Annotated in this window: 37 protein-coding genes and 2 tRNA genes (1 of these 39 only partly in view); 14 read left to right on the top strand and 25 right to left on the bottom strand. The window is 66.2% G+C overall.

Annotated elements, in window-relative coordinates; all coding sequences use genetic code 11:
• Positions 1–399: 399 nt before the first annotated feature.
• Positions 400–2,655 (top strand): leucine-rich repeat domain-containing protein, encoded by a 2,256-nt coding sequence (locus FM113_RS01945; RefSeq protein WP_176387041.1) that lies wholly within the window; start codon positions 400–402, stop codon positions 2,653–2,655.
• Between the two features lie 626 nt (positions 2,656–3,281).
• Here FM113_RS01945 and FM113_RS01940 read toward each other — a convergent pair.
• The 4 genes from FM113_RS01940 to FM113_RS01925 form a co-directional block, all read right to left on the bottom strand.
• A tRNA-Ala gene (locus FM113_RS01940) sits at positions 3,282–3,354 on the bottom strand.
• 69 nt (positions 3,355–3,423) lie between these two features.
• Positions 3,424–4,461, bottom strand: coding sequence for a hypothetical protein (locus tag FM113_RS01935; protein WP_087010933.1), 1,038 nt, complete (start codon positions 4,459–4,461; stop codon positions 3,424–3,426).
• 102 nt (positions 4,462–4,563) lie between these two features.
• On the bottom strand, positions 4,564–5,172 hold the full coding sequence (locus tag FM113_RS01930; RefSeq protein WP_087010931.1) for a GNAT family N-acetyltransferase: 609 nt from the start codon (positions 5,170–5,172) through the stop codon (positions 4,564–4,566).
• Between the two features lie 6 nt (positions 5,173–5,178).
• Positions 5,179–6,105, bottom strand: coding sequence for a UTP--glucose-1-phosphate uridylyltransferase (locus tag FM113_RS01925; RefSeq protein WP_087010929.1), 927 nt, complete (start codon positions 6,103–6,105; stop codon positions 5,179–5,181).
• Positions 6,106–6,184: 79 nt separating this feature from the next.
• On the opposite strand from FM113_RS01925, the gene FM113_RS01920 reads away from it, so the two are divergent.
• Together FM113_RS01920 and FM113_RS01915 are read left to right on the top strand one after the other, a co-directional pair.
• Positions 6,185–6,778 carry a 5-formyltetrahydrofolate cyclo-ligase gene (locus FM113_RS01920; protein ID WP_087010927.1) on the top strand — a complete coding sequence of 198 codons (594 nt, stop codon included), beginning with the start codon at positions 6,185–6,187 and terminating at the stop codon, positions 6,776–6,778.
• Between the two features lie 11 nt (positions 6,779–6,789).
• The gene (locus FM113_RS01915) at positions 6,790–7,086 is read left to right on the top strand and encodes an FmdB family zinc ribbon protein (RefSeq protein WP_087010925.1); all 297 of its coding nucleotides are present in this window, start codon (positions 6,790–6,792) and stop codon (positions 7,084–7,086) included.
• Between the two features lie 202 nt (positions 7,087–7,288).
• Here the strand turns inward: FM113_RS01915 and FM113_RS01910 are convergent, their stop codons facing one another.
• The 7 genes from FM113_RS01910 to FM113_RS01880 all read right to left on the bottom strand — a co-directional run bounded on the left by FM113_RS01910 (position 7,289) and on the right by FM113_RS01880 (position 16,593).
• Complete coding sequence (locus tag FM113_RS01910) at positions 7,289–10,927, bottom strand: AAA family ATPase (RefSeq protein WP_087010923.1); 3,639 nt, start codon at positions 10,925–10,927, stop codon at positions 7,289–7,291.
• Positions 10,928–11,161: 234 nt separating this feature from the next.
• Entirely contained in the window at positions 11,162–12,526 is a 1,365-nt protein-coding gene (locus FM113_RS01905; RefSeq protein WP_087010921.1) for a uracil-xanthine permease family protein, read from the bottom strand.
• A gap of 291 nt (positions 12,527–12,817) precedes the next feature.
• Positions 12,818–13,210: a cupin domain-containing protein gene (locus tag FM113_RS01900; protein ID WP_087010920.1), complete on the bottom strand. Its 393-nt coding sequence runs from the start codon at positions 13,208–13,210 to the stop codon at positions 12,818–12,820.
• Positions 13,207–14,628, bottom strand: a complete 1,422-nt coding sequence (locus tag FM113_RS01895) for an FAD-binding oxidoreductase (protein WP_087010917.1) — start codon at positions 14,626–14,628, stop codon at positions 13,207–13,209. The genes FM113_RS01900 and FM113_RS01895 overlap by 4 nt, the downstream gene beginning before the upstream one ends.
• A 127-nt stretch (positions 14,629–14,755) precedes the next feature.
• Complete coding sequence (locus FM113_RS01890; protein WP_087010916.1) at positions 14,756–14,980, bottom strand: HPP family protein; 225 nt, start codon at positions 14,978–14,980, stop codon at positions 14,756–14,758.
• Positions 14,977–15,687: a CYTH domain-containing protein gene (locus tag FM113_RS01885; protein WP_087010913.1), complete on the bottom strand. Its 711-nt coding sequence runs from the start codon at positions 15,685–15,687 to the stop codon at positions 14,977–14,979. The genes FM113_RS01890 and FM113_RS01885 overlap by 4 nt, the downstream gene beginning before the upstream one ends.
• Before the next feature lie 9 nt (positions 15,688–15,696).
• Positions 15,697–16,593: a DMT family transporter gene (locus tag FM113_RS01880; protein WP_254908819.1), complete on the bottom strand. Its 897-nt coding sequence runs from the start codon at positions 16,591–16,593 to the stop codon at positions 15,697–15,699.
• 33 nt (positions 16,594–16,626) lie between these two features.
• On the opposite strand from FM113_RS01880, the gene FM113_RS01875 reads away from it, so the two are divergent.
• The 4 genes from FM113_RS01875 (at position 16,627) to FM113_RS01860 (ending at position 20,330) form a co-directional block, all read left to right on the top strand.
• Entirely contained in the window at positions 16,627–17,190 is a 564-nt protein-coding gene (locus FM113_RS01875; protein ID WP_087010911.1) for a hypothetical protein, read from the top strand.
• 81 nt (positions 17,191–17,271) lie between these two features.
• Positions 17,272–17,685 (top strand): hypothetical protein, encoded by a 414-nt coding sequence (locus tag FM113_RS01870; RefSeq protein ID WP_087010909.1) that lies wholly within the window; start codon positions 17,272–17,274, stop codon positions 17,683–17,685.
• 142 nt (positions 17,686–17,827) lie between these two features.
• Positions 17,828–19,123: an LCP family protein gene (locus tag FM113_RS01865; protein WP_087010907.1), complete on the top strand. Its 1,296-nt coding sequence runs from the start codon at positions 17,828–17,830 to the stop codon at positions 19,121–19,123.
• 7 nt (positions 19,124–19,130) lie between these two features.
• Positions 19,131–20,330 carry a putative peptidoglycan glycosyltransferase FtsW gene (locus FM113_RS01860; RefSeq protein ID WP_087010905.1) on the top strand — a complete coding sequence of 400 codons (1,200 nt, stop codon included), beginning with the start codon at positions 19,131–19,133 and terminating at the stop codon, positions 20,328–20,330.
• Positions 20,331–20,333: 3 nt separating this feature from the next.
• Here FM113_RS01860 and FM113_RS01855 read toward each other — a convergent pair whose 3' ends face one another.
• The 8 genes from FM113_RS01855 to FM113_RS01820 all read right to left on the bottom strand — a co-directional run bounded on the left by FM113_RS01855 (position 20,334) and on the right by FM113_RS01820 (position 30,753).
• Complete coding sequence (locus tag FM113_RS01855; protein WP_087010903.1) at positions 20,334–23,690, bottom strand: ATP-binding protein; 3,357 nt, start codon at positions 23,688–23,690, stop codon at positions 20,334–20,336.
• On the bottom strand, positions 23,687–24,418 hold the full coding sequence (locus FM113_RS01850) for a DUF4194 domain-containing protein (RefSeq protein ID WP_217895936.1): 732 nt from the start codon (positions 24,416–24,418) through the stop codon (positions 23,687–23,689). The genes FM113_RS01855 and FM113_RS01850 overlap by 4 nt, the downstream gene beginning before the upstream one ends.
• Entirely contained in the window at positions 24,408–25,895 is a 1,488-nt protein-coding gene (locus tag FM113_RS01845) for a DUF3375 domain-containing protein (protein ID WP_087010901.1), read from the bottom strand. The genes FM113_RS01850 and FM113_RS01845 overlap by 11 nt, the downstream gene beginning before the upstream one ends.
• An 81-nt stretch (positions 25,896–25,976) precedes the next feature.
• Positions 25,977–27,197: an ATP-binding protein gene (locus tag FM113_RS01840; protein ID WP_087010899.1), complete on the bottom strand. Its 1,221-nt coding sequence runs from the start codon at positions 27,195–27,197 to the stop codon at positions 25,977–25,979.
• A gap of 228 nt (positions 27,198–27,425) precedes the next feature.
• Positions 27,426–27,498 (bottom strand) — tRNA-Arg (locus tag FM113_RS01835).
• Positions 27,499–27,634: 136 nt separating this feature from the next.
• Entirely contained in the window at positions 27,635–28,390 is a 756-nt protein-coding gene (locus FM113_RS01830) for an NlpC/P60 family protein (RefSeq protein WP_087010897.1), read from the bottom strand.
• A 213-nt stretch (positions 28,391–28,603) separates the two neighbouring features.
• Positions 28,604–29,956 carry an NADP-specific glutamate dehydrogenase gene (gene gdhA, locus FM113_RS01825; protein WP_087010895.1) on the bottom strand — a complete coding sequence of 451 codons (1,353 nt, stop codon included), beginning with the start codon at positions 29,954–29,956 and terminating at the stop codon, positions 28,604–28,606.
• 104 nt (positions 29,957–30,060) lie between these two features.
• A complete protein-coding gene (locus FM113_RS01820) occupies positions 30,061–30,753 on the bottom strand; it encodes a metal-dependent transcriptional regulator (RefSeq protein WP_087010893.1) in 693 nt (230 codons plus the stop codon).
• Between the two features lie 77 nt (positions 30,754–30,830).
• Here FM113_RS01820 and serC point away from each other — a divergent pair, with 77 nt between their 5' ends.
• Positions 30,831–31,949 carry a phosphoserine transaminase gene (serC, locus tag FM113_RS01815; protein ID WP_087010890.1) on the top strand — a complete coding sequence of 373 codons (1,119 nt, stop codon included), beginning with the start codon at positions 30,831–30,833 and terminating at the stop codon, positions 31,947–31,949.
• Here serC and FM113_RS01810 read toward each other — a convergent pair.
• From FM113_RS01810 to FM113_RS01790, 5 genes are all read right to left on the bottom strand, one after another.
• The gene (locus FM113_RS01810; RefSeq protein ID WP_254908818.1) at positions 31,946–32,953 is read right to left on the bottom strand and encodes a class C sortase; all 1,008 of its coding nucleotides are present in this window, start codon (positions 32,951–32,953) and stop codon (positions 31,946–31,948) included. The genes serC and FM113_RS01810 overlap by 4 nt on opposite strands.
• 63 nt (positions 32,954–33,016) lie before the next feature.
• A complete protein-coding gene (locus FM113_RS01805; RefSeq protein WP_176387040.1) occupies positions 33,017–34,546 on the bottom strand; it encodes a SpaH/EbpB family LPXTG-anchored major pilin in 1,530 nt (509 codons plus the stop codon).
• Positions 34,547–34,644: 98 nt separating this feature from the next.
• On the bottom strand, positions 34,645–37,800 hold the full coding sequence (locus FM113_RS18545) for a vWA domain-containing protein (RefSeq protein WP_140393262.1): 3,156 nt from the start codon (positions 37,798–37,800) through the stop codon (positions 34,645–34,647).
• A gap of 209 nt (positions 37,801–38,009) precedes the next feature.
• Entirely contained in the window at positions 38,010–38,624 is a 615-nt protein-coding gene (locus tag FM113_RS01795) for a DUF3027 domain-containing protein (RefSeq protein ID WP_087010883.1), read from the bottom strand.
• Positions 38,617–38,994 carry a cold-shock protein gene (locus FM113_RS01790; protein WP_087010881.1) on the bottom strand — a complete coding sequence of 126 codons (378 nt, stop codon included), beginning with the start codon at positions 38,992–38,994 and terminating at the stop codon, positions 38,617–38,619. Before FM113_RS01790 ends, FM113_RS01795 begins: the two co-directional genes overlap by 8 nt.
• 138 nt (positions 38,995–39,132) lie before the next feature.
• Here FM113_RS01790 and FM113_RS01785 point away from each other — a divergent pair, with 138 nt between their 5' ends.
• Genes FM113_RS01785 through FM113_RS01775 form a run of 3 tightly spaced genes read left to right on the top strand, consistent with a single transcriptional unit; the run spans position 39,133 to position 42,965 of the window.
• Positions 39,133–39,399 carry a hypothetical protein gene (locus tag FM113_RS01785; RefSeq protein ID WP_254908817.1) on the top strand — a complete coding sequence of 89 codons (267 nt, stop codon included), beginning with the start codon at positions 39,133–39,135 and terminating at the stop codon, positions 39,397–39,399.
• A gap of 13 nt (positions 39,400–39,412) precedes the next feature.
• Positions 39,413–41,275, top strand: a complete 1,863-nt coding sequence (locus FM113_RS01780; protein WP_087010877.1) for a helicase-associated domain-containing protein — start codon at positions 39,413–39,415, stop codon at positions 41,273–41,275.
• Between the two features lie 55 nt (positions 41,276–41,330).
• On the top strand, positions 41,331–42,965 hold the full coding sequence (locus FM113_RS01775) for a DNA repair helicase XPB (RefSeq protein ID WP_087010875.1): 1,635 nt from the start codon (positions 41,331–41,333) through the stop codon (positions 42,963–42,965).
• 15 nt (positions 42,966–42,980) lie between these two features.
• Here the strand turns inward: FM113_RS01775 and FM113_RS01770 are convergent, their stop codons facing one another.
• The gene (locus FM113_RS01770; protein WP_087010873.1) at positions 42,981–43,574 is read right to left on the bottom strand and encodes a helix-turn-helix domain-containing protein; all 594 of its coding nucleotides are present in this window, start codon (positions 43,572–43,574) and stop codon (positions 42,981–42,983) included.
• Between the two features lie 85 nt (positions 43,575–43,659).
• Between FM113_RS01770 and FM113_RS01765 the strand changes: the two genes are divergently transcribed.
• The 3 genes in view from FM113_RS01765 to FM113_RS01755 are tightly spaced (at most 55 nt apart) and all read left to right on the top strand, a layout consistent with a single transcriptional unit that may run on beyond the window.
• Positions 43,660–45,315 (top strand): 5-guanidino-2-oxopentanoate decarboxylase, encoded by a 1,656-nt coding sequence (locus FM113_RS01765; protein ID WP_254908816.1) that lies wholly within the window; start codon positions 43,660–43,662, stop codon positions 45,313–45,315.
• The gene (gene speB, locus FM113_RS01760; protein ID WP_087010869.1) at positions 45,312–46,289 is read left to right on the top strand and encodes an agmatinase; all 978 of its coding nucleotides are present in this window, start codon (positions 45,312–45,314) and stop codon (positions 46,287–46,289) included. The genes FM113_RS01765 and speB overlap by 4 nt, the downstream gene beginning before the upstream one ends.
• Before the next feature lie 55 nt (positions 46,290–46,344).
• Positions 46,345–46,964 carry the 5' portion of an ABC transporter substrate-binding protein gene (locus tag FM113_RS01755; RefSeq protein ID WP_087010867.1) on the top strand. It continues 490 nt past the right edge of the window, so 620 of the gene's 1,110 nt are visible here — the first part of the coding sequence; its start codon is at positions 46,345–46,347; the stop codon falls past the right edge of the window.

Genomic DNA, 46,964 nt, shown 5'->3' with positions numbered 1-46,964 from the left:
CCCGGCAAGTGACCTTCGGTTTGGGAAGTAGCTCGGCCCCCATCTGGCTACTTCCCAAACCGCTCTTCGGGACGTGGCACCTCAGCCCAGCCGGGCAGGTAGCTGTCGAATTCGACTGCCGCCACGAAGGCCCACCGCCCGGGGAACTGCACCGCTCCTGTCCTGATTCGGTGCCGCCCTGCCCCAAGGCCAGGCACTTATCTGCGGGGCACCCCTCACCCAGGCCGTCCAAACGATGCCTACGCTGAGTGGCCGATGGCTCGACTGAGAACCTTTGCTTCCCAGCGGCCATTCCCTCACGGCTCGAGCCCTTGGAGCCGCGCCCGCCATCATAGAAAGCCCCACAATATGTCAAATCACCAGCTGTCTCGAAACAGAGCTCCACTCCGAATACTGGGTATGCTCCTATCGGTCTCCCTCCTCGCGGGGATCTGCCTCCTCTCGGGTCTCGGACCCACGAGTCCGGCGCGCGCAGTCGGAACTCTCGAGGAGATCCCATTCCCCACCGACGAAGGTCTCGGAGGGGAACCCTTCGAGACCGCTGGAGAAGCAGTCAACTCACGACGCACGGTCGAGCGGGCAGACGAGCCGGGACCCTCTGACTCCATCGATTTCCCGGACCCAATATTGCGTGCCGCGGTCGCAAGCAAAATTGGCGTGAGCTCGTCACACATTACATACCGGGATCTCTTAAAGCTCCAGACGCTGACCAGCAAAGGCAGCGGCATCACTGACCTGACCGGACTCGAGCATGCACAGAACCTCTCGTCGCTGTATGTCGATAACAACGAGATCGAGTCTTTGGAGCCGTTGTCGAGCCTCACGACACTTCGACAACTCACGATCTCCCGAAACCCGATCAGCGACATTTCTCCGTTGTCGTCCATACCGACGATCAACTGGCTCGAGCTCAACTTCACGGATATCGACACGCTTGAGCCGCTCAGCGAGAACACCTCCCTGAGATGGCTCCAGGTGGCCTACACAAAGATCACGACCTTGGCACCACTCGCGAATGTGACGAGCCTGCAAGAAATCTGGTTCCAAAACACCGCGGTCTCAGACCTCTCGCCGCTCGCAGGACTTTCGGACATGCTCACGATCTCTGCGCCCTCCGCAAGAATCACAGACCTGTCCCCTCTTCGCTCACTAGTCGATTTGGACACTGTCAACGTCAACGACAACCACATAACCGATATTTCTGTGCTCGAGTCCTGGCCGAATATTAGGCGCGTCGGGTTCAACGGCCAGACTGTCTCGGGCAGCACCGCATTTGTGCCTGCAGGCGCCCAAAGCTATACGAAGCAGGACGTCGCAGATCTGTTTTCGATGCCGTTCGGCGAGCGTCAGGAAGTAGTCTCCGGCGCGGAACCCACGAACGATGGTGCGGGGGCATCCTGGCCAGACGTCATTGAAGACGCCTCCACACTCGAGGTAGGAGTCTCAAAACCGATTGTCCCCGGAGGCCCTGCGTTTTCGGCCGACGTTACCTTCCCCGTAGAACGCGCAGACTTCACGAACTCCGCTCTGCCGGCTGCAGTGCTCGGATCACAGTATGGGTTCACCTTCACCACCACGGACGGGTATATCGATCCGCTTGTACCCGCCGCGTTGCAGGGCTTTGAACTTCTCTCTGACGAAGTGCCGGGTCTCTCGCTCAGCAACTCTGGCGCATTGTCAGGCGCTCCAACACTCGCCGGCGACTACCCCCTGCTTGTCCGTGGAACGGACCGCCACGGGAATACTTTGGATCGGGAGTTTCAGCTCACCGTTGACATTGACCGCGGCGTCGCACCTACGATTCAGACTGCGTCGCTGCCAGCGGCCACCGTCGGGGTGGCTTACGCAGCGCAGATCAAGGCTGCTGGCACTGCACCAATGCAGTTCGCAATTACATCCGGACGTCTCCCCGCAGGTCTGAAGATGACCGAGGCAGGAAGGATTACCGGCACGCCCTCCAGCGCCGGGAAGAGCCCTGTGGAAGTTACCGTCAAGAACTCCGCGGGCACCGACTCGAGGACCTTCCAGGTCTCGGTTTCCCCGCTTCCGATTCCATGTGTGCCAGCTCGGAACGTAGCTGTGTTTGCAGATGTGCCCGTCGGACATAAGTTCTACACCGAGATCGACTGGATGCACTGCATGAAGTATGCGACGGGAACACGTCAGCCCCCGGCCAAGCCTCTGTACAAGCCAAAGGACAAGTTGTCACGGGAAGCCATGGCAGCGTTCATCTACCGACTGGAAGCACCGAAGAACTACCGGGCCCCGAAGACGTCGCCATTTGCTGACGTACGAGCGGGAGACCCGTTCTACAAGGAAATCGCCTGGATGTGGGACGCGAAACTGTCAACTGGAACCCAACAGCCCCACGGCAAGCCAGAGTTCCGTCCCAAGGAGCGGCTATCTCGGGAAGCTATGGCCGCATTCATTTACCGATTGGAGAAGCCGACTGGCTATCGCGCCCCAAAAGTGTCTCCTCTCGCTGATATGAAGCCTGGCATGAAGTTCTACACTGAGATTTCTTGGATGTATGACGTCGGCTTGACTACGGGAAACAAGGTGGGGAACACGAAGGAATACTGGCCAAAAGATCGCCTGTCACGCGAAGCAATGGCTGCGTTCATTCACCGGTTGGTGATGGACTACCGAGCGTAGTGAACTCCTACTGAGTCGATAAGTCTGCGGGTGCCCGACGCTCCGCCTATGAGCCGCACGGGCTGTCCCGGTCAGAATACTGACCGAGACAGCCCGTGCGGCATTTCGCATCGTCGCCGCGAAAGCACGGTCATCCCCCGTAGCTCGGCAGTGGGCGGACGCGGAGCGGCACGGAACTCCGAAGAGTGGCGAGCCCACAACAATTCGTACCTCCGTTGTACGCCTGTCAGCAGGTGAACGCGCCAGCGTTTCCCAATCCCGAGCGATTCCCCGAAACGAGAGAAAGCTCCGCGAAGCGAAGCTTTCTAGAGTGGATCTGAGGGGCGGGGGCTGTTCAAAGCGGACGCGAAGCGTTCGCACATCCGCCGCGATTCCCCGAAACGAGGAAAAGCTCCGCGGAGCGGAGCTTTTCAGAGTGGATCTGAGGGGCGGTGGATGTTCAAAGCGGACGCGAAGCGTTCGCACATCCGCCGCGATTCCCCGAAACGAGGAAAAGCTCCGCGGAGCGGAGCTTTTCAGAGTGGATCTGAGGGGCGGTGGATGTTCAAAGCGGACGCGAAGCGTTCGCACATCCGCCGCGATTCCCCGAAACGAGGAAAAGCCCCGCGGAGCGGAGCTCTTCAGAGTGGATCTGAGGGGAATCGAACCCCTGACCTTCTCATTGCGAACGAGACGCGCTACCAACTGCGCCACAGACCCTTACGGAAATTAGCGTAGCAGGCAGGTGGCGATCGCACGAAATTCGGCGATGACCGATGTGCGGAGCGACTATCCAGCGCTACGGCGGCGACGGAGCACAGCGTCGAGGTCAGGGAGTCCTTCAGCGGTATCGCCGATCACACCCATCTCGCGGAGACGCTGCGCTGCGGCCCGGCGCTGGGCGTCGGCCGCGGACATCGGTGCCCGCTGGGTGACCGTCGGAGTCTGCGGTGCCCGTGCTTCGTGTGCATCCGTTGCGTCCGCGACGGCGGCTCCCTCGCGCGATGGCGCGGAGCGTTCCCGAGCCACCTGCTCACGCACTTCGCGGAGCAGCATGGAGTCTGGCTGGTTCTCCTGGGCGCGAGCTTGCCCAGCACGATCCTGTGCCCGGTTGCGCGCTAGGGAGCGCGCACGCTCGATCCGTTCCGCGGCGGCACGCTGTGCGGCGGCGTGGGCCTCGGCGGCGGCCTCAGTTTCGCCCGTGGCTACGGGTTCTTCCTGGAGCTCAACAACGGGGATCGTGGCGGTTGCAACCCGCTCGGCCTCGATGTGCTGTACTCGGACGCGGCCCGGCGCAAGCAGCACAAGCCCGCCAGCGGAGGCGAGCGCGATCAGAGCGGATCCGACGAGCACCGCCGCACCGCTGCCTGCAAGGAGCAACCCGATGCCAACGAGAGATCCGAGAACCCCGACGAGCGCTGCGGCCGCTGCCATTGCGCGAACGCGGCGCGCGGCCGGACGGCGGAGCCGTGCCGAGCGCTGCGCTGCGGCCTGTCGGCGTCGCATTTCCTGTGCGCGAATCTCGGCGCGAACTGATGCGGCGCGTGCTTCCGCAAGATCTGCTGCGCGTTCCGCTTCCTGTTGGCGCTGCGCCGTGCGGAGGAGTTTCTCGTGCGCAAGGGCCTCGCGGGCGGTCGCCTCGATCGTGAGTTCCTGCGGCACCTCTGCGGTCTCCGCGAGAACCCGGAGCGTGCGCTGGAGCCGCATTGCGTTCCGTTCCGCGGCGCGGAACTCGCGGCGTCGCGTCCATGCCGGCACGAGCACGGCGGCCCACAGCAGCGCCGCGACCACAAAGATCACACCACCGCCGAGCACACCGCCTGTCATGTGCCTCACTGTACGGCGTCGCTGCGGCCGGTGTCCCCCGGCGCGCCGCCGCGATGGATTCCCGGACGGGCATGTGTGCGCGGTCCGGGCGTGTCCTCGCCGCTAGTGCCGGGCCCGCGCCAACCGTTGCACCATCGAGCCGTCTCCGCGGAACGCCACGAAGCAATCGTGATCACGCCAGGCACCGTCGATGTGAATGTATGCCGCGCGTCGCCCCTCGGGTCGGAGGCCAAGCTTCTCGACGACCCTGAGTGAGGCCGTGTTCTCAGGCCGGATGCAGACTTCGACCCGGTGCAGTCCGAGCGCCCCGAACAGGTAGTCAATCGCGATCGCGACAGCCGTGGGTGCGATACCGCGACCCGCAACGTGTTCGGAGACCCAGTAGCCAAGCTGCGAGGACTGGAGCGCCCCGCCGGAGAGCTCGGACACGCTGAGCTGCCCGACGACTGCTCCGTCGTAGAGCACCACAAACGGTACCCCGCTGCCCGCGGCGAGTTGGCGACGGTATGCCCGAATCGTGGGGCGCATCGATACGGACCCTGGTTCGATACTGCGCCCCGAGGGGTGAGTGGCTTCCCAACGACTCAGCCACCCGCGGTTGCGCTGCAGCAGCTGCCGCAGCGGTTCCGCGTCGCGGACCCGCACCACGCGGAGTGTGACCCGGCCCGCGGTGAGCGGGCCGGGATCAGCGATTGCGCGGCCGAGTGGCACGGTGTGTTAGCCCTCGCGACGTGCGCGCAACTGCTCGGCGAACCCGATCACCCAGTCGGAGATCTCCGCACCGAGTTCGTCGTGGTCGACACCCAGCAGGACATTGGCCTTGATCCAGTCAGCACGGTCACCCGTGTCGTAGCGGCGGCCGCGGAAGATGACGCCGTAAACCGGCGCCTCACCCTTGCCCTCGGCGAGGTGGTGCAGCGCGTCCGTGAGCTGGATCTCTCCCCCGCGACCGGGCTCGAGCTCGTCGATGATGTCGAAGATTTCGGGGCGCAGTACGTAGCGTCCGATCACGGCAAGATTCGACGGCGCTTCGGCAGCGGCTGGCTTCTCCACGAGGCCGGTCACGCGGAACACGTCAGGATCGTCCGTCGGCTCGACAGCAGCGCAGCCGTACAGGTGAATCGACTCCTGCGGTACCTCCATGAGCGCGATCACCGTGGCACCGCGCTCGTCGTGCTCAGCGATCATCCGGTCCAGCAGGGGATCCCGAGCGTCGATGAGATCGTCACCCAGCAACACCGCAAACGACTCATCCCCGACGTGGCCGCGTGCGCGGCCGACCGCGTGGCCAAGCCCGAGAGGCTGGCCCTGGCGGAGGAAGTACACCTCGGCGAGCTCGCTGGCCTCGTGGACCTTGCCCAGTTTGCCCTCGTCGCCCTTGCGTTCCAGCGAGTATTCAAGCTCGGGCACGCTGTCGAAGTGGTTCACAAGGTTGTCTTTGTTGCGCCCGGTGATGATAAGAACGTCACCGAGACCGGCCGAGGCCGCCTCTTCAACGACGTACTGGATTGCCGGCTTATCGACAATCGGAAGCATCTCCTTGGGCATCGCCTTGGTAGCCGGGAGGAAGCGGGTTCCGAGTCCTGCTGCCGGAACCACTGCCTTCGTAACGGCCCGCTGGGGCGCGCGCTGGGATTCAGTCATGGTGGCCAGCCTAATATCGCGGGAGCGCTCCGCAAAGTTGAGGGAGCCTGCGATGCTGTGCGACGGCTAGGCTGTGGCCATGACCGGCGAGGCGGACACGCGGAAGCGACGGGTACGCGCAGCAGTGCGCGCACAGCGGTCGGAACGCAGCGAGGCGGCGCGGGATCGTGCCGCGGTCGCCCTGTCGGCGCACCTCACTACGCTCGTGACCCAGGCGGGGGCACGCCGCATCACCTGCTATCTCCCAACCCCGGGCGAACCGGATCCGTCACAATTCCTGCAATGGGCGCTCAGCCACAGGATCGAGGTGCTGCTGCCCATTTCACAAGCTGATCGCACCCTCGCGTGGGCCTATCACAGCGCCGCGCCGCCCGAGGTGGGGCTGCACGGAATTCACGAGCCTGCCGGACCGCGCCTCCCCGCGAGCGCGGCGGGCACCGCTGACCTCATGCTCATTCCGGCATGCGCGGTAGACAACTCGGGGACCCGTCTCGGCTGGGGCCTCGGCTACTACGACCGGTGCCTTGCAGCGCTGGATCCGGCACCGCCGGTCTACGCCGTCGTGTTTGCGGAGGAGATCCTGCCGTCGCTGCCGCGCGACCCGCACGATGTCCCGGTCACGGGGGCGGCCACCCCCGCAGGGATCCGCAGCTTTCACATCCAGACGCGCTAAGCTGGGTCATTGTGCCTACCTATGCTTACCGGTGCGCCGATTGCGGCCACGCCTTTGACGTGTACCAGTCGTTCACGGACGACGCGCTGACAACGTGCCCCGAGTGCGAGGGAACCCTGCGCAAGGTGTTCGGTTCGCTCGGTGTCACCTTCAAGGGCTCCGGGTTCTACCGGACCGATTCCCGCTCGGGTGGTTCTTCATCGAGCTCCTCGATCCCCGCAAGCTCGGGATACTCCGACTCAGGATCCGGCAGCTCTTCCGGCTCGGGATCCAGCAGCTCGGGATCCAGCAGCAGCTCGAGTTCCTAGCCCCAGTGGGGCGGGCGGTCACGGCGGAGCCTGTCCTCGTTCGCTCGCTCGGCCGTGCCGTTTGACGCGGTACCGCCATCACCCCAGCCCTCGGCCCGATCCTCCCGCGCGGGTGCGTCCAGCGGATGCTCGGACGGCCGCGGGTCCACCCCTTCCGGGGCGGCCCGCTGCGCCCGGCGCGACCGGCGAGGATTCTGTTCACTCACTCCTGGCCCGCGCCGGGTGCCGTCTCGGCCCCGTGACCGAGAGTACGAGCGATCCGCCGCGCGGCCTCATCGGGATCCGCGAAGAGGTCGAAGCTCTGCACTCGGTGATAGTGCCAGCCCAGTCGACGCAGCACCGCGGGCCGCAGGCGGAGCGTATCGCGCAGGCTCTCTGAGCCGTCCCCCAGGTCGATGTCGACCGCGATCGCCCGGCCGTTGAGTGAGGCCGCGAGCGGGATCACACCCCGGTAGTCGAGGGCCACGTGCATGCCCAGCGCTTCCATCCGGTCGGCAAGCTCCCCAATCATCGGGTCCCGCTCGGCGGGCAGCGCGGGGGCTTCTGGGGCCGGGTGCTCCATCGCGAGCAGCTCGGCGAGATCGACAACACCGTGCTTGATCCGGACCGAATCGAGATCCTCCGGTTTGAAGCAGCTGACGATTGTCATCGCGCGCCGGGCGCGGGTCATCGCGACCGCGAGCAGGCGTTCGCCTCCGGGCCGACCGAGTCCGCCAAAGTTCGAGAGCACGCGGCCGTGTGGCGTGCGCCCAAACCCGATCGAGAAGATCACCCGGTCCCGGCTCTGGGCCGTGGCCTGCTCGAGGGTGAGTACAGCGAAGGGTTCCGCACGCTCACCAAGCAGGAAGTCGCGATACTGCGGGAACTTTGAAAAAGCCTGCAGTACGGCCTGGTAGACGCGCACCGCGTGCCGCTCGCTCGCGGTAATCACCATGAGAGATTCGCCCGCGCGTTCGCTCGCGTGCTCAAGGACAAGCTGGACAACCCGCTCAACTTCGGCGTCCGTGCTCTCGACCGCACCGCTCTGCTGATCGGGGAGGCCCTGCCCACCGCGCACAAACTCGTACGTCAGGCTGGAGTGGCCCAGGAAACTGCCCGCCCACGGGAGCGACTGGATCGCCCCGCCATAGAAGCGGGAATTCACGAGGTTCGTCAGGTCTTCGCCGCCCGCGCGGTAACTCCGCGTGAGCGTGAGCGTGGGGAGCACCTCACTCAGCTGAGCGTAGGCGGACCGTCCGTGCAGTTCTTCAGCGTCATCCGCGTCGGGCGACTCGGCCCCCACGGACACCTCGAAGTGCGAGGGAGTCTGCGTCATGCGGTCGCCGAAGGCAACAACCTGATTCGCGCGCCGGATCGCCCCGAGATTCTCCACAAGGGTCGTCGCTCCCGCGTCCACGAGGAGCACGGTGTCGAAGCGCATCCCATCGGGCAGCTGCGCCACCTCGTACGGCGACATTGTCCACACCGGGGCCAGCACGCCGAGCAAGTGCGGTGCACCCTGGGCGAGCATCGTCGCGGTCGTATCCGAGCGGCGCAGCGAACCGCGCATCGCAAGTGCCTCCTGCTTGTGATCCAGCACGGCCACCCGCCACGCGTCCGCGAGACTTGCCGCGAGCAGCGTTCCGTTTGCGCCCGCGTGGGCATCGTCCACCAGGCGGAAGTCAGCCTCGAGTCGCTCGATCACGCCCGTGTTCGCGCTCAGCAGGGCAGGGTTTGTCTGCAGCATGCGCTCCAGCACTGACTGCCACCACGCGAGCTCAAGCTCCGCCGCGACGTCCTCAGCGGGCACGTGTCGCGCGGAGAGATCATCAAGCAGGGGTTCCAGGTGCGCGGCGCGCATGCGCTCCACGATTGTGGTGCGCTCCTGGATGTTCTGCAGCACCTCGGATTCGCGCGCGAGATCCGAAATCCTGCTCGCGAGTGCGCCAAGAGTCAGGTTCTTCAAGCGGTTCGGGTCCCCAACGACGCCGAGCACCCGGTCGAGCTCATCGAGATCCTGGTACGCCGACTGGAACGCCACAACAACGTCCGAGATACCCAGCGGAACCTCGGGCCGCGCCCCGACAACGGTCGTATACCGCTGCCACAGCACGCGTTGTTGCTGGATCTGCACGAGCCGCGAGTACATGTCGGTGATGTGGACACCGGGGCGCACGTATTCGCGGGCGAGCTTCCGCAGGCGTCGCTTATTCGCGGATGTCATTTCCTCACCGCTGCGACCGGGGGCGTGCGCCGCGATCACCTCGGTAAGGGAACGGTCGTACACGGCCGGGGTGAAGCGATCCAGCGTGTCCCGGATCCCCATGAGCAGGCGGAGATAGACCCCGAGCTCAGCGATCGTGTCGTACGGCCGCATCGAGGTCTGGCCGATGACCTCGTTGGCCATCGAGATCAGGCGCGGCAGCTGCGACTCAGCGAGATCAACGGCGAGACCGTATGCGGTCCGTGCTTCCTCCGTGGTCTGGAAGCTCACGCCGTACCAGGGCGAGTCCTCGGGACCATACTGGAACTGGCCGAGCCGAGCTACCTCGGTCAAGGCCTCAGCCATTGAACTGCGGTCGAGTGTGAGCTGGCCGAGTGCTTGATCGTCGAGCCGAACCGTCGTGCTCGGCTGACGTTCCCCGAGCGCAAGCTGTGTAAGGCGGCGGAGCGCGTCCAGCGGCGAGACACCGAATCGCTCGTCGGTTCCGGAAAGCGCGCCGCGATAGTCGCTCAGGACACCCCGGAGCCGGATCAGCGCGGCATCGACCTCGCCGAGCTGCTCAGCTCGGGCGTTCTCATTGCGGCTGATCGATTCGACAAGGTTGCGACGCAGGCGGCGCGGCGACACGGACAGGCCGGCAAGACCGGCGCGCGTGAGGCGGTGTGTGATGCCGTCGAGTGTGGCCCGGCGCGGAGACACCACAAGGACCCGCTTGCCGTCGCGAACGAGACTGCCGATCGCGTTCACCACGGTCTGGGTGCCACCCGTGCCGGGCAGCGCGTGCACCACGAGCGAGTGCCCGGCGTCGATCTGCGCGAGCACATCGTCCTGTTCGGCGTCCGCGTCGTAGAGGTAACGGTCAACGTCGGGAGAGCGCTCGTCGGCGGGCGTCGCGCTGACCGGGCGGTATGACGCGGTGAGGCGCTCGCGCGCGGGCTCGCTGCCGCAGAGCGCTGCAAGGATGGGTGAGTCGAGATCCTTCACCGCATCGACCATGCCCTGCGAAACGCTGTGGAACGAGGACACCACGAGCCGCGGCTGAACCACAAAGCCGGACACCCCGGCCACCATTTGCCGCACCCGATCGATCACGGGCTGAGGCTTAAACACGCCCTCAGACTGCGACAGTTCGACGAGGCTCCGGGCGTCCAGAGTGATCCCGAACTGCTCGCTCAGGATTCGGATCAGCTCCACGTTGACCACGGGGAACTGCTTCAGCTTGAGCTCGAAATCTCGGCCATAGCGCCGGATCGCGAGCGGGCGCAGCAGCACGGGCGCGCAGTATTCTTCGCCCTCGAAGGTCCACTTTGCGATGCCCACGCCCAGGTGAACCGTTTCGAGCCCGCGCACGGTGCGCATCTCGATGGCCTTATCCGTGACGCGGCCCGCCGCGACGCGAGCGTGACGCAGCGCCAGATCGTCGCGGATCAGCGCGGACAGCAGGATCTTGTTGCCGGTGATGAACTGTGGCAGGCCTCCGGGGTGCGTCGTCGACAGCTCAATCCGGTTCGCCGGGCTGTCGTCGAAGTGCAACATCGGGTTGCGGCCGCCGATGCGCGCGGCTTCGCGCCGCCAGTCGGCGTGCTCGTCTGCGTAGGCGTCCACGAGGGACACCGGGCCGGTGAGTTGCGTCGTCAAATCTTCCTCCGGCGGAGCACTGGGCTCTGGTGTGGGGGCGAGGGCAGCCTCGTCTCGAGGTGTCACCGCCTCAGCGGTAACGCCTTCCGCGTCATTTGCGCGGGGATCCGTCTCCGGTCGCCGTCGCCGCTCTACACTCCACACACCGCCACCCTAAGCGGTGCATGGTGAAACGACCGTAACCCCGGCGGAGTTTCGCGCGCCGGGGTGACGGTTTCCCAGGTGGTTGCCGGGTTAGGGCTTCGCCTCTTCGGCGGGAGCGGTGACGACCGGATCTGCAATCTGCATCTCGCCGCCGCGCGCCTTCGCAAGGATGCGCATCAGGTGGTAGACGCCAATCGCGGCGATCGTGCCCAGCGCAATACCGTTGAACACGACCGAGCCGAACTGGATCGTGAAGTCCGCGATACCCACGATCAGCGGAACTGCCGCCGAGAACTGGTTGATCGGCTTCGAGAAATCGACCTTGTTGTCGATCCAGATCTTTACACCGATCAGGCCGATCAGGCCGTAGAGCGCCACGGTCACGCCACCGAGCACGGCCGGCGGCACCGAGAAGATCACCGCACCGACCTTCGGGGAGAAGCTCAAGAAGACCGCGATGCCACCCGCGATCCAGTAGGCCGCCGTCGAGTAGACGCGGGTCGCCGCCATGACGCCGATGTTCTCGCCATAGGTCGTGGTGCCGGATCCGCCACCGAAGCCGGCGAGCATCGTCGAAAGACCGTCCGCGAGAAGCGCGCGGCCGGTGACCCCGTCAAGGTCGCGGCCCACCATAAGCCCGACGCTCTTGACGTGGCCCACGTTTTCGGCGATCAGCACGAGCACGACGGGGAGGAACGCGGGCAGCAGGCCCCAGAGCGTCGGATCCGCGAAGGGGTTGCCCACAGCGTGGAACGCGGGCAGGCCCACCCACGACGCCTCCGACACCGCGGTGAAATCGACAAGCCCGGTCATCACGGCGATGACATAGCCGACCGCCATGCCCAGCACGATCGACAGACGGCCGATCAGGCCGCGGAACAGGACGGTAATCAGCAGAATCGCCACGAGCGTCGCCAGCGCAACCCAGGAGGAGAGCACCTGATCCACATCCGGGTTCGCACCCGGGTTGCCCGTCCAGTTATTGCGCACGGCGGGGGCCAGGTTAAAGCCGATGAGCGCAACAATCGCTCCCATCACCACGGGCGGCATCAGTGCGTTGATCCACCCCGTCCCGAAGCGGTGCACCACGAGGCCAACGATGGCCATGAGCACGCCGATCGCCAGGATTCCGAAGGAGGCCCGACCGAGGTCGTCGCCGCCCGCCGTTGCCGCCATGATCGGCGCGATGAACGCGAACGAAGAGCCGAGGTAGCTCGGGAGGCGGTTGCCCGTCAGCAGCAGGAAGAGAATTGTGCCGAGGCCCGAGAAGAACAGGGTGGCCGTCGGGCTGAAGCCAGTGATCAGCGGCACGAGGAAGGTCGCGCCAAACATGGCGACCACGTGCTGCGCCCCGAAGCCGAAGGTGCGGCCCCAGCTCAGGCGCTCCTCGGGGAGCACGATCGCGTCCGGGGCGACGTGCTTGCCGTCTCCGTGCAGTTTCCAGGGCAGGGCCATGTGGGCTCCTTCAGGGGGCGATGAATCAGAGTGTGCTGCGCGTCCGCCCCGAAGGCGCGCGACCAAGCGATTATCTTACAGGCAACGCTCAGCTTCGCGCGAGCGATAGCGTGCGCGCTCTACCCGACTCTTGCCCGATGGGCACGTCCCCAGTTCCCCACTCGGGCTCGCCCAAACCGAGGGTTTTTATCCATACTGAGCCCAGTTTCGCGAAACTGGGCTCAGTATGGATAAAAAGGCTCGTGTTGAGTGCGGTAGCCCCGCGCGAGGCCTCAGCGCGCGACCTCCGCGCTAGGCCTCTGCGATGTAGATCTTGCGGATGTGGTCGGCGACGGTCCACCGGGTGCGGGTTCCTGCGACAAGCCGCATTGCGTCCCCCGGGCCGACCTCGACCACGCGGGGGGCCTCCCCCGCAGCGGCGTCACGCCCGGGCTCGCTCAACAGCTCGATCGTGGCCCCGCCCGAGAGCACAATGAACAGCTCGTCGACCTCGGTATCGGTGACCGTGCCGCCGCGCAGCTCCCACACGCCCGCCTCGGCCCCGGCGATCTTGCCGAGCTCGAGCGTGCCCTGAACGGGCGATCCGGTCACCACGTCGGCCGCCGGAACGGCCTCAAGTGCAACATCGGCCGTGACCGCGCTCACCGCGAGGTTGGCACCCTCGGGCAGCTGTGCGCCGCTCACGAGTCGAACCCCAGGCCGAGCGCGTCGAGCGTCTTCAGCAGCAGGTTCCGCTTGCCTTCGTTATGGTCGGCGCGATCCATTGCCCAGCGGGTCAGGTTGATGCCGATCGAGGCCGCGGGCTCCGGCGGGAACGGCAACGGCACGTCCTTGACCATCTTCAGTTCGGTGCGTTCAGTGACCCGGCCCTCAAGCCGGTCCACGATCACGTCGGCGGCGAAGTGGGTGGCCCCAACCCCCAAGCCTGTGAAGCCCGCCACATACTGCACGCGGCCGCCGTGTGCCTGGCCGAAGAACGCGCAGAAACGCGTGCTCGTGTCGATCACCCCGGCCCAGCGGTGCGTGAACTTCACACCGGCAAGCTGCGGGAACGTCGTGAAGAAGTGGCTCGCGAGCTTGCGGTGACTCTCGATCCGGTCCTCGTTCTCGGGTCGGATCTTGCCACCGGCAAAGTACACGGCGTCATAGCCGCCCCAGAGAATGCGGTTGTCCTTTGTGAGGCGGGAGTAGTGGAACTGGTTCGCCATATCGGCAAGCCCCTCGCGCCCCGACCACCCGATTGAGTCGAGCTGCTCGTCGGTCAGCGGCTCGGTCATCAGCACGTAGTCGTAGACGGGGACCGTATGGAAGCGGTAGCGCTTCAGCAGCGACGGGAAGACGTTGGTGCACAGCGCCACACGCTCCGCCGTCACGGTCCCGCGCTCAGTGGCGAGCTGGATCGGGGTGTCGGCACCGCCGTCGAGACGCTTCACCGGGGTCTGCTCGTGGATCTCGACGCCGATGCTGGCGGCGTGACGTGCGAGCTCAGCGACAAGCTTTGCGGGGTGCAGGTTTGCGTTTTCGTGCGGCGAGAACTCGCCCCCTAGGAAGGTGGGCGATGCAATCCGCTCCTGCACCTCGGCGGCGCTCAGCGTGACGACTGCGGGATCGTCGCTCTCCCCCAGCCACTCGACCTGGTGCGGCGCGTTCGCGACGGACAACTGGCCGGTGCGCTCAAACTCGACGTCGAGCTCGTGCTCCGCGAAAAACGATTCCATCGCGTCAAGGTTTTCGTAGCCCAGGCGGCGCAGCGTGCCCGTCTCCTCGGGCCAACGGGCTTCGGCGTTCGGCTCACCGTGGGTGATGCTTGCCTCGCAGAACCCGCCGTTGCGCCCGGAGGCGGCCCAGCCCACCCGCTGTGCCTCGAGGAGCACTACCCGGCGTTCCGGGTGTGCGGTCTTGAGCTTGATCGCCGTCCAGAGGCCGGCGTAGCCGCCACCGACCACGGCGTCGTCGACGCGCGTGTCACCAGCGAGTGGCGGGTACTGCGCGGTGGTCCCGGCGACGTCATCGATCCAGAAGCATTCGAGCTTCGTGTCGGCGAGCGCGTCCTCGACGATCTTCGCCGCGGGGCGGTTCGTTTCAAAAATTGTGGGGTGCATGGGGTCCTCGTCTTCGATGTCCTGCTTGATCCTCGCACACTTTCACGCGGATGTAAATGGACATGTCAACGCCATTGACACGATGCACGGAGCACACACCTCGCACCCTCAATAGCCAGGTGAGGCGCTACTCCGCCGGCGGCTTCATGATCGCACCGGCGGCAAGTCCCACAGCGAGTCCCGCGGGGAGCCAGAGCCAGAACTGGCTGATCGCGCTGATGACCAGGCCCATCACCGCCCCCATAATCAGGCCGACAATGATCTGCTTCCGGCGCGCCTTCGGTGAGGGTTCCGGGGTCTTACCCGCGCCACGTCCGCCCTGCGGTGTGCCGGAATTCGCTCGCTTACTCATGTGTCCAGCCTACGCGCCGCTTCCTGATCAGCCGCGTCGAGCGCGGCAAGAGCCGCAAGCTGCGCCGCGTCGGCCCCGCGGGCCTGCGCAAGCGCTATCAAACGCCCAGTTGCGCGCGCGATCTTCGCTGGGCTCGCGGAGGGTACAGCACCCGCGCCACGCAGCACCGGATCCACCGCATCGAGTTCCGACTCATCGGCGCCGGGGAGGAGCTCCGCCTCCCACTCCCGCCACGCACGCCGCACACCGGCGGCAAGATCTGCCGTGCGGACGCTGTCGTCGGCAAGCTCGATCCGGGCAACCCCGGCCGCGTCTCGCAGGAGAACCACGGTGCGCTCGGTGTCCATCGTTGCCCGCGGCTGTACTTTGTCGGCGGCATCGCCGACAAGTGCGCGAAGCTCTGCCACAAGGGCCTCCGGCAGTTCTTCCGCGAGCGGCCACTGCAGTTCTCGCACGCCTCCCGGCTGCCGCACTTTGATGTGCCAGCCCGCGTCAGTCCCGCCCTCGCGGACTCGGAGCGCGACGCCGGCGCGCGCCAACGCCTCGTCGACAGTGTCAAAGTACCGCGCTCGCAGCGGGAACGTCACGGGCGGGTCAGGCTCGAACCCGGCGGCCCGAAACTGCTCTGGCGTTGGCATCGTGGCGGCCACGTCTACCTCGTACTTACGCTCGATCTCGAGCGACTCGCGTGCTGCGTTTGAAGTCACATCCCCAGCCTACGCGGGTGACGCCGGCTCCTTGGCCGCCGGGCCGTGTCCTCCGGAGAGCCACACGATTCCTGCCCCCGCACCGACAACGAGAACAATGCCAAGTACCGCGATCGGAGTGAGCAATTGATTCAGGAACAGCGCGCCGAGGATCGTCCCGACGACAGGGTCAAATGCGAACAGCACCCCGAGGACGCGCGCAGAGGTCAGTTTGCCCGCGATCGTGTCCACGGTGAAGGCGAGAGCGGTACCCAGCACCGCAGAGGTCAGGAGGGCGAGCAAGTGCTCCGGGCGCACCAGCGGCATCACCGGAACCGAGAACGGAAGCGTCAGGATCGCAGCAACGGTGACGGAGAGGGCAACGCTGGGGAGGCCACCGTCGGACTGTCCGACCTGGGCGGCGAGCAGAGTGTAGAGCCCAAACGCCGTCCCCGCCAGCGCCGCAAACAGCAGGCCGAGGGGGTCGAGCGCCCCACCAAAACCGGCGATCAGCGCGACCCCGAGCAGTGCCACCATCGCGAGCGCCCCCTCTCGTGCGCGCCGCGACGCAAGCAGCGCAACCATGCACGGCCCGAGGAAGTCGATCGTCGTCGCGATGCCGAGCGGGAGCCGGGCAAACGCGAGGTACAGGAACGCGTTCATCGCGGCCATAGCGACACCGTAGAGTATGATCCCAAGCCACTCACGCCGACTCCGACCGTGCAGTCGGGGCCGGAAAATAACGAGCAGGATCACCGCGGCGATCACCATGCGGAGGGCGCTCGTGCCGAGCACACCAAACGCGGGGAAAAGCCCGACCGCGATCACGGCAGAGAATTGCATCCCTAGCGAGCCCACCAGCACGAGCAGCATGGCGCGGATCGTGGCGGAGCGGGTGAAATGCTGCGCTGTCGACGATGAGCTCATCAGACCAACTCTAGTGCCGGATACACTGGCCGAATGACAGCTGAGCAGGAGTTCCAGGCGGCGCTTGCGCGTGCTGTGGACGCGTGCACCGCGACCGCGGAGCTCCTCGCTGCGGCAGGGGTGCCCCCCGAGCATCTCGCCCGCGTGATCACACCGCGCAAGATCCTGCTGTGGGCACGCCCGGACACGATGCAGGAGTTCGGAACTGCTTGGCGACTGGGCACCGTCCTCCTCGGCACCGATGCCCGGCTCTACGCCGCTGGACGCGCCACCCGGGCCGCAGAACGAGGCCGGCCCGGCTATCAGTCCGTCTCGCGAGAGCAACGCAGAGAGATCGCGGCCGCCGCGCTGCGCGGCGGGATCCCCGCGGGCGAACCGGTGAACTTCGACGCAACGCCAATCCCGCTCCGCTTCGCCGAGATCCTTCCCGAGGCGAGCCTCGCCGAGATCCTCACCGATCCCGAACTTCCCGTCGGGTATAGCGACGGCGACATCCGGGTGAGATGGCGGGCCGGGGCCTCGCTCACGGGTGCCCCAACCCTGGCGACGTTTCTCCGCGAGCGAGCCGAGCTGCTGCAGCATCCACGCCCCGAGTAGTCAGCCCGCGCGCACCGATCCACCCAGTTTGCCCTGCTAGCATCGCTCCCCGTTGGCCAGATGCACGGGAAGGGAGTCAGTATGCGCGCGCAATCGCTCCGACTACCGCTGCTCCTCCTCGTCGTGTTCGCGCTGTTCATGCCTAGCTTTTGGATGATCGACATCATGCAATCGCAGGGCGCACTTCGCGATCCGGACCCCACCCAACTCACTCTCCGCTTTGACGAATCGCGCTCCAAACATGAGACCGTCGAAGACGTCGATGTCGAGTCAATCCTCGAGCAGGCCGCGCTCGCCCCTGTCGATGAGGTCGACGAGCCGGACGGCGTGATGTCCGTGCTCGCCCCGGCGTTTGGTCCGGGATCCGCAATGGCCGCCCTTGAAGTGCGACTCCCTGCGTTGACCGCGGGTGAGTTGCACCGGATCACGCGCTGCGTGCTCCCACCTGACCCATTCCGAGAGGTCCCGACAACTCCGCCATTGATCGCGGCCTGAGTACCCCCACTCGGGCACCCCTCAGGGTGCCCGGTTGCTGAGGTACTCATGCGCTGCCCTGGCGCGCCTCACCCGACCCCGGTTTGCGGGGCTTAGACGTGCGCGCTGGGGTCCCCGATCAATTCTCACGGGACGGACCCACATGCAGACCTCATCTCGCCCACTTCGCTCACCTCGCTCGCGGCGACGCCGCCTCATCACGACGCTCTCGATTGCGCTCACCACCGTGCTTGTTCTCACGGGGGCGGGAATCGCGATCGCGTACCACACGATCACCAGCAACATCGTCCGTTCGGACTTCACCCTGCCGCTTGTGGACGACGTCGCACCTGACCCGGGCGAGCAGAACATCCTGATCATGGGCATGGATAGCCGCGTGGATCAAAACGGCCAGCCGCTCCCCGACGAGATCTACGAGGCGCTGCACGCGGGCACCGCCGACGACGGTGGCTACAACGCGAACGTACTCATGCTGCTGCACATTCCCGAGGACAGGTCGCAGACCGTGGGGATCTCGATCCCGCGCGACGACTACGTCGAGCTTGCGGGGGCACCCCTCGGGATCACACACTCGAAGATCAAGGAAGCCTACGGGCTAGCGATGCAGGAGCGCATGAACGAGCTTGTCGGCGACGAGACGCTGAGCGAAGAAGAGGTCTACCAGGCGGCTCGGAGCGCTGGCCGCCAGGCGCAGATCGAAACGGTGTCACACTTTCTCGGCGACGTTCGCATCGATCACTTCGTCGAGATGACAATGGGCGGTTTCGCATACATCTCGCAGGCGGTCGCCCCGATCACTGTGTGCCTCAACCAGGCAACCGAGGACGCGTACTCGGGTGCGGACTTCGTCGCCGGCGTGCAGGAACTCGACGCGGCGCAGGCGATGAGTTTCGTGCGGCAGCGGCGCGATACCGGCGTCGACGGCCCGTACCTTACCGATCTCGATCGCTCACGCCGCCAGCAGGCATTCCTCGCCAGCTTGGCTCACGAACTCTCACAGCGGAGCACGCTCACGAACCCAAAAACTGTGTCCGCACTTGTGGACGTGACCCAGAACCATGTCGCGCTCGATACCGACTTCAACGTGCTTGAATTCCTTCGGATCGCGCTCGAGGCCTCGAAGTCAGGGGCACGATTCGTGACCCTCCCCATCCTCGAGTTCGACATGATCGACGGCGCTTCGGTGAACACTGTCGATATCGATGAGGTCCAGGGCGTTGTTGCGGCGATTCTCGCGGGAACCTACTTCACGGAGCAGGAGGACGGCACCGCAGCTGAGGCGGATCAGGATCAAGAGCTGGCGCCGGAGCCGGAGCTGACACCAGAGCCGGAGGACACCGCGCCCCTCGCGCAGCCCGAGCCCCCGGCACCCGGCTTTGCCGTGGTGGGTACCTGGGACGAACCGATTTTCGCCGGCGCTCTCCCCTGCGTAAACTAGGGCGACCGTGACCTCTCGGTCGAGCCGCCTGCGTCTTCCTGCGGCGCGTGCGACCGGCTTCGGTGGCGTTCCCACCGCGGCCGGGCCGCTGCGCACCCTGACAACGATCCTGGTGACCGCGGTCTGCCTCCTCACCGGGCTCGGTATCCTCATGGTGCAGTCCGCAAGCCAGGTTTCGGCGATCGCTGTAGGCGGCAACCCGTTCTCTGGATTGATCCGGCAGGGTGGGTACGCGCTGGTAGGGCTTGGGCTGCTCGTGGCACTCAGTCGAACCCCGACGGACAGGCTGCGGCGTCTCGCGTGGCCACTGCTCGGTGCGGGACTCGTCCTGCAACTCTTGGTCTACACCCCGCTGGGATACGAGGCGGGAGGCAATCGAAACTGGCTGCGCCTCGGTCCTCTCTCCGCGCAGCCCGCGGAGTTCATGAAGTTCGTGCTACTGGTGTGGGTCGCGACGGTGCTCGCGACGAAGCGTCCGCTCCTGCGCGAATGGTGGCACGTCGCAATCCCGATCCTTCCCGTCGTTGCATTGTCGATGGGCATCAACGTGATCGGTGGGGATCTCGGCACCCTCATGGTGATCGCGGCACTCGTGTTCGGCTGCCTGTTCTTCTCCGGAGTCCGCCTCCGCTTTCTCGCCGCGATCGCGGCAATCGCGGCCGCGGGCATCGCCGTAATGACACTTATCAAACCCAATCGCGTCATTCGTATTGTGCAGTTCATGGAAATCGACTGCCTGAATGACGCGGAACACGCGCAGGGTATGTGTTGGCAGTCACTGAACGGCTTCTGGGCACTCGCGCACGGCGGGATCTTCGGCGCGGGACTCGGAAATTCAACCGCGAAGTGGGCTTGGCTGCCAGAGGCGGACACGGACTTCATCTTTGCGATCACTGGCGAAGAACTCGGGTTGATCGGGGCGGCGGCCGTTCTCGCCGCATTCACGGCCATCGCGCTCGCCCTCGTCGGCCTCATCGGCCGCTGCAGCGACCCGTTCGCCACCGCCGTGCTCGGCGGTGCGACGGCGTGGATCAGCGCTCAGATGGCCGTGAATGTGGCCGTGGTGCTCGGTTTCATCCCCGTGCTGGGGGTGCCGCTGCCGTTCGTGTCCGCGGGCGGCACCTCGCTCATCTCCACGCTCATGGCGATCGGCGTGGTACTGACGTGCGTGCGTGAGCAAGCCGAGCGGGACGCGGGAGTGGGGTGAGCATTACCGGTGTGCGGGCAGCCCCACTTTCGGTTTTGCCCAAGAACGACCCCGGGTGTCCTTCAAGATGTCGTATTCGACATCGACGTGGGGCTCAATCGCGCTGTACTTATCGTTTGGCGCACCGACTATGAGCTGGAAACCGAGCCCGCGCCACGCCCCGATCGCGCGCTTCGTGAAGTGGGCGTCCGCTTTGATGAGCGCTTCATCGAGGAACACGGGTGCGTAGCGCGGGCGCTCGGCGTCCGCATCGCCGAGCTGGTAGCGCAGCGCGGCACCGACGATGAACGCGATGAGCTCCTGCGACTCGCCCCCGGATTTCTCCCCAATATGGTCGTAGAGCGCCGCGTGCTGTCCGGTCTGGGCGTGCACCTTCTCTGCGCTGACTCGCACGTGGTTGCGCACGTCTACGAGCTCGGCGAAGTCTGGTGCGGTGCGCCGGATCCGGCCAATCAGCCGGGCCATCCGTTCGTAGGCGAGCTCACGCTCAGCGTCACTCTGGGCACCCGCGATGAGGCTTCGCACGTCCCGCAGTTCCGCGCGGAAACGCCGCCGCGCCTCCGACTGCGTCTCCCGCGGGGTGATCTGCAGGCGGTGCTCATCATCGTAGAAGGGAAGGTCCCGCATGATCCGGTTGATCGGTTCGATGCGCTCCTTGATCTCGCGCAGCGCACGGCTCAGCGTGGAGTCAAGGTTTGTCAGGTCGTTGCCCGAGAGCTTCAGCAGGCTCTGCTTCCACTCCCCCTCGAGTTCGTGCAGCCCGCTGGTTTCGAGCTCAGCAAGAATCCGCTCAAAGTCCTTCAAGGACGCGTCCGGATCGGCGCGTAGATTGGGGTTGGGCCAGCTCTCTAAGAAGCTCTCAAGAGCACGCCGCAGGTGACCGCGCTGTTCTTCGAGCGTAGTCTGAGCGGCTGCCTGATCCTCCTGCAGCAGCTTCGCGGCTGTGTCGAGCGCCGCGTCGAAGCGCGCCAACGCATCACCTCGGTTCCGGGCACGACCCGTGGCCGGAGTCTCGAAGCGCTCGCTCAGGTAGGCCGCGTGGTGTTCTCCGAGCACGCGGCCCGCGTCCTCGGCCTCGTCGACCGATTGCTGAGCTGCATCCACCTCATCGGTGATCTCCGCCCAGCGCCGTGCAACGCTCTCCTGCTTTGCCTCGGCCCGGCCCACTTTCTTCTGCTGCGTCTCGATCTGCGACTTGAGTGCGGAGATCTGTGACTGCAATGTTTCGATCTCTGGGTTGCCCTCGACGAGACCCGCGACAATCCGCTCCCAGTTCAGGCGCTCTTGCTCGATCGCGGCGACATTCAACTGATCCCAGCTGAGGTCCACAAGCTTGCCGTAGGCGGTGTGCCGCGCATCGAGCGCATCGAGCGCCTGGGCGGCTTCCTGCTCGACCTCGGCAGCGGCCTGCAACCGTCGCTCACAGGCGGCAACGTTCTCGGCCAGCTCCGCCAGGCGACGCTGATTGGAGAATCCGAGTACTGAACTCTTCCCGTGCCCGCCGTGTGCGCCACGGCTCCCCTGCGACATTTGTCCGGTGATGCTCAGTGCCATGCGGTGCTGCGACAGCGCGGCCGCATCGTCCACGCACACAAAGCCAAACTGATCCGCCAATCGCTCCTGGAGCCAGCCCGTGAACGGGCCCTCGCGGTAGTCGAGGCGACCCGGCAGCTGCTGCGCATCCAGGCGGGTCTTCCCGGCGGTGCCGAGCCGTACCCCCTCGTACCGCAGCCGAGACGGCACACGAACCTCATTGATTGCGTCGCGGAAGCGCGGCAGATGCTCGGCGTCGATCAGCAACGTGGTTGCGAACCCGCCAAGGGCAAGCCCGAACGCGTCACGCCAGGGTTCGAACTCCGTGCGTACCTCAACGAGTTCGCCCACGAACGGAAGATCCTCGGCTGAGAGGCCGGCTGCCTGTGCGAGCAATTCGCGTGACTCGTGCAGTTTGCTCGGAATATTGCCCCGCAGGGATTCCGAGCGGCGGTGTTCTTCTTCGAGCTGGGTAAGCTCGGCCCGAATCATGTGTGTCGCACCCCGAGCATCGGCGTATGCGTCCCGCACGGCCGACTTCGCTGCGGGATCCGCGAGTTCCGCCCGCGCACGCGTGACAAGCGCCCGGAACGCCTTCTCGGTCGTGATCTCCTCGGACAGCTGAGCCACGATCGCGTCGAAACGCTCGCGGGCGTCACGTACCTGCTCCAGACGAGATTCGACCAGACCGAGATCGCGCTCAGCCCGCTCGATCCGGTCGCCACCGGAGTTCCGCAGCACCTCAACCAGACCGGCACGTTCAGCCTCGGCGGCGGCGGTCACTGCCTGCTGGGCTCGCACCTCAGCGTCCGCAGCTGCGTTCTCCTGCTGCAGCTCTGCCTCGACTTCGCGCAGCAGTGCAAGACGTCGGTGTGATCGCCAGAGCGCCGACAGCGATTCCGGATCCCCGAATCGGCCGATCTCATCAAGCAAGCGGAGCTGATCCGCGGCAGCCACAATCCGCTCGCGCATCTCGCGAATCGGCCGAAGCGCCCGCACCTGCTTCTGCGCGGTCAGCATCCGTTGCCGAGTGCCCTCGAGCTCGTCGAAGTGCCCCACGACCGCGTCCGCCGTCGCGAGTGAATCGGGCTCTTCAAGCACCATGCGCTTATACAACTCGTCGACGGTCGTGATCTGCTGGCCGGCCTGGATCCGGGCAAGCAAGCTCATCGCCTTCGCTCCGGCACCAGCCGCCCCGATCCCGAGCACCGTGTGGATCTTCGCCGAGAACTCACGATCCGTTGCGAAGGTGTCGAGCCCTACCGCCTTCACCGCGGCGTCGGAGAGCCTGTGGGCTGCTGCGACCTCCAGGGCGCTCAGATCGAAGGGGCCGTCGATCGTGGCGCGCACCTTCACCGCATCGTCAAGCAGGCGGGCGGAGGCCGGGAAATACCAGGCGCGCACCGCCGTAAAGCGTGAGCCGTCGTGATCCAGCCACGTCATTGCCAGGGCCGTCCAGGTGTCCTCCCCGTCGCCGCGGAGCACACGCACCCGGGTGCCCTCGTCGGTGCGAGACTCATCGAGTTTGCCGCGGCCGTAGGACAGGATGTTGCGCTGCTCGTCGCCGCGCGGTCGGCCCGTCACTCCGCCGTTTGAGGCACCGTTGAACGGGGTCGTATGCGGCATCATCAGAGCGATGTAGCCGTCCATCAGGGTCGACTTTCCGGAGCCCGATCCGCCGCACAGGAGCGTCGCATTCGGAGAGAACCGTACCCGGTGAGCGCCGTCGTAGCCGCCCCAGTTCACAAGCTGCAGTTCGTCTGCCACCCACTGCTGCCCCCGCGATGCCGCGGGAATCATGCCGAAGAGCGTGTCGATCATGGTCATGCGGTGGGTTCTCCCTGATCGGTGTGTGTGGGCTCGGGGCTTGAGTCTTGCGCGTTCGGGGCCACCTGCTCACGGAGCCAGCTCAGCAGTTCCCGCAGGCGATCCGCGCTCAGCACGATCTCGATCAGCGGCGTGATCCGGTAGCGGCCCTCGGATTCCTCGTCAATGATGCCCTCCTGGCGGAGGCGCCCGAGCGCGCTCTTAATTGTCTTCTGCCGCGCGGCCGGGCTCCCGTCCCCGTCGGTGAAGTAGCTCAGCACGGTCTGCTCGATGTCTTCGACATCGACCCACACCGCGCGCTCCCCCGCCGTGGACTCGCGCTGGTACACAGTACGCAGATACACGAGCACGAGCGTTTCGGCGCGGTTGTACGACTCGTCGCGCAGCAGCACGGGCACGTCAAGCTCGTCGGAGCGCACCTGCTGCTTGTAGGCGACCCCGCGCTCGGGATCGACGATGAGCCGCACGAACAGGTCGTGCAGCCGCGACTCGATCACCTGCTGGTTCTCCAGCAGTACCGCCCACTCCTCCGCGTTGCGATCCGCGAACACCACGCGGCGCTGCAGCAGGCGCACGAGCACGCGGCGGACCGCAGGATCGAGCACGCCGCGATCCCCGGCGAAGCTCCCGTCCGGGTCGTTCTCCATCGCCACGGCCTCGACAAACGGGGCCTCCGCGTCCTGCGCACCCGGTTCGTGCTCGGCCGGTGTCTCATGCTCAGTTAGCATCTGCGTCATCCTTCAGTGTGCGCGCGGTCACGGCCGCGAAAGCGAAGCGGCGGGCGGTGCCATCGGGGCGGAGCGCCTCGACTACCGAGACTGTGTCCCCCTCGATGCTGCCGTTGCGGTGGGCAAGTTCCAGGAGTCCGAGCAGGTCGGCTGGGCGGCGCGAATCCGACGCGGAGATGCCGTCGAACGCCGTGGCGAGGTCGAAGCGCTCCGAGTCGAGCCCGGCGAGGTACGCTTCGAGTTCTCCGTAGTTCGGTCCGCCCCAGGCGCGCGTATCCGCGTCGACGAACTCGGCCTCCGCGCCCGAATCGCGCAAGGGGGCGGGCGGGTTCGGGGGCCGCAGATCGTTCAGCGATTGCCGCAGGTGACCGATCCCGCCGGTCGGAAGGCTCCGCAACGGGTCCACACGGTCGCCCGCTTTAGACTCAGGCATCCAGGCCTGGAGGCTGGACATGACCCCGCGGAGCAGATCGTCAACCTCGCGATCCCGGATCGGATCGTGCGTGCGCACCTGGGTGGTGATGACGTGTGAGGCCCGCCGCTGGGCGTTGAGGACCTCCTGCACGCCTTGCTCCACCCGCTTCGCGATCGCGCGCAGGTCGCCTCGCTGCTCCCCCGACATCAAGCGGGTGAAGGGCTGTGCGAGGATTCCCTGCAACTGATCGGTGAGGTGATCGATGTGTTCCGGGTCGCCGATCAGCTTCAACGCGCCAGAAAACGCGCGGCCCTCGGGGGTCGCGTCCATGACATGTTCGCCGCGCTGCAAGTATTCGCGCAGCACCTCGCCCGCGGGGCGCTCGTCGCGACGCAGCTCCGCGATCACGTCACGCTGCATCGCATTGATCGACTCCGCGACGCGCACGAAGTCGGCGGGCAGTTCCCGGGACAGGTGCAGGATGTTCTCGGTGTCTTCGAGTAACTGATCGTCGTCGATTGGCTCGAGCGGCGCTTCTTCACGCTCCAGCAGGGCGATCTCCGCGTCGATCTCGTCCCGCTCCGCCCGCAGCCGCGCGAGCCGTTTCTCTGGGTCGGTCTCCGCGCTCTGCGTCAGCTGTTCCACGGACTCCAGCAGAGTACGCACGCGGGATCGGGACACCTTTGCCCGTCCGCCGCCGGCGCGGCCGGCAACCTCGAGCGCGCCCACCGCCTGCGCGGACAGCCGGTACAGCTCGATGCCCTCCTGAATGTGGGGCACCAGCCAACCCACGCGCACCCAATACCGGCAGATCTCGCGGCCCGATCCCGCCGGGATCTGGCGTTCCTCGGCGTCAAAGCCGGCCGCCCGGATTTCCTCGACAAACGCGCCGACCTCGACGTGGGCGTCGGCCACGGGCACGGACGCGCGCTCCGCAGTGAACATGCGGGTGAGCACGGCGACGACGAAGGGGGCGTACCTGCCGTGCAGCAGATCCAGCGTCGGGTTCTTGAACGCTGCAACGGCGCGCAAATAGGCGGCCTCAGCCGGGGAGTGTGTCACCGATCAAGGATACCGCTGCGCGGCCTCCGAAGCTGACGGCTGGCTTGGGGTGCGCGGAGTCCTGTCATTCACCACCGAGCTCTACCGCTGAGTTGAACGCCGCTTCCGAATCGGGGGAACCTCCAGATTCGGCACAGCTCGAAGCATGAACTTGTCGAAGTCCGGAACCGTAAACGCCGCGTAGCCGTGCTCCGGAGTGTAGAGGAGACCCATGTCGATGAGCTCGGCACGCGTCGGAGCAACCTGGGCTGATTCCCGTCCCATCAGGCCGGCCACATCTGCAGCCTTCTGCGGAGCCGCTCCGAGCTGGGCCATCGCGCGCATATATGCGGTCTGCAAGGGAGTGGCCCGGTCAAGTCGCACGCGAAAGAAGGAACTATCAAGCTTCGCTTCGTATGCTTCGATCGCGTAATGCACAGACTCCAGGGTGATTCGATCCCCCGTCGCAACTTCCCACACCTCGTGCCCCAACTCTTGGATGAAGTATGGATAGCCTCGCGTCATCGCTATCGCGTACTTCAGCGCGTTGTCGTCCCACTCCACGCCCTCGTTCCTTGCTGGATCCGCGAATGCGGCCGCGGCGTCCGCATCAGTGAGGGCTGAAATCTCGGGGAACTTGAAGAGCCGTTCCGCATAGGATTTCGCGTCGCCCGCGAGCTCCGCAATCTGTGGGATCCCAGCGCCGACGAAAGTGATCGGGAGTTTCCTCTGGACGGTCTTGTATACGGCCTGAATGATGCCTTCAAGCTGCTCGCGCTTCAGAAACTGAACCTCATCCACTGAGATCACGATTCCACGACCAGTCTCCTCGGCTGCCCTGCCAAGCTCGAGAAACACGTCCGTGAGGTCAAGAGCGAGGTCTCCATGATCCGCCACTCCTTCTGTCGAGGGGACCGACCACCCGAGCGACCACGTGCCCTGCAAATCGACGGCGAGCGAGAAGGAGGTGAGCGCTGACCCGGCCCATTCGAAACGCTCGGACCACTTCGCTCGTGGTGAGAGTTGTAGTAGCGCGGCTTTGAGCTGGGTAGCAAGCGTTCGGCGAAGTACCGACTCGTCGAACTTGCTCGCTTCAAGCTCGACAACCTTCCAGGAACGACGTTCGGCGATCTCGCGGAGCTCGTTGAGCGGCACCGTTTTCCCCACACCACGCAAACCCCTGACAATGAGTGACTGGCTGGTACGCCCGACTTCAAGGCGCTGGAGCAGCACGCCAAATGCCGCCGTCTGTTCTTCGCGACCGACCATGGCATCGGGACGGGCGCCAGCGTTGGGCGTGTATGGGTTTGTGATGCTGTCCATCTCAGCAAGATTTCAAGCTTTAGGGAGGTTTATTGAGAAATACTAAAGCTATCTAACATGCATAAATCTGCACCTCGAGGCCGGACACAGGCTCCTGTTCGCCTTCCAACAACGCCGAGAACTCAATCTGGCGCGTTCCACGCCCCTGGAACGCGCGAAATTGCGGTCTCGACGGGGTGGGCTGCGGAAATGGATGCGGAATTGGCTGCGGAGCAACGGAAAACACTGTGCCCTGGAGAGGAATCGAACCTCCGACACCTTCTTTAGGAGAGAAGTGCTCTATCCACTGAGCTACCAGGGCGGGGATCACCAGAAGGCGACCTCTGGGAGTCTAGCGCACCGGGGCCACCGTGCACGGCGCGTTCTTCGCTGCGCGGGCACCCCCGGAAACACAAAACGAGCGGGACCGAAGTCCCGCTCGTTCTGCGTGAAAGCTCTTAGCCGAGGCGGACGACGTCGGGCGTCGCGCTCGGGGAAGCGTAGGTGTTCACAACCGTCTGGTTACCGCCCCAGCCACCGTGCACGGCCTGGCCGTTGCCGATGTAGATGGCGACGTGCGGTGCGCCGGCCCAGATGAGGATGTCACCGGGGGCGTAGTTGCCGTCGGTCACCGGGGTGCCGTAGCGGTAGAAGTCAGAGACGCCGTGGTCGTAGCCACCCAGGTCGCGGCGCTCGGTGAGGCCAATGCCTGCGAGGGCGTTCTGGACCAGGTCGGTGCAGTCCTGCGAGACGCCAACCTGTGCGAGCGCGGCGGCAACGAGGCCCTCTGCGCCAACACCAGCGGGAACGTCTGCGGAGCTCTTGCCTGCGGGGCCCGCGGTGGCGGTCGCTGCCGAAGCGGCGTTCTGGCCCGCGGCGAGCTGAGCGGCCGCAGCGGCGGCAGCCTTCTCTTCCTTTTCCTTCTCCTTGCGCTCCTGCTCAAGGATGTCCGCGCCGACTTCGCCGTCAAGCGAAATCACGGGAGAAATCTGCATCTCTGCAAGCGGAGTGACGAGCTGCTGCTGCGTGATGTCCGCATCAGGCGCGCCCTCGACCGTGGGGGCCACTGCGTAGGCGGGGAGCCCGAAAGCGCCGACAAGTCCGAGGCTCAGTGCGGCAGCTCCAGCCATCTGTCCGATTCGCTTCGCCTGCGACCGTGCGGGCTTCGCAGCGTCGTTCGAAACCGCGACCGCCGTGCTGGGGTTCTGATTCACGAGAATAATCTGCCTCTACCTTGGTTGGTGTACATCGGGTGCGACCCTTTCGGGACGCGACCGTTCAAGAGTAACCGATGATTACGGGAATGTCACGCTCAGGTCACGAAGCTCCCAGGAAGCCTGTCCCCGACTGGGATGTGACAGCGATCGGGCCGGCTGTTTTGCTTCATGTGAAGCAAAACAGCCGGCCCGATTTGCACCCGGAACGGGTTAGATCACGCCCTGCGCGAGCATCGCCTGCGCAACGGTGACAAACGCCGCGGAGTTTGCGCCGAGCACGTAGTCGCCCGGGCGGCCGTAGCGTTCAGAGGCGTCAAAGGTCGACTCGTGCACGTCGCGCATGATGCCGTGCAACCGCGACTCGCTCTTGTCGCGATCCCAGCGCGAACGCGCCGCGTTCTGGCTCATCTCGAGCGCCGACGTGGCGACCCCGCCCGCGTTTGCGGCCTTACCCGGCGCAAACAGCACCCCGGCTTCCTGGAACAGTTCGACTGCCTCGGGGGTCGTCGGCATGTTGGCCCCCTCGGTGACGGCGCGCACGCCGTTCGCGATCATTGTCTTCGCGTGGACGTCCGTGAGTTCATTCTGCGTGGCGCACGGGAATGCCAGCTCGGCCGGCACATCCCAGACCGATCCGCCGGTGACGTAGCGTGCGCTCTGCCGGCGCTCTGCGTACTCAGAGATGCGAGCGCGCTCAACACCCTTGACCTGCTTCAGGAGTTCAAGATCGATCCCGGCCTCATCGACGATGTAGCCGCTCGAATCGGAGGCGGTGATCGCCTTGCCGCCGAGCTGCTGCACCTTCTCAATGGCGTAGGTCGCAACGTTGCCGGATCCCGAGACGACGGCACGGCGCCCCTCGATCCCCTGGCCCGCGCGCGCGAGCATCTCCTGCGCAAAGAACACGGCACCGTAGCCGGTGGCCTCGGTGCGCACTTCGGCACCGCCCCAGCCCACACCCTTGCCCGTGAGCACACCTGCCTCGTAGCGCTGCGTGATCCGGCGGTACTGTCCGAACAGGTACCCGATCTCACGGGATCCGACACCGATGTCACCGGCGGGGATGTCGGTGTCCTCACCGATGTGGTGCACGAGCTCCGTCATGAAGCTCTGGCAGAACCGCATCACTTCAGACGCGCTCTTGCCTGCGGGATCGAAGTCCGAGCCGCCCTTGCCGGCACCGATGCGCTGCGAGGTGAGCGCGTTCTTGAAGATCTGCTCGAAGCCGAGGAACTTAATGACCGACAGGTTGACCGTCGGGTGGAAGCGGAGTCCTCCCTTATAGGGGCCAAGTACTGAGTTGAACTGCACGCGCATGCCGCGGTTCACCTGGACCCGGTTCTGGTCATCGGTCCAGGGCACACGGAAAATGACCTGCCGCTCGGGCTCGACCAGGCGATCCAGGATCCCGGCCTCAATAAATTCGGGGTGCTCGGCAAGCACCGGCCCGAGGGTATCCAACACCTCGCGAACCGACTGCAGGAATTCTTGTTCACCGGTGCTCCGGTGCTCGACGATTCTGGTCACGTCCCGCAAGTGTGTTTCGGGTGTGGGCAGCGTCACGTTCGACTCCTCTGTCTATCAACTCCTGTGTGGGCAGCCCGGAATTGGGCACGCTCAATACAATCGACTCCGCGGAGCCGCACCCGCTGACGCGGGAGCTCGCTCTACTGTGAGACGAAAATGTGCGCGGCGACCTCAGCGGGGAGGTCGATCGCTTCATGTGATCCCTCGACCTCGACGTGCACAGTGTGCCCGCGTCGAACGAAGGAAGCCTTGTTGCCGGGAACAACTCCGGCGGCCGCGAGCTGTTCAAGCAGCTCCGGATCGACCTGCAGCGGCTCCGCGAGCCGGCGGATCCGCGCGGTCATGGTGACCTCGGACTCAATCAGCAACTCGGTGAGGCCACTCACTCCAGTCTGGAAGGATCCCGCACGCGTGGATCCGAGCTCCTCGAGCCCGGGAATGGGGTTGCCGTAGGGCGATTCAGTCGGGTTGCCGAGCATCCCGAGCAGCTTGCGCTCAACGCGCTCGCTCATGACGTGTTCCCAGCGGCACGCCTCCTCATGGACATACGCCCATTCGAGCCCGATCACATCAGCGAGCAGCCGCTCGGCGATGCGGTGCTTGCGCATCACGCGCACGGCTTTGGTGCGACCAGACTCCGTGAGCTCGAGGCGGCGGTCATCCGTGACCACAACAAGTCCGTCGCGCTCCATGCGCCCCACCGTCTGCGAGACCGTGGGCCCTGAGTGGCCAAGCCGCTCGGAAATGCGCGCGCGCAGCGGCACGATCCCTTCCTCTTCGAGCTCCAGGATCGTCCGCAGGTACATCTCCGTCGTATCGATCAGATCTGTCATCAGCAATCCTCTCGTTAGCCCAGATTCCAGCTTAGGGCATGGACCTGTATCGTTCCCACGCCCGATAGAATCTCGCTATGGCCGATATCTCAATCCCCGCAGCCCTCCTGCCCGCCGACGGACGCTTCGGTTGCGGCCCCTCGAAGGTCCGTGACGAGCAGCTCTCCTTTCTCGCTTCTCTGCAGCCGAGCGTGCTGGGGACATCCCATCGCCAGGCCCCGGTAAAGGATCTTGTCGGCAGTGTCCGCTCCGGTCTGGCCGAGCTGTTCCGCGCCCCCGAGGGGTACGAGATCCTGCTCGCCAACGGCGGCGCGACAACCTTCTGGGACTCGGCAGCCCACTCGCTCGTGGAGCGCCGCAGCCAGCACCTCGCGTTTGGCGAGTTCGGAGCAAAGTTCGGCAAGGCCACCGGTGCGGCCCCGTTCCTCGAGGCACCGGATGTTCGCACCGCGGATGCCGGATCGCGTTCACAGGCTGAGCCCGTTGCGGGCGTCGACGTGTACGCCTACCCGCACAATGAAACGTCGACGGGTGTCATGGCCCCCGTGGTCCGCGTGGCGGGCGACGCTGGTGCGCTGACGGTTGTCGACGCGACGAGCGCGGCCGGTGGCATCGACTTCGACGCGAACGAGACTGACGTCTACTACTTCTCCCCGCAGAAGAACTTCGCCTCGGACGGCGGCCTCTGGTTTGCCCTCGTCTCCCCCGCCGCGATCGAGCGCATCGAGCGCGTCACCGCCTCGGGCCGCTACATCCCGGAGACGCTCAATCTCGCCGGAGCAATTGAGAATTCGCGCAAAAACCAGACGCTGAACACCCCGGCACTCGCGACGATCGCGATGATGGATGAGCAGCTGCGCTGGATCAACGGCCAGGGCGGTCTCGCCTGGGCGTCGGCGCGCACCGCCGAGTCCTCGCAGGTGCTGTACGACTGGGCCGAGCGCACCGCCGTCGCGACCCCGTTTGTCACGAACCCGGAGCACCGTTCGCAGGTCGTTGTCACCATCGACTTCGACGACAGTGTCGACGCCGCCGCGATCTCGGCCGCGCTGCGCGCAAACGGCATCGTCGACACCGAGCCGTACCGGAAGCTCGGGCGCAACCAGCTGCGCATCGCAACGTTTACTGCGATTGACCCCGAGGACGTCCGCACCCTGACGGGCGCGATCGACTACGTGCTCGAGCGTCTGGTCTAGACCAGATCGTCCGCGGCGTGTGCGGGCCGCCGCTTCGTGCGGCCCGCACCGCTCGCAGACTTCCGCACCCGGGAGGACGCCACGACGTAGGCGGTGATCCCGGTCAGTGCGAGCGCGGACCATACGGCCCACCAGGGGAACCCGGGGACTGTGGGATCCTGCCCGGCCGCGTTCACATCGCCAATCGGCGTCGGTGTGACGCGTTCCCCCGTCACCAGAATGCGGTGGGTGTTGATCCCGAGCGGGGTGCAGGTCACGAGCGTCGCCAGGTCCTCTCCCAACACGGGATAGAGCGCTTGGGTCTCGTCGGGCTTGACGACGCGGGTTTCGGTGACCCGATAGGTGAGCACCTCACCCCACGTTTCAACAGTGAACGTGTCACCGGCTTGCACCTTGTCGAGATTGTCAAAGAGGGCGGCCTTGGCGAGGCCGCGGTGTGCGGTGAGCACGGTGTGGGTCGTGGGCCCGCCCACAGGCAACGCCGTGCCTTCGAGGTGCCCTACGCCCTGTTCCAGGACGTCATCACTGGTGCCGTGGTAGATCGGCAAGTCGACATCGATCGACGGGATCTTGATCCGGGCCATCAGCCCCGTGCTGTCGGCCGCGAGCAGGCGGGTGTACTCCTCATCTGAGGCCCCTTCCACGGCCTGCGGGATCCGCTGTCCCGCGGCGACAACAGCCGCGCCGGTGAGCTGTTCATTGTACGTCCGCGCCTCCGCGAGCGCGGTCTGCCGCCGCGCTTCGTCGGAGCTCGTGCTCTCTCGGTTGAGCCCCATGATTTCCTGCGAGTACTCCCGCTGCGAAAACCAGGTTGCGATGCTGGGAAGCTGCAGCAGCACGACACCCGCCAGGGCGAGAAGAGCGACGAAGATAACCACCGGGCTCGGCCGCCGCCATCGGCGGTCCGAGCCCGGTGACCCGGGAGATGTGGGAGCCGAAGTCGCATCATCGGCCTCATGATCAGGCGGGGGTGGCATGACCAAGGTCTGCGAGTTCGTCACCATATCTCCTTTTGAGGAGGGTGGGCGAGCGCTACGGGGGGACGCGCTACTCACCCACCCGGCTTGTTACTCTGCGCCGGCCGTGCGGCGGCGAGAGAGCAGGATCGCGGTGCCTGCGGCTGCGATGAGCAGTGCACCACCCGCCACGGAGAGCACGAGTGCACCCGAGGAACCGGTGAGGGGCAGCTCGGGAACGCGCTGCTGCACGTTCTTCACGGTCACGTCAACCTGGGCCGAAGCGCCGGTCTTCACGGCCACCGGTGTGAACGCGGCGTCGCCGGTCGGAGTGACGAAGCCTGCGGGTGCCGCGGTCTCCTTCAACACGTAGCAGCGCTGTGCAGCGTTCTCGGGCGCATTGCTGCTGTCACTCACGAAGAGGCCCGGGATCGTGACGCGGCCGTTGGCACCCGTCGTGAAGACAGTGCCACCCGAAACCGCAATCGCGGCACCGCTCGGCGTAGCTGCCGAGCAATCGGCTGCGTAGGGCTCTGCGGCTGCGTAGACCTCGAACTTGGCACCAGCGAGGGTGTCGCCCGGGGTGCGCGCGTTCACCTTCTCGACCAGCACGTCGCCCCAGTTCGTGGTGACAGGGTTCGACGTGATGCCGTTCTTGCGATCCGGATCGTTCACAAAGCTTGTCGCGGTGTTCACGATCGAGCCGTTGCCCAGCGAGGTGACTGTGCCCTGGAAGGTGACAACAACACTCTTGCCGGATCGAGTTGCGAGCCACGGAAGGCCCGGCGTCGCGGTGAAGGATACGTCGATGCTCTGCCCGTTCACGGTCACACCGTAGTTTTCTGCGGGCACCTCGGTACCGTCAACCGTGATGCTCTTGACGCCACCCTGGACACCGACCGAAGCACCGGTCGGGGTGAGTCGCGGATCGAGCGTGTCGGACACGGTGAAGCTCATCAGGCTGCGGCCGGCGGCGAGCGCCGGGATCTGAGCGGTGACGGGGAACTCAACAATGCTGCCGAGGCCCAGCCCGGTCGGCGTGTTCACGGTCTTCGTGATGCCGGTGATGCCGTTCTTCGGGTACACATTGACGTCGTAGAGCCAGCCGTCCTCAAACGGGTACGGGATCGTCACGATGAAGGGGGCGGCGCGGTCCACAACGGATGCGGGCGCGGCGGTCTCGCAGACCACGTACACGCCGACCTCAGTGGGGATTGTCGCCTCACCGTTGGCGTCGGTCGTCACTGTCGGCAACGCCGTCCCCAGCGTGTAGCCTGCGGGGGCCGTGCAGTCGGCTCCGGGCTGCAGCCCATCGAGAGCGTCCCACGCAGCGGGGTCACTGAGGTCCACCGGCTGTCCGTCCTTCAGCAGCGGGGCCGCCGTGAACTGCACGTCCTTGATTCCCGGGGTGGGGATCGCGGTGCCGGAGCCATCCGGGTTCTGGGTGACCGGGCTCGAGCCCGTCTGGTGCTCGTGCTTGTGCACGATGATCGAGCCGGAGGCGTCGGGGTCGATTCCGCCGAAGCTCGGCGCGGCCATGGCCGGCGAACTCGCGGCAACAGCACCGAGCAGCGCGATGGCGGCTGCGGCGAGCGCGCCTACGACGCGCTTGGGGGTTCTCCCGTGAGCGGTCTGAGTCATGGTGGATGTCCTCTCTAGGTGGTGCGTGGTTGCGCGTTCTGTGATTCGGAACGGCAGGAGACGTGCGCGCAGCGCGCGGCTCCGGGTCTGTGGGGCGCTCATGGGGCGCTCGATTCGGCGCGGCGGCGGCGTGACCAGGTCAGGCCACCGACAAGGAGCGCGAGTGCTGCGAGGCTGGCCCCGGCGATCCCGAGCGCGTCGGAGCTGAGGCCACCGGTGAGCGGGACCTCGAGCGCGGGGGCTGGGCGGTTCACGAAGCGGTAGACGCCGTGCTGCCCGATCCCCACTGAGACGGCCTGACTCTCGTCCACGGCCACCCAGCTGCAGCCGCCGGGTGCCCCGGCCTGGGGTTCGCACCGCTCCACCCGATCGAGCAGGTAGGACAGCGGGGCGCTCGGATCGCTCGCGACCTCAGACAGCAGGTAGGGCTTGCTCGGGGTCACACCGAAGGTGTTTGCCGCGGAACGTGTCGTCGCACCGGATACGGTGAACGGTGTTCCACCCTGGCCTGGATCCGCCATCAGGTTCCAGTTCGCGGGGCTCGCCGGCCCATCCTCAACCGACTTCAGCAGGGTCAGCTGCGAGACGCACGTCACCGTGTTCGTGATCTCGAACGTGTTCGCGCCCGGGGTGATCGTCGCCGATGCAGGCAGCGGATCTGCGGTAGTCACCGCTCCGCGCTTGGTCAGGGCGTTCGAGGTGAGGGAGCACCCCGGCAGGAGCACCGGATCAATGCTCACGGACTCGTTGATTCCGACAGTCCCACCGGCGGTATACCCCGGTCGTGCGCTTCCCCAATCCTGGGGCGACGGCGTCGTGGTTCCCGGGTTTGTCAGTGTCAGCTGCCCCTGCATCCCCGCGGGGAGACTCCCTTCGTCACCAGGGAAACGGTACGTCCCAAGGTTCGTCCCTGAGGAATCCTGAATCTTCCATACCTTGTCGACCTGCACTGTCGCAGCCTTATTCGGTGCCCGGTTGTAGACGATGCAGTTGATTGTCTCCCCGTTGGGCACCGCGACACGGACGCCGTTTGTGGGGTTGCCGCTTGGCGTGGTGCGTGTTCCGGTGTTCAGATTCGTGCACACCGCGTTCTGCCCGTTCACCGGCTGCAGTGTGTAGCCGGGCTGCTGCGTCTCCGTGATTGTCACGTCGGCGCTCCGTGTTGTCGGGGTGAAGGTGAGTGGGAACGCAATCGTGCCCGTTCCATCGTTCTCTGTGACCCGCACGGGTGGGTTCGGCAGTGTGGCACCAGCACCAGCGTTCGAGGCGGTGAACTCCCAACCTGCACCCGCGGGCTGAGCCCCGGCAATGGATCCCGCAGGCGCGGTGTCCGGCACGATCATCTTCGTGACCGTGAGCTGACCGGCGCAGTTGCCGAGTGCGAGGTTGCGCAGTGTTTGACCTGCAGCCGCGTAGTCAGACGTCTGGTAGTAGTCGCTGCCCTTGGTGGGACCGGAGATCGCGCTGAGGTTCAGCGCGCTGTTCGCGTCAGTTACACCGCTCCCGACGCCGAAGGCGATGACTCGGGAGCCAGTGGCCTTCAGCGCGTTAGCTGAGAAGATGCCGTTTTCAATCTCAATAAATCGAGTATCACTCCCCGGCCCGCTTGCATTTGGTCCGTAGAACGTGGGATTGCCATCCGTGATCACCACGGTCACGTCGTACGGCGTGGGGTTCGCCGCGGAGGCCTCAGCGGCAACCCCGATACCGCGGTCCCAGTTTGTGCCGCCCGAAGACTGCAGGCCGGCGTAACGGGTCTTGAAGGTGTTCGCTTGGGCCTGCGTCGAGACGGGTGTGAGCGCCGGATAGTTCGGTGAGCCGCTCTCTGGCGAGTTCCCTGCGAAGGAGAACAGCGACATCCGAGACTGCGTGCCCACGAGGGCGTTCACGAAGTTGTCAGCCGCGGCCTTGAGGTTCGGCATCGCTGAACCCACTGAACCGGAGCGGTCGAGTACGAGTGCGACGTCAATGCCACAGCTCTGTGGCAGCTGGGGGTTGGAGCGCGACTGCGCCCACGTTCCACCGGAGGACCGAGCCCCTGTGTTTTCGGTGTTCAACATGAAGGCATCGCCCGAGCTGTACACAGCGTCGGCACGGAGTCGGTTTCCCAAACGGAACTGGTAGCGCGTGGCAGATCCGTCATCGGCTTCGCCGGTACGCAACGAAAGGTTCGCGAACCACCCGCTGGGAGCACTGCTCGCCGCGGGAACTACCCAGAACCGTAGATCTCGGTTAACTCCTCCCGACTCAGTATTTGGGACCTCGAAAATGCACTCTCCGTTCGAGTCGGAAACGCAGCGTGCCCAGCCTTCACCGTCACCGCTCACCCCGTCCGGCCGAATCCCGTTGGGTGCCGTAGACGTGCCGCGGTTGAGGAGTAGCGTCACGCCTGCGAGCGGTGTCACGCCAGTGGTCCCGGTGCGGTCGCCGCCTGTCTTGACGATGATTCGTGCGGTCGGCACGGCCAGCGCCACCGCGCGCTGCGGTGCCGGCTTCACTGCCGGGGGTGCGGTGGTCACGGGGGTGCTGGGCGATTCCTCACCCGGCTCGATCTCGGGTTCTGCAGGCTGCTCTGGCTCAGCGGGCGTCTCCGGCTCCGCGGGAATTTCGGGTTCAGCGGGCGTCTCCGGATCCGCAGGAATTTCGGGCTCCACAGGAATTTCGGGCTCCGCAGGAACCTCGGGCTCCGCAGGAACCTCGGGCTGGGGAGCGATCGTGACAACTGGGATGGCGTCGTCGACGGTCCTCGGTGCGGCCACGGTCTGCCAGCCCCCGGCGGCAGCAGGACCCGTTGCAGTCGCGGCGACGCGAAGCTCAAGCGGTTCGCCCGCAACAATCGTGTGGCTGCGCGTGGGATCGACCTGATCGACAAGAGTGTTGATCGCAAAGGCACCGGGTGTCGGATCCAGGTCAGCGCCCGTGTAGTCAAGCTGTCCGGCGTTGTCCGAAAGCAGCGAGGTGACCGGGTTGAGCCCGGCCGCAGCTCCCGCAGCATCCTGGGGTGCCCGGACCTCGAAGGTGGTCCCCGGCTGGAGAACGCTCGCAGCATCCTCAGCGCGCCAGCTCAGGCCGGCCGGTGCGGGAGTCACCGTATCAGTGGGCGCGGGAGTCTCTGTCGTTGCCCACGCGGGCACCGAACCAAAGAGCCCGATCGCGAGTACGGCCGCAGCTGCGGGCACGCTCGCGCGGCGTCCCCACGGTGCTGTGCGACTGCGCTGGCGCAGTCTGCGGTCGCGAATTTCCGCATGCCTCATTGCGTTCCCCATCCCCGAATACTTCGCGGGGACGCACGGCAATCATCTGAGATTCCGTGTACGTTCCCCGCCCCAGGAACAGGCTATGAACGACGTGTGCGGCGGGGATCCGGGAAAACTACGTATCTTGTGCCGGAGTCTGTGTCGACGCAGAAAAAACCCCAGCGGCCCGGGGTCCGGGCCGCTGGGGGTGTTCAAGCGATCGGTGACTAGCGGTCGTCGTCCTCGTCCGCGTCGTCGTCCACCTCGTCAGGGTCTTCATCGAAGAGCTCCGTGTCATCAGACTCATCGGTGCGATCCTCGTCCGAGTCCTCGTCACGATCGTCGTCATCGTGGGTACTGAGTTCATCGATATCAACGCCGTCAAGCTCGTCATCGAAATCGTTGTAGTCGTTGTCCATGAGCTCGTCGTCGTCCTCGTCACCGAGTTCAGCCGCCGCCGCGTCATCCGCCGAGGTGCCTTCCAGTGCCTGCCGAGCCTGCGTCTCCCGGTACTGCGCCAGGCGCTCCGACCAGGGCACCCACTCGGGAGCGGTCACAGCACCCGGGCCGGGAAGCAACTCCACTTCGAGCACGGTCACGGCTGCGGTCTCGTCGACGCGCGCGAGCGTCGCCGCCCACCGCCAGCCGGGGTACCCCGGGAGCTTGCATTCGAACAGCAGTGTGAGCACGTGGGCCTCGTGGACCTCGTGCCCGGCCTCGGCACCGATGGTGTCGGACGGGGTGATCTCTTCGAGCGCAGCGCGGGCCTGCGCCCGAGCTGCAAGTAGCACTGAATCCGCGGCACCCTCTTCGTGCGTCGGCACGTTCACGTCCTCAGGCATCGAAGTCATCCGCTACTCGGCGCAACATCGCCGCCACCTGCCGGGACTGTGCCCGCTCGGGGTACTGCCCGTTCTTCAGCCGACCGCCAAGCCCGTCGAGCAACTTCACCAGGTCCTCGATAATGATCGCCATCTCATCAGCAGACTTCCGATTCCGCTTCGGGGCCTTCGGGGCCTCAAGAACACGCACCGACAGTGCCTGCGGACCGCGGCGACCATCCGCAACGCTATATTCCACACGCGTACCGGCCTGCACCTCGACACCGTCGGGAAGGACTGACGCGTGCAGGTACACCTGAGCACCGTCCTCGCCCTGAATAAAGCCGAAGCCTTTGTCTTCGTCGTAGAACCTGACCTTGCCGTTCGGCATGCCTCGTCCCTTTCCGTCTCGGCGGGTGCGCACCCGGTCCACCGCGCTTCGGTGCTGAGTGACGCACCCGCATATCCTCCCCAGTGTAGTGCCCGATCTTCCACCCGCCGGGAGGAAGTAGGGGCTAAAATGGAGCGGATGTCCATAGAACCCAGCACCCCATCACTTCTGGAGCGGATCCTCGCGATCAGTTCGCTCTCGATCATCGCCGTCGCATTGCTCTCGTTCTTCGCCACGCTCATTGTCGGGCTGAACGACAGGCAAGCAATGGCCGAGGGCCTCTGGCCTATCGTGTACGGCGTTTCCCTCATCGGACTTCCCGTCGGGTTTGTCCTCCTGGTGTTGCTCCTGATCCTGACGCAGGCCCGCCGTCGGCGCGAGTTCCGCCGGAACAGCGGAAAGTAGCGCGGCAGTTACCGTGAGCGGCACACTCGCGCTCGCCTCCGCCATCGCCGAGATGGATCGGAATGCGCTGCGCGGTGTGGTCGCGCAGCGCCGTCCGCAGACTGCGGGAAGTATCGCCGACCCGATCGGCCTCGCGACCGATCTCCTCCGCGTCGATTCCATCACCCGCGCGATTCTCCCCCTCGACCGGAATGCACTCCGGACGCTGCTCCTTATCGCCCAAACGCCCAGCGCAGCCGATCCCGCGACCGTCGAAGCACTTGCGGCTCGCGGGCTTGTGGGGGCCGACGCCGGCGTCCCTGTGGCGCTTCCCGAGGTCACGGCGGTCGTGAGCGACGCACTCACCGCCACGGGGTTCGCACCGGCCCAGCTCATGGCCGAAGCGGCCGGGGACCGGTCATTCACGCCCGGCACCGCGGAACACGCAGCCGATACGAGCAGCTGGTATTCCCCGGCGTTTACCGCGGTCGGGCAGGCCGCCGAGTGCCTGCGCGTGCTCGCCCTCCGCCCGAGCAAACTCAACCGGAACGGGACCGTCGCAGTCGTGTCACTCCGAGCGCTTGCCGACGCGACAAGCATCGACGTCGCTTCCGTCTCGCGGATCGTGACCGCGCTCGGGCACGCCGGCTTGACCGCGCCGCGCCGCGACGAGCACCTGCTTGTGGTCGCGGAGCCCGCGACGGCCTGGCTGCGAAGCGACAACCGCGAGCGGTGGCTCACCCTTGCAGAGGCCGTCGTGCGAGCGACTCCCACCCCACTGCGCGCCGTCCTGTCCGCGACCCCGGGCGATCTTGCTGCAGCAGCAGCCGCGATCCCCCATCACTTCCCGCTCCTCCCCGAGGGCGAGCTCGAAGCTGCACGAGCCTTCGTCGCCGTCGCCGAGCAACTCGGGCTGACAGTAGGCGGCCGCCTCAGCTCCCCGGCGGAAGCCCTGTGCGGCGCAGATCTTTCGGCTGCACGCGCCATCGTTGCCGAGCAGACCCCAGGTCAGGCTCCCGGAGTATACGTCCAACCCGATCTCAGCATCGTCGTACCGGGCCCGCTTGCCCCTGCTGACGAAGCGATCCTGGGGGCGATCTCTCGAGCCGAACAGATTGGGGTGGCCTCGACGCGCCGCATCACGGATGCGAGCATCGCCGAGGGGCTGGAGCAGGGTGTCTCACCCGACACCACCCGGGAGCTGTTCGCCCGGATCTCGTTGACGGGGATCCCACAGCCGCTCGAGTACCTCCTCTCGGCGCGCGCGCAACGCCTCGGAGATCTCGTCGTCGACGAGTATGACGGGGACGGGGGCCGCACCCGAATCACGGTCGGGCGTCCGGACCTCGCAGAAACGCTCCTCGTGGACCGCACCCTGCAGCACCTGCAACTCACACGGTCGGACTCGGGCGCGCCCGCAGCGGGAGCCGTGGTGCTCCTGTCACGGCTGCGTGCCGACCACGTCATCTCGGCGCTCACCGACGCGCGGTACCACCCGACAACCAGCGCCGCACTCGAAAACGCACGCCGCACCCTCCGCCCGAGCCAGCCGGACGTCGCCACCGCGGCGATCCCCATCGTCGCCGCAGATCCGCCACCGTTGCCTCCAACGAACCCCGAGCGCACCGAACTGAACGAGGTCTACACCGCACTCGTTGAGCGCGTTCACGCGGCCGCCCGCGCTGAGCCGGGCACCGGCGACTTTACGCGTCGGCTGGAGCTCGCGATCCGGGACCGAAGCGCGGTGCAGGTCACCGCGGAGGCCCGCGGCCAGGAGCACACCTTCACGCTCCTCCCGGTCTCTGTCACCGGGGGCCGCTTGCGCGCCACGGATCAGGTCGCGGGTGTGGAACGCACACTCCCCGTGAACATGATCACGGCTGTCGAACCCGTCTAGCCTGTCGGGGACGCTCACGCCCCGTTCTCACCGCCGCCGAGTACACTGGTTCGCTATGACACTCGGCCCCCTCATCGTGCAGAGCGACCACACTGTCCTCCTCGAAGTTGCGCACCCTGACGCGGAAGACGCCCGCCACGAACTTGCTGTGTTCGCGGAGCTTGAGCGCGCCCCCGAGCACATCCACACGTACCGTGTGACCCGGCTGGGCCTGTGGAACGCACGCGCCGCCGGGCACACCGCCGAAGAAATCCTCGACACCCTGAACCGTCATGCGAAGTTCCCGGTACCTTCGGGCGTCGCCGACGAGATCGCCGACACGATGCGGCGCTACGGTCGGCTCACGATCGAGCGGGACGCGGAGGGCGAATTGATCCTGCGCTCCGAGGACGCCGCGGTGCTCCGAGAGGTCACGAGCGCAAAGAAAATCGCGCCCCTGCTCGGGAACCGTCGCGATGAGTTCACCTACCCCGTCGAAGCGTGGGCACGCGGCGAGCTCAAGCAGCAACTCGTCACCCGCGGCTGGCCGGCCGAGGACCTCGCGGGCTACACCCCCGGCGAACCCTACGACATCGAGCTCGCCGAAGACGGCTGGGAACTCCGCGACTACCAGGCGAAGGCTGTCGAAGCGTTCCAGCGCGGTGGATCCGGCGTCGTTGTACTTCCCTGTGGCGCTGGCAAGACAATTGTGGGTGCGGCCTCAATGGCGGCCGTCGGAGCGAAGACCCTGATCCTCGTCACCAACGCAGTCTCGGCGCGGCAGTGGCGCGACGAACTGCTGCGCCGCACCTCGCTCACCGAGGACGAGATCGGCGAGTACTCCGGGCAAGTGAAAGAGGTCAAACCGGTCACGATCGCGACCTACCAGATCCTCACGAGCCGTCGAAAGGGCGAGTACGCACACCTGTCGTTGCTCGATGCCGAGGACTGGGGCGTCATCGTCTACGACGAGGTGCATCTGCTTCCCGCTCCCGTGTTCAAGCTGACCGCGGATCTGCAGGCGCGCCGTCGACTGGGGCTCACGGCCACCCTGGTACGCGAGGACGGCCGCGAGGGGGACGTGTTCAGCCTGATCGGCCCGAAGCGCTACGACGCCGCGTGGAAGGACATTGAGGCGCAGGGCTTCATCGCGCCGGCCGCCTGCTTTGAGGTGCGCGTGGGGCTCAGCGAGTCCGAGCGCATGGAGTACGCGATCGCGGAAGACCAGGACCGCTATCGGATCGCAGCGAGCGCCCCGGTGAAGGAGCGGATCGCGCGCCGGATCATCGACAACCACCCGGGCGAGAGCGTGCTCGTGATCGGGCAGTACATCGACCAGCTCGAGTCCATGTCGGAGGCGCTCGGGGTGCCGCTCATCACCGGGCAGACCCCCGTGGACGAGCGCGAGCGACTCTTCGGGGCGTTCCGTTCCGGTGAGGAGAAGATCCTCGTCGTGTCCAAGGTGGCGAACTTCTCCGTAGATCTCCCGGATGCGTCCGTGGCGATTCAGATCTCCGGTTCGTTCGGTTCGCGACAGGAGGAGGCCCAGCGTCTTGGACGACTCCTGCGTCCGAAGGCCAACGGGGCGACGGCGTCGTTCTACACGCTGATCACCCGCGACACCGTGGATCAGGACTTCGCGCAGAACCGGCAGCGCTTTCTCGCCGAGCAGGGTTACGCGTACACGATCCTCGACGAGGATCAGGTCTAACGGCCCCTCCCGCTGCTAGACGCGGGAGGAAAGCACCCACATCACCCGCGCGCGCTCGGTTTCCGAGGGGTTGCGCCAGATGTGCGCGTGCCGCGCGTCGAAGCTCATGGTGTCCCCCTCGGCGAGGAGGAACGTCTCGGCCTCGATGCGAAGCTCCAGTTCACCCGCCAGCACGACCACGAACTCTCGGTCGACGGGGAGCCGATAGGGCTCGGGTTCGAATCCGCCGCCGGGCTCCACCCAGGTCTCGATGACCTGCACGTCGCTCTGGCCGGGCGGGGTGAGAATCGTGTCGGCCACGCCGTCTCCCATCAACGTGGCCGGCTGCCGGTCCGCGCGGCGGTTCACATAGATCTTCGGCGGATCAAAGAGCCGGCCCATGGGCATCGTGAGTGCGTCACAGATCGCGGCGAGTGACGAGATCGAGGCCGAGGCGAGGCCGCGCTCGACCTGCGAGATAAAGCCCTTCGTGAGGCCCGTGAAGTCAGCGACGCTGCTGATCGTCATCCCCCGCTCCTCACGGGCGACGCGGAGCCGGAAGCCGATCTGGGTGAGCTGCTCGGACGCGCCCGCGTGAGGCTGGCGCGCCGTGGTGCTGCGTTCGGTCATTCCCGCAGTCTAGCGTTGACGAAAGCCGCTTTCGGTGTTTAGTATGACCTCACAGAGTATTGTCACATAAAACACGGCGCGGACGATGAGGTCCGCAGAGGGGACGCATCACATGCGGCTCGGTCAGGCCATCAGCTCACTGCTCACCGAATACGGAATCTCCCAGATATTCGGGATCCCGGGAGTGCATACGCTCGAACTGTTCCGCGACATCGACCGGAGCGGGCTGAACGTCACGATCCCGCGCCACGAGCAGGGAGCCGCGTTCATGGCGGACGCCTACACCCGCGTCTCCGGCACACCCGGTGTCTGCTATCTCATCACGGGACCCGGCGTACTGAACGCGCTCACCCCCATCGGCCAGGCGTGGCACGATTCCATCCCCATGCTTGTCATCGGCTCGACGGTCACGCGTGAACAGCTCGGCGCCCACCGCGGCACCCTGCACGATACTCCGGACCTTGCCGAGGTACTCCGGCCCTTCACCCTGTTCAGCGAGACAGTGACCACCGCCGAACGCGTGTCCGAACTCATCGACGAGGCATTCACCCGCTGGCAGCACGAGCGGTCGCGCCCCGTGTACATCGGGATCCCACGCGATCTCCTTGAGGAAGAGGTGGGCGAGCTGCACCGGCCTGCCTCCTCCCCCAGTCTTGCGCCGGCTGCCCCTCCCACGCCTCAGCTCACGGAGGAACTCAAGCGGCTCGCGGCAGCCACTTCCCCCGTCATCATCGCGGGTGGCGGCGCACGCCACGATGGTGCTGCGGTGCAGGCGTTCGCCGAGCGCCTCGCGGCCCCCGTGATCCTCACCGGCAACGCGAAGGGACTACTCCCCGAAGCCCACCCGCTCAACGCGGGCATCAGCATGCCGTTCCCGCGCACGCAGGAACTCGTCAGTGCTGCGGACCTCGTCGTGGGCCTCGGTACCGAGCTCTCCGACTTCGAGGTGCTCTTCACCGGTACCGCGGAGCCTCAGATGGCCGACATCTTGCGCGTCGACATCGACCCCACGGTCAGCCACCCCGACCAGACGAGGCCCACCCTCGCGCTCCGTGTCGGCGCGTTCATCGAGGCCGCGCTCGCGGCGCTCCCGGCACCGGATACGGCGGCGAGCGCCGCCGGTACAGCGCGCGCGGCAGCAGCCCGGGCGGGCCTCGCCGCCGAGCGCGCCGCGGATCCGCACACCCCCTGGATCGACGCGGTGGCCGCCGCACTGCCAGGGGATGCCATCCTCACCGCGGATTCGGCCCAGGTGGCGTATCAGGCCCACCACTTCCTCCCCCTCGACAGCCCGGGCCGATGGCTCGCCCCCTACGGCTACGGCACGCTCGGGCCGGCGCTCCCGATGGCGATCGGGGCGGCAATCGCTGCTCCGGACACTCCTGTCGTGGCGCTCGCGGGTGATGGCAGCGCGCTCTTCACGCTGCCGGAGCTCGCCACCGCGCAAGATCTGGGCGCGAACATCACATTCCTGATCTGGGACAACGGCGGGTATCGCGAGATCGAGGTCTCCTTCGCCCGCACCGACATCCGCCCCGCAGGCGTCCGCACCACCGCGCAGGATCTCGGCATGATCGCCGCGGGTTTTGGTGCCGCGGTCACCACACCAGCCACACCGGCCGAGCTCACCGAGGCGCTGCGCGCCGCAACCGCCGAGCCCGGCCTCTCCGTCATCGTGGTGCAGGCTCCGGCCGAACACCGCGTCGAAGCCGATGCACTCCAGGAAGGCACCCCCGCATGACCCTCGAACTCCCCTACACGACCGGCGTGAGCCGAGACGGTCGACCCGTCACCGGCCAGGTCGACTTCTCCCAGGTGCCACGCTTTGCCGGCCCCGGCACCTTTGCGGGCCTTCCGAGCCTGGCCGAGGTCGGCGAGGCGCAGGCCGGCGTGATCGGCATCCCGTTCGATTCCGGCGTCACCTTCCGCCCCGGAGCGCGCTTTGGCCCCGAGGGCATCCGCGGGGCCAGCCACCTGATCCGGCCCTACAACGTCGAACTCGATTCGTTCCCGTTTGCCGCGCACCAGGTCGCTGACGTGGGAAACCTGGCGGTCACCCCCTTCGGGGTGGACCGCGCCGTCGAGGCGATGCTCACCGGGCTCGCTGCGGCCCGCGAGCGCGCCGGCAAGCTCGTGCTCCTGGGTGGGGACCACACAATCGCCTACCCCTCGATCAAGACACTCGCGCGTCACCACGGCCCCATATCCGTGCTGCACTTCGACGCACACATCGACACCTTCGGCACCTATTTCGGGGCCGCCATGCATCACGGCACCCCGTTCCGCCGGGCTTCAGAGGAGGGTCTACTCGACCCCGAGGGCTGCATGCACGTCGGAATCCGCGGCCCGCTCTACGGCCCCCAGGATCTCTCCGAGGATCGCGCGCTCGGCTTCCAGACCGTCCACTCAAGCGAGTTCTCCACGACCGGGCTTGAAGGGATTCTCGAGCAGATGCTGCGGCGACTCGATGGGCGGCCCGTGTATGTGTCCGTCGACATCGACGTGCTCGATCCGGCGTTCGCTCCCGGCACCGGCACCCCTGAGCCCGGGGGCCTCACGAGCCGCGAGCTCCTGTACCTGATCCGCGGCCTGGCTCCGCTGAACATCGTCGGCGCCGACGTCGTCGAGGTCGCCCCGGCCTACGACCACGCCGACGTCACCTCGCTCGCCGCGGCGCACGTCGCGTACGAGTTCCTGTCCCTCTGGGGGCGCTGACCCACCCCACCCCGCGGGTGCCCCCGGGCACCCGCACGACGAAACGGAAGAATCAATGACGACCCTCTCCCGCTCAGTATCCGCGGTCGCCCTCCTGGGCGCCGCGGGGATCCTGCTCGCCGCGTGTGCGAGCCCAGCCGCAGAACCCGCGGCGGATCGCGACTTCGGCACTCCCGTCGTCGGCGAGATCCCCGACGGGATCCTCGACGGCACCACCCTCACCTACGCCGGCCCCGGCGGCATCTTCCAAGAAGGCCAGGACGAGGCGATCTGGCAGCCATTCGCCCAAGTTTCGGGGGCGACGATGCAGATGGACGCCTTCGACTCCGGCAAGCTCAAGGCCATGGTCGACGGCGGCAACGTCGTCTGGGATATCGTCGACACCTCCCAGGTCGACACCGCCCGCGGCTGCGGCACGCTGTACGAGAAGATCGACCGCTCGCTGATCGACACGTCCCAGCTCCCCGAGGGCACAATCACCGACGAGTGCATGATCCCCAACGTCATGTACGGCTTCGTGATCGCGTACAACACCGAGGTGTTCGGCGACAATCCCCCGAAGAGCGCGGCCGATTTCTTCGACACGGAGAAGTTCCCGGGCAAGCGCACCGTGCCGCAGACCACCTACGTCGACCCACAGAACCTCGAGTTCCCGCTGCTCGCCGACGGCGTGGA

The organism is Leucobacter sp. 7(1) (genome assembly GCF_900163635.1).
Lineage (GTDB): Bacteria > Actinomycetota > Actinomycetes > Actinomycetales > Microbacteriaceae > Leucobacter.
This window is presented reverse-complemented; position numbering and strand designations above follow the sequence as displayed.

Coding starts and splice junctions, on each gene's coding strand:
- FM113_RS01820 (WP_087010893.1), bottom strand. CDS start 30,753: ATGACAGATCTGATCGATACGACGGAGATGTACCTGCGGACGATCCTG.
- FM113_RS01890 (WP_087010916.1), bottom strand. CDS start 14,980: ATGAGTAAGCGAGCGAATTCCGGCACACCGCAGGGCGGACGTGGCGCG.
- FM113_RS01895 (WP_087010917.1), bottom strand. CDS start 14,628: ATGCACCCCACAATTTTTGAAACGAACCGCCCCGCGGCGAAGATCGTC.
- FM113_RS01920 (WP_087010927.1), top strand. CDS start 6,185: ATGACCGGCGAGGCGGACACGCGGAAGCGACGGGTACGCGCAGCAGTG.
- FM113_RS01925 (WP_087010929.1), bottom strand. CDS start 6,105: ATGACTGAATCCCAGCGCGCGCCCCAGCGGGCCGTTACGAAGGCAGTG.
- serC (WP_087010890.1), top strand. CDS start 30,831: ATGGCCGATATCTCAATCCCCGCAGCCCTCCTGCCCGCCGACGGACGC.
- FM113_RS01850 (WP_217895936.1), bottom strand. CDS start 24,418: ATGCTAACTGAGCATGAGACACCGGCCGAGCACGAACCGGGTGCGCAG.
- FM113_RS01905 (WP_087010921.1), bottom strand. CDS start 12,526: ATGGCCCTGCCCTGGAAACTGCACGGAGACGGCAAGCACGTCGCCCCG.
- FM113_RS01790 (WP_087010881.1), bottom strand. CDS start 38,994: ATGCCGAACGGCAAGGTCAGGTTCTACGACGAAGACAAAGGCTTCGGC.
- FM113_RS01840 (WP_087010899.1), bottom strand. CDS start 27,197: ATGGACAGCATCACAAACCCATACACGCCCAACGCTGGCGCCCGTCCC.
- FM113_RS01770 (WP_087010873.1), bottom strand. CDS start 43,574: ATGACCGAACGCAGCACCACGGCGCGCCAGCCTCACGCGGGCGCGTCC.
- FM113_RS18545 (WP_140393262.1), bottom strand. CDS start 37,800: ATGAGGCATGCGGAAATTCGCGACCGCAGACTGCGCCAGCGCAGTCGC.
- FM113_RS01785 (WP_254908817.1), top strand. CDS start 39,133: ATGTCCATAGAACCCAGCACCCCATCACTTCTGGAGCGGATCCTCGCG.
- FM113_RS01870 (WP_087010909.1), top strand. CDS start 17,272: ATGCGCGCGCAATCGCTCCGACTACCGCTGCTCCTCCTCGTCGTGTTC.
- FM113_RS01935 (WP_087010933.1), bottom strand. CDS start 4,461: ATGACAGGCGGTGTGCTCGGCGGTGGTGTGATCTTTGTGGTCGCGGCG.
- FM113_RS01875 (WP_087010911.1), top strand. CDS start 16,627: ATGACAGCTGAGCAGGAGTTCCAGGCGGCGCTTGCGCGTGCTGTGGAC.
- FM113_RS01765 (WP_254908816.1), top strand. CDS start 43,660: ATGAGGTCCGCAGAGGGGACGCATCACATGCGGCTCGGTCAGGCCATC.
- FM113_RS01855 (WP_087010903.1), bottom strand. CDS start 23,690: ATGACCATGATCGACACGCTCTTCGGCATGATTCCCGCGGCATCGCGG.
- FM113_RS01865 (WP_087010907.1), top strand. CDS start 17,828: ATGCAGACCTCATCTCGCCCACTTCGCTCACCTCGCTCGCGGCGACGC.
- FM113_RS01810 (WP_254908818.1), bottom strand. CDS start 32,953: ATGGTGACGAACTCGCAGACCTTGGTCATGCCACCCCCGCCTGATCAT.
- FM113_RS01945 (WP_176387041.1), top strand. CDS start 400: ATGCTCCTATCGGTCTCCCTCCTCGCGGGGATCTGCCTCCTCTCGGGT.
- FM113_RS01775 (WP_087010875.1), top strand. CDS start 41,331: ATGACACTCGGCCCCCTCATCGTGCAGAGCGACCACACTGTCCTCCTC.
- FM113_RS01795 (WP_087010883.1), bottom strand. CDS start 38,624: ATGCCTGAGGACGTGAACGTGCCGACGCACGAAGAGGGTGCCGCGGAT.
- speB (WP_087010869.1), top strand. CDS start 45,312: ATGACCCTCGAACTCCCCTACACGACCGGCGTGAGCCGAGACGGTCGA.
- FM113_RS01880 (WP_254908819.1), bottom strand. CDS start 16,593: ATGAGCTCATCGTCGACAGCGCAGCATTTCACCCGCTCCGCCACGATC.
- FM113_RS01805 (WP_176387040.1), bottom strand. CDS start 34,546: ATGACTCAGACCGCTCACGGGAGAACCCCCAAGCGCGTCGTAGGCGCG.